The sequence below is a fragment of the Burkholderia cenocepacia genome (genome assembly GCF_900446215.1).
GTDB classification, from domain to species: Bacteria; Pseudomonadota; Gammaproteobacteria; order Burkholderiales; family Burkholderiaceae; genus Burkholderia; species Burkholderia cenocepacia.
Genome location: NZ_UAQZ01000008.1, coordinates 1 through 41755, shown reverse-complemented (window position 1 = coordinate 41755; position 41755 = coordinate 1). Strand labels below are relative to the sequence as shown.

At 67.0% G+C, this 41755-nt stretch carries 33 protein-coding genes and 5 pseudogenes; 16 read left to right on the top strand and 22 right to left on the bottom strand.

The genetic code is table 11. The features are described 5' to 3' along the window. From DTA15_RS17105 to DTA15_RS17095, 4 genes and pseudogenes are all read right to left on the bottom strand, one after another. A partial coding sequence (locus DTA15_RS17105) for an isocitrate lyase/phosphoenolpyruvate mutase family protein (RefSeq protein WP_172547081.1) occupies positions 1-319 on the bottom strand: 319 nt, incomplete at its 3' end. 15 nt (positions 320-334) lie between these two features. After that, positions 335-903, bottom strand: a pseudogene (locus DTA15_RS39450) (amidohydrolase family protein). Next, positions 900-1223, bottom strand: coding sequence for an amidohydrolase family protein (locus tag DTA15_RS39445; protein ID WP_370448165.1), 324 nt, complete (start codon positions 1221-1223; stop codon positions 900-902). The pseudogene DTA15_RS39450 and the gene DTA15_RS39445 overlap by 4 nt, the downstream one beginning before the upstream one ends. 72 nt (positions 1224-1295) lie before the next feature. Continuing rightward, positions 1296-2558, bottom strand: a complete 1263-nt coding sequence (locus tag DTA15_RS17095; protein WP_256604771.1) for an MFS transporter — start codon at positions 2556-2558, stop codon at positions 1296-1298. A gap of 157 nt (positions 2559-2715) precedes the next feature. Here DTA15_RS17095 and DTA15_RS17090 point away from each other — a divergent pair. The 3 genes and pseudogenes from DTA15_RS17090 to DTA15_RS17080 all read left to right on the top strand — a co-directional run bounded on the left by DTA15_RS17090 (position 2716) and on the right by DTA15_RS17080 (position 6382). Then, a pseudogene (locus DTA15_RS17090) lies at positions 2716-3614 on the top strand (LysR family transcriptional regulator). Positions 3615-3763: 149 nt separating this feature from the next. Then, positions 3764-5148, top strand: a pseudogene (locus DTA15_RS17085) (MFS transporter). Positions 5149-5449: 301 nt separating this feature from the next. After that, entirely contained in the window at positions 5450-6382 is a 933-nt protein-coding gene (locus DTA15_RS17080; protein WP_012493658.1) for an MBL fold metallo-hydrolase, read from the top strand. A 128-nt stretch (positions 6383-6510) separates the two neighbouring features. Here DTA15_RS17080 and DTA15_RS17075 read toward each other — a convergent pair. The 14 genes from DTA15_RS17075 to DTA15_RS17010 form a co-directional block, all read right to left on the bottom strand. Next, positions 6511-7871, bottom strand: a protein-coding gene (locus DTA15_RS17075) for an IS3-like element ISBcen9 family transposase (RefSeq protein ID WP_085964362.1) whose coding sequence is annotated in 2 segments (ribosomal slippage) — positions 6511-7406 and positions 7406-7871 — 1362 coding nt in all. Because the reading frame shifts where the segments join, the coding sequence is not laid out codon by codon here. Positions 7872-7972: 101 nt separating this feature from the next. Next, a complete protein-coding gene (locus DTA15_RS17070) occupies positions 7973-9367 on the bottom strand; it encodes an aspartate aminotransferase family protein (protein ID WP_006489628.1) in 1395 nt (464 codons plus the stop codon). Positions 9368-9387: 20 nt separating this feature from the next. Further along, entirely contained in the window at positions 9388-10866 is a 1479-nt protein-coding gene (locus DTA15_RS17065; protein WP_006489632.1) for an NAD-dependent succinate-semialdehyde dehydrogenase, read from the bottom strand. A 121-nt stretch (positions 10867-10987) separates the two neighbouring features. After that, the gene (locus tag DTA15_RS17060) at positions 10988-11458 is read right to left on the bottom strand and encodes an Lrp/AsnC family transcriptional regulator (protein ID WP_006489640.1); all 471 of its coding nucleotides are present in this window, start codon (positions 11456-11458) and stop codon (positions 10988-10990) included. Between the two features lie 13 nt (positions 11459-11471). Next, a complete protein-coding gene (gene doeB / locus DTA15_RS17055) occupies positions 11472-12497 on the bottom strand; it encodes a N(2)-acetyl-L-2,4-diaminobutanoate deacetylase DoeB (RefSeq protein WP_006489637.1) in 1026 nt (341 codons plus the stop codon). Positions 12498-12501: 4 nt separating this feature from the next. Further along, on the bottom strand, positions 12502-13710 hold the full coding sequence (doeA, locus tag DTA15_RS17050) for an ectoine hydrolase DoeA (protein ID WP_006489634.1): 1209 nt from the start codon (positions 13708-13710) through the stop codon (positions 12502-12504). A gap of 10 nt (positions 13711-13720) precedes the next feature. Next, positions 13721-14725: a cyclodeaminase gene (locus tag DTA15_RS17045; protein WP_012493657.1), complete on the bottom strand. Its 1005-nt coding sequence runs from the start codon at positions 14723-14725 to the stop codon at positions 13721-13723. A gap of 1 nt (position 14726) precedes the next feature. After that, entirely contained in the window at positions 14727-15698 is a 972-nt protein-coding gene (eutB, locus tag DTA15_RS17040; RefSeq protein WP_006482160.1) for a hydroxyectoine utilization dehydratase EutB, read from the bottom strand. A 107-nt stretch (positions 15699-15805) separates the two neighbouring features. Continuing rightward, on the bottom strand, positions 15806-17218 hold the full coding sequence (gene ehuR / locus DTA15_RS17035; RefSeq protein ID WP_006482158.1) for a MocR-like ectoine utilization transcription factor EhuR: 1413 nt from the start codon (positions 17216-17218) through the stop codon (positions 15806-15808). A gap of 178 nt (positions 17219-17396) precedes the next feature. Further along, a complete protein-coding gene (locus DTA15_RS17030) occupies positions 17397-18200 on the bottom strand; it encodes an HpcH/HpaI aldolase/citrate lyase family protein (RefSeq protein WP_006482164.1) in 804 nt (267 codons plus the stop codon). Then, on the bottom strand, positions 18197-19594 hold the full coding sequence (locus DTA15_RS17025; RefSeq protein ID WP_006482155.1) for an MmgE/PrpD family protein: 1398 nt from the start codon (positions 19592-19594) through the stop codon (positions 18197-18199). The genes DTA15_RS17030 and DTA15_RS17025 overlap by 4 nt, the downstream gene beginning before the upstream one ends. Before the next feature lie 19 nt (positions 19595-19613). After that, positions 19614-20792 (bottom strand): CaiB/BaiF CoA transferase family protein, encoded by a 1179-nt coding sequence (locus DTA15_RS17020; protein WP_006482159.1) that lies wholly within the window; start codon positions 20790-20792, stop codon positions 19614-19616. Between the two features lie 12 nt (positions 20793-20804). Further along, positions 20805-21968 (bottom strand): acyl-CoA dehydrogenase family protein, encoded by a 1164-nt coding sequence (locus tag DTA15_RS17015; protein ID WP_006482162.1) that lies wholly within the window; start codon positions 21966-21968, stop codon positions 20805-20807. A 38-nt stretch (positions 21969-22006) separates the two neighbouring features. Beyond that, positions 22007-22867, bottom strand: a complete 861-nt coding sequence (locus DTA15_RS17010; protein ID WP_006482161.1) for an HTD2 family dehydratase — start codon at positions 22865-22867, stop codon at positions 22007-22009. Positions 22868-23192: 325 nt separating this feature from the next. Between DTA15_RS17010 and DTA15_RS17005 the strand changes: the two genes are divergently transcribed. The 7 genes from DTA15_RS17005 (at position 23193) to DTA15_RS16975 (ending at position 29762) form a co-directional block, all read left to right on the top strand. Further along, the gene (locus DTA15_RS17005) at positions 23193-23672 is read left to right on the top strand and encodes a MarR family winged helix-turn-helix transcriptional regulator (RefSeq protein WP_006482157.1); all 480 of its coding nucleotides are present in this window, start codon (positions 23193-23195) and stop codon (positions 23670-23672) included. Next, positions 23669-25792, top strand: a complete 2124-nt coding sequence (locus DTA15_RS17000; RefSeq protein WP_006497849.1) for an FUSC family protein — start codon at positions 23669-23671, stop codon at positions 25790-25792. Before DTA15_RS17005 ends, DTA15_RS17000 begins: the two co-directional genes overlap by 4 nt. Positions 25793-25826: 34 nt before the next feature. Next, entirely contained in the window at positions 25827-26039 is a 213-nt protein-coding gene (locus DTA15_RS16995; RefSeq protein ID WP_006481008.1) for a DUF1656 domain-containing protein, read from the top strand. A 1-nt stretch (position 26040) separates the two neighbouring features. Next, positions 26041-27018 (top strand): efflux RND transporter periplasmic adaptor subunit, encoded by a 978-nt coding sequence (locus tag DTA15_RS16990; protein WP_006481647.1) that lies wholly within the window; start codon positions 26041-26043, stop codon positions 27016-27018. Then, entirely contained in the window at positions 27015-28502 is a 1488-nt protein-coding gene (locus DTA15_RS16985) for an efflux transporter outer membrane subunit (protein WP_006497848.1), read from the top strand. Before DTA15_RS16990 ends, DTA15_RS16985 begins: the two co-directional genes overlap by 4 nt. Before the next feature lie 168 nt (positions 28503-28670). Then, on the top strand, positions 28671-29096 hold the full coding sequence (locus DTA15_RS16980) for a TOBE domain-containing protein (RefSeq protein WP_006489093.1): 426 nt from the start codon (positions 28671-28673) through the stop codon (positions 29094-29096). A 75-nt stretch (positions 29097-29171) separates the two neighbouring features. Then, on the top strand, positions 29172-29762 hold the full coding sequence (locus tag DTA15_RS16975) for a nitrogen fixation protein NifQ (protein ID WP_006489089.1): 591 nt from the start codon (positions 29172-29174) through the stop codon (positions 29760-29762). Between the two features lie 306 nt (positions 29763-30068). Here the strand turns inward: DTA15_RS16975 and DTA15_RS16970 are convergent, their stop codons facing one another. Next, positions 30069-31130 carry a DMT family transporter gene (locus DTA15_RS16970; RefSeq protein WP_006489069.1) on the bottom strand — a complete coding sequence of 354 codons (1062 nt, stop codon included), beginning with the start codon at positions 31128-31130 and terminating at the stop codon, positions 30069-30071. Between the two features lie 484 nt (positions 31131-31614). Further along, a complete protein-coding gene (locus tag DTA15_RS16965) occupies positions 31615-32286 on the bottom strand; it encodes a ProQ/FinO family protein (RefSeq protein WP_006489074.1) in 672 nt (223 codons plus the stop codon). 640 nt (positions 32287-32926) lie between these two features. On the opposite strand from DTA15_RS16965, the gene DTA15_RS16960 reads away from it, so the two are divergent. Then, complete coding sequence (locus tag DTA15_RS16960; RefSeq protein WP_006489083.1) at positions 32927-33511, top strand: DUF2889 domain-containing protein; 585 nt, start codon at positions 32927-32929, stop codon at positions 33509-33511. A 105-nt stretch (positions 33512-33616) separates the two neighbouring features. Here DTA15_RS16960 and DTA15_RS16955 read toward each other — a convergent pair whose 3' ends face one another. Further along, the gene (locus tag DTA15_RS16955; RefSeq protein WP_006489078.1) at positions 33617-34108 is read right to left on the bottom strand and encodes a flavodoxin family protein; all 492 of its coding nucleotides are present in this window, start codon (positions 34106-34108) and stop codon (positions 33617-33619) included. 195 nt (positions 34109-34303) lie between these two features. Beyond that, complete coding sequence (locus DTA15_RS16950) at positions 34304-34957, bottom strand: TetR/AcrR family transcriptional regulator (RefSeq protein ID WP_006489088.1); 654 nt, start codon at positions 34955-34957, stop codon at positions 34304-34306. Between the two features lie 83 nt (positions 34958-35040). Here DTA15_RS16950 and DTA15_RS16945 point away from each other — a divergent pair, with 83 nt between their 5' ends. From DTA15_RS16945 to DTA15_RS16925, 5 genes and pseudogenes are all read left to right on the top strand, one after another. Continuing rightward, entirely contained in the window at positions 35041-36165 is a 1125-nt protein-coding gene (locus DTA15_RS16945) for an MBL fold metallo-hydrolase (protein ID WP_006489071.1), read from the top strand. Between the two features lie 131 nt (positions 36166-36296). Continuing rightward, positions 36297-37313, top strand: coding sequence for an AraC family transcriptional regulator (locus DTA15_RS16940; protein WP_006491931.1), 1017 nt, complete (start codon positions 36297-36299; stop codon positions 37311-37313). A 337-nt stretch (positions 37314-37650) separates the two neighbouring features. Beyond that, entirely contained in the window at positions 37651-38616 is a 966-nt protein-coding gene (locus DTA15_RS16935; protein WP_006476181.1) for an IS110-like element ISBcen8 family transposase, read from the top strand. A 1650-nt stretch (positions 38617-40266) separates the two neighbouring features. Beyond that, positions 40267-40958: pseudogene (locus DTA15_RS16930) on the top strand (AAA family ATPase). Then, positions 40951-41755, top strand: a pseudogene (locus DTA15_RS16925) (ParB/RepB/Spo0J family partition protein); the annotation flags it as partial. The pseudogenes DTA15_RS16930 and DTA15_RS16925, both read left to right, overlap by 8 nt.

The window sequence follows — 41755 nt, the reverse complement described above, 5'->3', positions numbered from 1 at the left end:
CGCCGCTGCGCTCGAGCGTGCGCACCGTATGCAGCACGTTCAGCGCGTTGCCGAAACCGGTATCGGCATCGACCATCAGCGGCAAATCGACGGCGTCGCGCACGCGCGCGGTGTGCTCGGCCAGTTCGCCGAGCCCGACGAAGCCGAGATCCGGCAAGCCGAGCGACATGTTGGTGACGCCGGCGCCGCTCAGGTACAGCGCGCCGAAGCCCAGATCGGCGGCGATCCGCGCGCTGAGCGCATTGAACGTGCCGGCGACGAGCAGCCCCTGGCGGGCGGCGATGCTGCGCCGGAAAGCGGCGACGAAGGGCGGTGGAATCGGTCATGCGAGGCCTCATTGGTCGAAACGAAACAGGGTGCGCGGCGAGTCGCGCAACACGCGCGCGCGTTCGCCGGCATCGGGCAGCCAGCGTTCGAGCGCCGCGCAGGCCGCGCCGAAATCGACACGTTCGCGATGCTGCGTATGCGGCCAGTCGCTGCCCCACACGAGCCGCTCCGGCGTGAACGCGCCGCGCAGCGCCTGCGCCGCGCCGAGCGCGGTGTCGGTGCCGTCGCCGGTCAGGCTGTTCCGGTACGCGGCCGACAGCTTGACCCACACGCGCCCGGTATCGGCAAGCGACAGCAGATGACGGAAGCCGGATCGCGTTCGCCGAGCGCCGGCGACGGGCGGCCGAAATGGTCGATCACGAGCGTGCACGATTGCGCAAGCAGGCTCGCGGCGATCGCATGCAGGTCGGCCGCGTCGCGATGAATCTCGACATGCCAGCCGAGCGCGTTGATGCGTGCGAACAGCGCGCGCCACACCCGCGTGCCGAAATCCGGAATCGGCAGGCCGACCAGATTGAGCCGCATGCCCACGACGCCCGCGCGGTCGAGCGCGGCGAGCGCGTCGTCGTCGATCACCGGATCGACGACCGCGACGCGCCGCGAAAGCGGCTCGGGTAGCGCCGCAGCACGTCGACGAAGAACGTATTGTCGGTGCCGAGAAAGCTCGGCTGCACCAGCACCGCGTGCGTGATGCCGTGTGCGGCGAGATGCGCGACGTACGCGTCGAGCGACGCATCGTCGGGCGCATGGCGCACGACCGGCGCGAGCGGCAGACCGCGCGCAAACACGTGCGCATGGGCGTCGACCGCCGCGACGGCCGTCGATGACGCGTACCACGCGGCCGTATCCGGCGCCGCTGAAACCGGTTCGACCGGCGGATTGACTGCTCGATCCATGACGACTTGCCTGCAAGAGGTGCCCGGCCCGGCAGCGGGCGACAGGGCGACGGAATGAACGAAGGACGAAAACTACAGCGATGCGCCGGCGCGCGCGTCGTCGTCGGCGCCCGGCCCGGCAGCCGCGTCGGGCAGACGGCGCCCGCGCGTTTCCGGCAGGAACCACACCGCGATCACGACGAGCCCGTACGCGATGCCCGCGTCGATGCCGAGCGCCGTGCCGAGCGGCAGCGATTCGCCCATCCGCCCGACCAGCACCGGAAAGCCCGCCGACACGATGCGGCCGAAGTTGTAGCAGAACCCGACGCCGCGGCCGCGCACGTTTTGCGGATACAGCTCGTTGAACAGCGTGCCGAGCGTCGCCGGGATGCCGGCCGAGCACAACCCGAGCGGGAACCCGAGCAGCAGCATCGCGACGTCGTTCAGCGGCAGGAACACGTACAGGTTCACCATCACCGCGCAACACGCGGCGAACAGCATCACGTTGCGACGCCGGCCGATCCGGTCCTGCAAATACGCGCTCAGGAAACAGCCGCAGATGAACGCGACGATCACGACCGCGAGATACGTGCCGGTGCCGAGCACCGACAGGTGCCGCTCGGTCTTCAGGTAGGTCGGCAGCCAGATCGTGATCGCGTGATAGCCGCCGTGCGCGCCGACGCCGATCAGGCCGCCGACCACCGTCGTGCGCAGCACCGACCGGTCGAAGATGCCCACCGTCGGCGCATCGTCCCCGTGCGCGGGCGCAGGCCGTCGCGCGCGGCGGCTCGGAAATCGCGCGGCGGATATACAGCACCAGCAGCGCAGCAGCGCGCCGATCGCGAACAGCACGCGCCACGCCCACTCGGACGGCAGCCACGCGAACACGATCATGTACAGCAGCACCGCCGCGCCCCAGCCGAATCCCCACGCGCTCTGCACGACGCCCATCGCCTTGCCGCGATGGCGCGCGCCGACCGTCTCCGCGAGCAGTACCGCGCCCGCGGTCCATTCGCCGCCGAAGCCGAGCCCTTGCAACGCCTTCAGCACCAGCAACTGCTCGAAGTTCTGCGCGAACGCGCTGAGGAACGTGAAGGCGGAGAACCAGCACACGGTGATCTGCAGCGCCCGCACGCGCCCGTAGCGATCCGCGATCGCGCCGGCCAGCAGGCCGCCGAGCGCGCCCGACACGAGCGTCGCGCCGCCGATCAGGCCGGCCTGCCCCTTGCCGATGCTCCAGGTCGCGAGCAGCGCCGGGATCACGAGGCTGAACATCTGCGTGTCGAGCCCGTCGAGCGCCCAGCCGGCAAAGCAGCCGCGCAACGTGCGCCGTTCGGTCGTCGAGAGTTCGCGCATCCAGGTCAACGGAGGTCTCCTCGTGTCGTCGCCGTGCGTCGCCTGAGCGCGCCGCTATCGGAGGCGCGGCCGGGTTCGACGACGCCCGATGTGCATCCTATGAATCATTTGGATAATTCGCTACTATGTTTCGAATAATTATTCATAACACACGCTTATGGAAATCAGGCACGTCCGCTACTTCCTCGCGATCGCGGATTCCGGCAGCTTTACGCGCGCCGCCAGCGAGCTGGGCATTGCGCAGCCGGCGCTCAGCCAGGCGCTGAACCGGATGGAAAAGGAGCTGGGGGTCCGGCTGTTCGACCGGTCGCGGCGCGGCGCGACGCTCACGCCGGCCGGGCTCGCGATGGTCGACGATCTGCGCCTGAGCGTCGCGCGGCTCGACGCGGCCGCGCACCGGGCGGGCGAAATCGGCGCGCAGCGCGCCGGGCGCCTGACCATCGGCTTCGTCAGCGCGGCGCTGTTCGACACGCTGCCGCGCGCGATCCGTGCGCTGCGCGAAAGCGCGCCCGACGTCGAGCTGGTGATGCGCGAGATGAGCAATGCCGAGCAGGCGATCGCGCTCGAGCGCGGCGAAATCGACATCGGGCTGCTGCATACGCCGGTCGCGGTGAACGGCCGGATGCCGCGAGCAACTGATCCGGCGCGATCCACTCGTCGCGGTGCTGCCGAAGGCGTTCCCGCGCCAGCCCGACGGCACGGTGACGCTGGGCCGATCTGGCCGCGGCCGGCCTCGTGTGGTTTCCGCACGATCAACTGCCGCTGATCCGCGCCGGTATCCTCAGCGCGTTCCGCCAGGCCGGACATCCGGTCGACATCGTGCTCGACGTGAACCGCACGCTGACGGTCGTCGCATGCGTGGCCGCCGGCTGCGGCGTATCGCTGCTGCCGACGTCGATCCACGCGTTCGCGTTCGACGGGGTCGCATACAGCCCGATCCGCGACGGCGCCGCGCTGCCGAATTTCGAACTCAGCGCGATCTGGCCCGCACGGTCGCGCCCGACGCTCGCCGACCGTTTCGCCGCGCTGCTGCCGTCGGCCGATACGCGGTCCTGAGCATCCGGCCCGCCGCCACACGGGCCGCCCCGCCACGGGAAAACCCCGATCCCCACATCGTCCTATGACATCGGGCATCGCGAATTGGCGGGATTACTTTGATCCTCGTCGGCGCCCGCCCGGGCGCATGCTGATAGCGAGGATCCCTCATGCGATACGTGCCATCGTGGACTTCCGTTTCCGCCGCGTCGTCGATTCCCGACGATGCGACCACCCACGCGGCGAGGAGCCGCACAGTCTGCCGCGGGTCGCGATCGCGGCCGCCGCCCTCGGCAATGCGACCGAATGGTTCGATTACGGTATTTACGCGTACGGCCTCGCGTACATTTCCGCCGCGCTGTTTCCCGGCAACACCGCGAGCGCGACGCTGTTCGCACTCGGCACGTTCGCGATCTCGTTCCTGATCCGCCCGCTCGGCGGCCTGTTCTGGGGCCCGCTCGGCGACCGGCTCGGCCGCAAGCGCGTGCTCGCGCTGACGGTGCTGACGATGTCGGGCGCGACGTTGCTCGTCGGCGTGCTGCCGAGCTATGCGACGGCCGGCTGGCTCGCACCGGCCGCGCTGATCGTGCTGCGCATGGTGCAGGGCTTCTCGACCGGCGGCGAATACGGCGGTGCAGCAACCTTCATCGCCGAATACGCACCCGATTCGCGGCGCGGCCTGTGCGGCAGCTTCCTCGAATTCGCGACGCTCGCCGGCTTCTCGCTCGGTGCGTTCCTGATGCTCGGCTTCGCACTGCTGCTCGGCGATTCGGCGATGCATGCGTGGGGCTGGCGCCTGCCGTTCCTGGTCGCCGCGCCGCTCGGCCTGATCGGCTTCTACCTGCGCTCGCGCCTGGAGGAAACGCCGGTGTTCCGCGAACTCGAGGAACAGGCACACCGCCGCGAGCAAAGTGCGACGGCCGCGCTGCCGATCCGGCTGCTGCTGGTGCGCTATGCGAAGCCGCTGGTGCTGCTCGGCGGGCTCGTCGTCGCGCTGAACGTCGTCAACTACGTGCTGCTTGCATACATGCCGACCTACATGCACAAGGAACTCGGCGTCAGCGAGAACATGTCGCTGCTGATTCCGCTGATCGGCATGCTCGCGATGATGGTGCTGCTGCCGTTCGCCGGCTGGCTGTCCGATCGCGTCGGCCGCAAGACGATGTGGTGGATCTCGCTCGTCGGGCTGTTCGTCGCGGCCGTGCCGATGTTCACGCTGATGACGCACGGTCCGCTCGGCGCGTTCATCGGCTTCGCGGTGCTCGGCGTGCTGTACGTGCCGCAGCTCGCCACCATTTCCGCGATGTTCCCGGCGATGTTCCCGACCCACGTCCGCTATGCGGGCATGGCGATCGCGTACAACGTGTCGACGTCGCTGTTCGGCGGCACCGCGCCGATCGTCAACGACTGGCTGATCGGCAAGACCGGCAACGCGCTGATTCCCGCGTACTACATGATGGCTGCGTGCGCGGTCGGGTTGATCGCGCTGCTGGCGGTGATCGAGACGCGCGGGTGTTCGCTGCGCGGGGACACGCTTCCCGGTCAGCCGGGCTGACCCGCGCGCCGGCGGCGCCCGGCTTCCCATAAACGGCATCCATCGCATCGCCCGCCGTCCGGCCACGGACGGCGGGCGATGTGCATTTCGGGCGACCGAAACCGCCGCCGGATTGTTGTCGTCCGGACAACACGATGTGCCCCCGTGCGGCGCTGTCGGCGGGTGCGGGCCGTCACTACAATCGCTGACACGCTCGATCGGAATCCGGGCGCACCGAAGCGCGACCTTCACGATCGCGCTCGCGAACCGCTCTGCACCGCGCAGTGCGGACTCCCTCACTCGACGAACAGGATTACTGAACATGAACGCACCCATCCGCAACGTCCAGCCGGTTGTCGCCTGTCTGGGCCACGAAGGTTCGGGCGAGCTCGTTTCGTCCCGCTACGCCGTGCGCATCGGCGCAGTCGACGTCGTACTGATCAGCGACGGCGTGTTGCCGCTGCCGACTTCCACCATGTCCACCAACGTGAGCGAAACAGACCGCAATGCGTGGTTCGACGGCCGTTTCCTGCAACGCGACATGTTCGACTGGGCGCTCAACATCGCGCTCGTGCGCAGCGCCGATCGCCTGATCCTGATCGACTCGGGCGTGGGCGACGGTTTCGAATACTTCACGCGCGCCGGGCGCTCGGTGATGCGCCTTGAATCGGCCGGCATCGACCTGGCCGCGATCACCGATATCGTGATCACACACATGCACATGGATCACGTCGGCGGGCTGAACGTCGACGGCGTCAAGGCGAAGCTGAACCCCGACGTCCGCATTCACGTATCGGCCGCGGAAGTGGCGTTCTGGGAGAATCCGGACTTCAGCAAGACGGTGATGCCGGAAACCGTGCCGCCCGCGCTGCGCAAGGCCGCAGCGCGGTTCATGGCACTCTACGGCGAAAACATCGTGCAGTTCGATCGCACCGTGGAAGTCGCCGCGGGTGTGTCGGCGCGGGTGACGGGCGGACATACGCCGGGGCACTGCGTGGTCGACGTCGCATCGAACGGGGAAAAGCTGACGTTCGCGGGCGACGCGATTTTCGAAGTGAACTTCGACCACCCCGACTGGCAAAACGGCTTCGAACACGATCCGGACGCGGCGGTCGACGTGCGTCTCGCGCTGTTCAACGAAGCGGCCGACACCGGCGCGCTGCTGGCCGCCGCCCATGTCGCGTTCCCGTCCATCGGCCATGTTGCGCGAAACGGCGACGGATTCCGTTTCGTGCCGGTCGTGTGGGATTACTGAGTGACGATCGGTAGCCGACGCGCACCGCAGGCGATGCACTGACGGTTTGCTCGAACCGTATCCGTACCGGCAAGAAAAAACGCCGCCGCATTTGCTGAACTGAACCCACGAAGTTGGACGGTTACCGGCTAGGCCGGATGAGGCTGAGTCCTGTATTGCACAGGACTCAGCCCTTTCAGTTTGAGCTTGATGCGCTCGTGATTGTAGTACCGGATGTAGCGCTTCAAGCCGATGCGTAGCTGTTCAATGCTGCTGAAGTGGTTCAAGTAGAAGAACTCGGATTTCAGCGTGCCGAAGAAGCTTTCCATGGCAGCGTTGTCCAAGCAATTGCCTTTACGCGACATGCTTTGCGCCAACGAGCGTTGCTCGAGCATGAGCCGCCAGCCGGGCATTTGATAATGCCAGCCTTGATCAGAGTGCAACATGGGTCTTTCGTCGGGTTGCAGGCGACGCAAAGCCTTGCGCAACATGTCAGTAACCATCTGGAAGGCTGGCCGAGTATGCGTCTGGTACGCGATGATCTCCCCGTTGTACAGATCCAGCACTGGTGACAGATACAGCTTTTGGCCACCTACGCTGAACTCGGTGATGTCGGTAACCCACTTCTCGTTCGGACGGGCGGCATGGAACTGGCGCTGGAGCAGATGCGGGGCCGTCTTGCACGTGTTGCCCCTATACGCACGGTACTTCTTGACCCGCACGCAGGACTTCAACTGCATCTTGCGCATCAGGCGTGCAACCGTCTTGTGGTTAATCATCTGCCCCAGACGGCGCAGCGCCAGCGTGATGCGTCGATAGCCATAGCGCCCCTTGTGCTGCTCGAACAGTGCTCGAATTTTCGCTTTCACACTCGCATGTCGATCGGGAGCGGCCAGCGCCTTGCACTGGTAATAAAACGTGCTGCGAGCCAGTCCGGCCACCCGGAGCAAGCCAGCCAGCGGGAATTGTTGCCTTAGCTCAAGCACTATTTGCGCTTTTTGCGCGGTACAGCCTGCGCCTGAACCAAGGCCCTCAGCTTTTTTAGATACGCGTTCTCCATGCGCAGGTAGTTCAGTTCCTGAAGCAGGTCCTCGCGGGTACGGGTATCCGTGCCATCGGTAGGGTTCAGAGGCTGAGCAGGCGGTGTTTTTGGCATTGCGGTTGGGCGGCGGCCTTTGGGCCTCGGCGCGAGGGCAGTCAAACCACCATCATCATAGCGGCGAGCCCATTCGAGCACCGCGCTCGGATTGCGAATATTGAACCGCGCCGCCGCTTCCTTGCTCGACACGCCATGCTCGCGCATGTGCTGAACAACTTTGAGCCTGAACGCCACATCGTATGAGTTGTACTTCCTACGCACGCCGTCCTTACCATGAGCCTGGTATGTGGCGTACCACTGGGAAACCGTCGAGTGACTCAAGCCATGCGTTCGCGCCACCGCGCGTATGGCTTCCCCCCCGATGCACCGCTTCACTACCGATAGCTTGAACTGCTCGGTATATCTCGCCATGAAAAAAACCCAAAAGTTGGCGTCCAACTTTTGGGGTTCAGTTCATTGCATGCGGCGGCGTCAGCTCGCGCGCCGAGGCGCGCATCAGCACCGCTCGAACGTCACGCGACGGCCGACAGGTTCCGCTCGGCGACCTCGTCCACCGCATCCTTGACGATCGCGACGATCTCGTCAGCCTCCGCACGCGTCATCACGAGCGGCGGCGCAAAGCCGAGAATGTCGCCGTGCGGCATCGCCCGCGCGATCACGCCGCGCTGCAACGCGGCCGCCGACACCTGCGCACCGATCTTCAGCGCGGGATCGAACGGCGTGCGCGCGTCCTTGTCGGCCATGAATTCGAGCGCGGCCAGCATGCCGACGCTGCGCACCTCGCCGACGAGCGGATGCGCGCCGAATGCGTCGCGCAGCTTCGCGCCGAAGTAGCCGCCGACGTCGGCCGCGTTGCCGACCAGGTTCTCGCGCTCGAGGATCGCGAGGTTCGCGAGCGCGGCGGCCGCGCATACCGGATGACCGGAATACGTCCAGCCGTGCCCCATCGGCCCGTGTTCCTGCGAGCCGCGCGCGATCACGTCCCACACCTTCTCGCCGACGATCACGCCCGACAGCGGCGCATACGCGCTCGTCAGCCCTTTCGCGACCGTAATCAGGTCGGGCTCGATCCCGAAGTGCTGCGCGCCCATCTTCGAGCCGAGCCGCCCGAACCCGCACACGACTTCATCGGAGATCAGCAGGATGTCGTGCTTGCGCAGCACGGCCTGGATCGCGGGCCAGTAGCCGGCCGGCGGTTCGATGATGCCGCCCGTGCCCATCACCGGCTCCGCGATGAACGCGGCGACCGTATCGGCGCCCTCGCGGGCGATCAGCTTCTCGAGCTCGTCGACGCAGTACGCGACGAACTGCGCCTCGCTCATGCCGGCCGGCGCCTTGCGATACCAGTGCGGACACACCGTATGCTTCACGCGGTCGATCGGCAGGTCGAAATGCTGGTGAAAGCTCGGCAGGCCCGTGAGGCTGCCCGTCACGATGCCCGAGCCGTGATAGCCGCGCTCGCGCGAGATGATCTTCTTCTTGTTCGGGCGGCCGAGCACGTTGTTGTAGTACCAGACGATCTTGACCTGCGTCTCGTTCGCGTCGGAACCCGACATCCCGTAATAGACCTTCTTCATCCCCGCCGGCGACCAGTCGATGATCCGCGACGACAACTCGATGATCGCGTCCGACGCGTGGCCGACGTACGTGTGGTAGTACGCGAGCTGCTTCGCCTGTTCGTACATCGCGTCGGCCACTTCGGTGCGGCCATAGCCGATGTTCACGCAATAGAGGCCGGCGAACGCGTCGATGTAGCGCTTGCCCTGGTGATCCTCGATGCGGATGCCTTCGCCGCCGCGCACGATCTTGCCCGGCAGCGCGCCGGTCTCGTGGTCGTATGCGTGCGTCGACGGGTGCATGAAGTGGGCACGGTCCTCGCGCAGCAGTGCGTCGATCGATTTCGTCATGATGAGCTCCTTTGAATGGGTCAGGCCGTCGCCGCAACAGGCAGGCCGAGATTGCCGAGGCAGAAGTACTTGGTTTCCGTGAACAGCTCGAAGCCTTCGGCGCCGCCTTCGCGCCCGAGGCCCGACGCCTTCATCCCGCCGAACGGGATCGGCGCACCGGTGAATTTCACGCCGTTGACCGACACCATCGCGAAATCGAGCCGCCGCACCAGTTGGAAGATCGTGTCGATGCGGGTCGCGCACACGTACGCGGCGAGGCCGTACTCGGTGTCGTTGGCCGTTTCGACCGCTTCGTCGAGCGTGTCGAACGCGCTGACGGCCGAGATCGGCGCGAAGTTTTCCTCGTCGACCACGCGCATGCCGGGCGCGGCATCCGCGATCACGGTCGGCTCGTAGAACCAGCCACCGAGCGCGTGCGGCCGGCCGCCCGCGACGATGCGTGCGCCGCGTGCCCGCGCATCCTCGACCCGCGCCACGGTCGCGTCGAACGCGGCCTGGTGCATCAACGGACCGATGTCCACGCCCGGCTCGAACGCGGGGCCCGTCTTCAGCGCCCGCACCGCGTGCGCATACCGTTCGACGAACGTGTCGTACAGCGGTCGGGCGACGAGCATCCGGTTCGCCGCGCAGCAGTCCTGGCCGGACGTCTGGAACTTCGCGCCGACGGCAACCTGTACCGCCTGGTCGACGTCCGCATCCTCGGTCACGATGAACGGCGCATTGCCGCCCAGTTCGAGCGCGATCTTGCGGATGCCGGCCTTCGCGGCGGTTTCGGTCACGAGCCGGCCGACGCGCGTCGAGCCGGTGAAGCTCACCGCACGCACGCGCGCATCGCCGACCAGCGTTTCCATCGCCATCTGCGGTTCGCCGAGCACGACGTTGAACACGCCGGCCGGCAAGCCGGCCTCGTCAGCGAGTTGCGCGAGCGCGAGCGCCGAGAACGGCGTTTCGTGCGCGGGCTTCACGACCACGGCGCACCCGACCGCGATCGCGGCCGCCGCCTTGCGCGTGATCATCGCGGCCGGGAAATTCCACGGCGTGATCAGCGCGGCGACGCCGACCGGCTCCATCACGGTGCCGAGATGCGCGCCGTCGATATGCGTCGGGATCGTGCGACCCGCGACGCGTTTCGCCTCGCTCGCGAACCATTCGACGAAGCTCGCCGCATAGCGGATCTCGCCGCGCGCTTCGGCCAGCGGCTTGCCCTGTTCCAGCGACAGCAGCGCGGCCAGATCGTCGACGTGACGCAGGATCAGCGCATGCCAGCGCAGCAACGCCGCGCTGCGCACCGCTTGCGGCGTCCAGCGCCAGGTCTCGTACGCGCGCTGCGCGGCGTCGACGGCCGCGACGATCTGTGCGCGTTCGAGCATCGGCACGTGGCCGATCACGGCCTGGTCCGCGGGGTTCACGACGGCGACCGTCGCGGCACTGTCGCTGTGGATCCAGCGACCGTCGACATAGCAGGTCGACTTGAACAGAACGGGGTGTCCGGGCAGCATGCTGCGTCTCCTCGTTGGTGGGCACGGACTTCATTGTGTCGCGCCGGCGCATGCGGAAATTTCGGTTTGCACGGCCGGAAATGCCGGTTTTTTCCGTATTGCCGCGCGTCGGCGCGAACTTTTACAGCCAGTCCGGCGCGCCGCCGGATGCGCACTTCACGACCTTCGTCACGATGTACGTGAAGTAGCGCTCGATGCCGAGGTCTTCCATCAGCAGCGCATCGATGAAGCGCTGGTAATGGTCGATGTCGCGCGCGACCACGTGCAGCACGTAGTCGACGCCGCCACCCGTCGCGTAGCACTGCGCGACCTCGGGTGCCGCGGCCACGCGATCCTCGAAGCGCCGCATGTCGGGCGCGGTGTGCCGCGACAGCGTCACCTCGACGACGATGCGGCTGCCCGAGAACGCGCCGATCCAGTCGACGTCCGCGCGATAGCCGCGAATCACGCCGCTTTCCTCCAGCTTGCGCACGCGCTCCCATGCCGGCGAAATCGACAGGTTCACGGCCTCGGCGAGCTTCGACTTCGTGATGCGCCCGTCGCGCTCGAGCAGGCGTAAGATCGCGAGGTCGTATCGGTCGAGCTTGATCACGTCGTGCGCGTCCTCATACGGCCACCGGAATGTTGCGCTCGACGATGTCGGCCACCACCGCGACCGTGTCGCCGGGCTGTACGATGCCCGGGAAGTGCCGGGCCGCGAGCAGCCCGCGCCGCCGCGCGACGTATTCGACCGGCGCGACGCCCGTGCGGTCGACGGCGTGCACGCGCGCGAGCACGTCGCCGGCGTCGACCTCGGTGCCGAGATCGCGGCACATCTCGAGCAGCCCGTGATGCTCGCTCGTCGTGAAGCACGAACCGTCCGGCATGTCGAGCAGCGTCGTCGTACGTGGCGCGTTGCCGTCCACGACGTCCTTCGCGATCACGCCCGCATGCGCGAGAAATCCGTACACGCCGCGCTCGGCGATCGCGACGCTCGCCGCCGTCGACGTGCCGCCGCCGCCCAGCTCGGTCGACACGAACACCTTGCCGGCTTCCTCGGCCGCGCTGTCGTAGAGACCGACGCTGTCGAGTTCCAGCATGCGCATCGAATACGGCGCGCCGAACGCGCGCATCGCACGCTCGCAGCGCGCTTCCTGCTCGCGATCCTCCAGCACGTGAATCGCCGCGAACGGCACGAAGTCGAGCGTGCGCCCGCCCGCGTGAATGTCGAGCACGTGCGTCGCGAGCGGCAGCAGGTGGCGCTGGAAGTAATCGGCGATCTTCTCGGTCACGGTGCCGTCCGGCCGGCCCGGGAAGCTGCGGTTCAGGTTGCCGGCATCGATCGGCGACGTGCGGCAGCCGGCGCGGAACGCCGGATAGTTCATGAACGGCACGACGATCACGCGGCCGGTCACGTCGGCCGCCTTCAGCGAACCGGCGAGCTTCGACAGCGCGACCGGCCCCTCGTATTCGTCGCCGTGGTTGCCGCCGGTCAGCAACACCGTCGGCCCGTCGCCGCGCTTCACGACGGTCACCGGAATCATGATCGCGCCCCACGCGGAATCGTCGCGCGAGTAAGGCAGCTTCAGGAAGCCGTGCTGTTCGCCGTCCGCGTCGAAATCGACGGTCGGCGTAATCGGGGAAGCACGCATCGCCCTACTCCTTCACGAACAGCTTGCGCGGCACGTTGCAGAACGTCTCGACGCCGGTCTCAGTGATCAGGATGCTTTCCGTGATCTCCAGCCCCCAGTCGTCGAGCCACAGCCCCGGCATGAAATGGAACGTCATGCCGGGTTCGAGCACCGTCCGGTCGCCCGGACGCAGGCTCATCGTGCGCTCGCCCCAGTCGGGCGGATAGCTTGCACCGATCGGATAGCCGCAGCGGCTGTCCTTCTCGATGCCCGCGCGGCGCAGCACCGCGAAGAACGCGTTCGCGATGTCCTCGCACACGTTGCCCGGCTTCGCTGCCGCGAGCCCGGCCTCGATGCCCTCGACCACCGCGCGCTCGCCTTCGATGAAGTGCGCGGGCGGCTTGCCGAGATAGACGGTGCGCGACAGCGGGCAGTGATAGCGGCGGTAGCAGCCGGCGATCTCGAAGAACGTGCCGGCGCCGCGCGCGAACGTCGAGTCGTCCCAGGTCAGGTGCGGCGCGGCAGCATCCGCGCCGGTGGGCAACAGCGGCACGATCGCCGGATAGTCGCCGCCGAAGCCGTCCGCGCCGCCGATCCCGGTCGCATAGATCTGCGCGACCAGGTCGCTTTTCTTCATGCCCGGCTCGATCGTCTCGACGATGTGCGCGTGCATCCGTTCGACGATGCGGGCGGCCACGCGCATGTACTCGATCTCGCGCGGGGACTTCACCGCGCGCTGCCAGTTGACGAGCGCGGTCGCATCGACCCAGCGCGCGCCCGGCAGATGCCGCTGCAGCGACGCGTACGCCGCCGCGCTGAAGTAGTAGTTGTCGAGCTCGACGCCGATGCGCAGCGTGCTCCAGCCGCGTGCCGCGATCACCTCGGTCGACAGGTAATCCATCGGATGGCGCGCGCTCGACTGCACGTAATGATCGGGGTAGCCGACGATGTTTTCGTGCGCCATGAACGCGGTGCGCTTCGCGCCGTTCGCGTCCTGGCTGCGGCCGAACCACACGGGTTCGCCGTCCAGTGCAAGCAGCACGCACTGGTGCACGTAGAACGACCAGCCGTCATAGCCGGTCAGCCAGCCCATGTTGGTCGGGTCGGTGACGATCAGCAGGTCGATGCCGGCCCGCTCCATCGCCGCACGCGTCTTCGCGATCCGCGCAGCATATTCGCTGCGCGCGAACGCGAGACGCGGCGCGGCTTCGTTGGTTTCGATGACTGCGGCCATCTGTCTCCTCTCAAGTCGTGAGGTCGTTGTGAAAAATCGTGCCCGCTTCGGCCGCGCGGGCGCGCTGCAGCGCGAGCACGGCGATCGCGGTGTCCTGCGCGCCGGTGCCGGTCAGGTCGCAGATCGTGATGTCGTCGCGATGCGTGCGGCCTTCGCGCCGGCCGGCGATGATTTCGCCGAGCTCCGGAAACACCGCATCGGCCGCGACCACGCCAGCCGCGATCGCATGCGCGAGCTCGCCGGCCACGCGGGTCTGCTGCAGCCGGTCGCAGAAATAGCGTGCCGCGCCGAACACCGACGGCGCGAGTTCGGTCTTGTAATCGGCGTCCGAACCCATCGCCGTCACGTGCAGCCCGGGATGCAAGTCCTCCGCGTGCACGAGCGGCGCGCGGCTCGGCGTGGTCGTCACCGCGATGTCCGCGTCGGCCAGCGCCGCATGCACCGAGCGCGCGACCGTCGCATCGATGCCGTGCGCCGCGCGCACGTCGGCCGCGAACTGCGCGGCCCGCGCGGTGTCGCGCGCCCACACCGTCACGTGGGTGATGTCGCGCACCAACCTCAGCGCGGCGAGTTGCAACCGCGCCTGCTCGCCCGCACCGATGATCGCCGCGCGGTGCGCATCGGCGCGCGCGAGCCGGCGCGCGGCCACGGCGCCGGCCGCCGCGGTGCGCACGGCCGTCAGGTAGCCGTTGTCGAGCAGCACGGCCTCGGTCACGCCGGTGCGGGCCGACAGCACGAGCATCAGCCCGTTCAGGCTCGGCAGCCCGAGCGACGGATTGTCGAAGAAGCCGGGGCTGACCTTGATCGCGAAGCTGTCGAAGCGCGGCAGGTACGCGGTCTTCACGTCCACTTCGGCGTGGCGCGCCGGCAGCGCGAGATTCAGGATCGGCGGCATCACGACGGCGTCGGTCGCGAGCGACGCGAACGCGGCCTCGACCTGGTCGATCGCGGCGAGATCGAGCGACACCAGCGCACGCAATTGCGCCTGGCCGAGCAACGTGACGGGATGGGCCATGTCAGTGCTCCGAAACGAGCCGGCGATGCGCGGCCATGTCGATGTTCGCGCCGCTCACGACGACCACGATCGGGCCGCCGCGATCGCGGCGCACGATCCGCTCGTCCAGCAATGCGGCGAGGCCGACCGCGCCGGCGCCTTCGACGACGAGCCGTTCTTCCCGATACGCATGCGCGATGCCGCGCGCGATCGACGGCTCGTCGAGCAGCACGACGTCGTCGGCCAGCGCGCGCGTCATGTCGAACGTGTAGCGGTTGTCGAGGCCAATGCCGCCGCCGAGCGAATCGGCCAGCGTCGGCTGCTCGTCGACGTCGACCGGGCGGCCGGCCGCGAGGCTCGCATGCATCGCGGCGCCGCGCGCCATCGAGACGCCGATCACCTCGATCGGCGGCCGGATCGCCTTCGCGGCAAACGCGACGCCGCTAAACAGGCCGCCGCCCGACAGCGGCACGACGAGCGTCGCGGTATCGGGCAGCGCTTCCAGAATCTCGACGCCGATCGTCGCCTGGCCGGCGATGATGCGCGGATCGTCGAACGGCGGCACGTACGCGTAGCCTTCGTCGCGCACCAGCCGCCGCGCTTCGACCTGCGCGTCGTCCTGGCTGTCGCCGACGATCACCACGCGCGCGCCGAGCGCCGCGACCGCGTCGACCTTGTTGGCCGGCACGAGCGACGACATGCAGACGGCCGCGTCGATGCCGAGCGCGCGTGCCGCATGCGCGACCGCGCGGCCGTGGTTGCCGGTGGACGCGGTGACCACGCGCGTCACGCGCTGCGCGGCAAGTTCCGCGAGCGCGTTGGTCGCGCCGCGCAGCTTGAAGCTGCCGGTCGGCTGCAGCGTTTCGAGCTTCAGATGAACGGGGGCGCCGACCCGCGCGGACAGCGCGGCGGACGCGACGAGCGGCGTACCGTCGGCGCGCCCGGCGAGGCGGCGGCGCGCGCGATAGACGTCGGACAGCGACAGGAAAGACATGGAACGCACGCCTCGCGACGAATGTGATGCGATCCAGTCTAATGTTCCAAATCGCGCTTTCGAATGTCCTGATACATTGCGCGCGACATCGCGGCAGCGCCGCCGGTTCAGTGGAAATCGTTCAGGTGCGGATACTGTTCGAACACGCCGGCGATCGTTTCGAGCGCCGCGTTGCACGCGGCATCGGAGGTTTCGGCGCCGATGCACACGCGCACCGCGTTCGGCCGCTCCGTGCCGCCGACGAGAAACGGATCGGGCGACGTCACCGCGATCTTGCGGGTGCGCAATTCGCGCACGATCCGCTCGGCCTGCCAGTAGTCGGGCACGCGCAGCCAGGCCGACAGCGCGTTCGGGTGCGCACCGAGCACATACGGCCCCAGCGCGGCCTTCACCATCTCCTGACGCACGGCGAGCCGCTGGCGCTGCAGTTCGACGAGCCGCCGCGCGGTGCCGTCGGCGATCCAGCGCGTCGCGATCTCCGCGATCGGCGACGTCGCCATCCAGCTGCTCACGCGCAGCACGCTCTCGACGCGCAACGCGAGCCGCCGCGGCATCGCGAGATAGCCGGTGCGCAATCCGGTCAGCACCGATTTCGTCATGCTCGTGCAGTAGAAGCCGAGCTCCGGAATCAGGCTCGCGATCGGCGTGCCCGTCTTCTCGGGCAGCGGACCGTACACGTCGTCCTCGATCACGTACACGCCGTAGCGCGTCGCGATGCGCGCGATCGAGCGCCGCCGCGACTCGGTCATCATCGACACGGTAGGGTTATTGAGGGTCGGCGTGCAGACGAGCGCGCTGATCCGCTCGCCGTCGCACATCTCCTCGAAATGTTCGGGACGGATGCCGTGCTCGTCCATCTCGAGCCCCTTCAGCGTAAAACCGAGCACGTTCGCGGAGCCGATCACGCCGTGATCGGTCAGGCTCTCGCACAACACGGTATCACCCGGCCCGACGATCGACGCGAGCGCGAGAAAGATCCCGTGCGCCGCGCCGTTCGTGACCAGCAGCGATTCGCGGTGCACCGGCATGTTCAGCGACGCGAGCCACGCGGCGCCGGCGTCGCGATGCGCATCCAGCCCGGCGATCGGCCGGAACGAGCGGATCCACGGCTGGTCGTCGGTGCCGGCCAGCGCCGCGCACACGCCGCGCCACGCGGCATCGTGCTCCGGCGTGTGCACGATGCGGGCGATCGAGAAGTCGACCAGTTCGCGCTCGGTCGTATCGAGGATGTAGTTCGACATCGATTCGGTCACGCGCGCGGCCACGAAGCTGCCGCGGCCGACCTCGCAGCGGATCAGCCCCTGGCGCTCCAGCTCCTTGTACGCATTGGTGACGGTCTGCACGCTGACGCCGAGGCTCGATGCGACGTCGCGCTGCGGCGCGAGCCGGGCGCCCGGCGCGAGCGCGCCGTTCTCGATGTCGCTGGCGATCGCCTTCACGAGCCGCTTGTATTTCGACTCGATGCCGTGCACCGCGCCGATCGCGTCGCGCCAGCCTGCCGATACCTCCGTCCGTCCCATCTCGATGTCTCCGTCGTGGCTTCCGCATGGTCGCTCAGAAAGACACCCCGAAAATATTGTCCTAGTGCAATCGCGCGCGAAAGCAGGACTTACGGGTCGAAGCGGGCGATGCAATCGACGTGCCCGGGACGGAGACGAATCCGGCACCTTTATCGTTCGGACCCATGTCGCGGGCCGCCTACCCGCGCAGAATCCGCCGCGCCTTCAGGATCACCGGCATGTCGACCATCCTGCCGTCGAGCGCCACGGCCGCACCGCCGCTCGCGTCGACGGCATCGAGCACGCGCCGCGCCCACGCCTGTTCCGCGTCGGTCCATGCATACGCGCGGTGCACCGCATCGATCTGCTTGGGATGAATGCACAGTTTCCCGCCGAAGCCGAAGCCCCGCGCGTAGCGCGCATGCCGTTCGATCGCGGCCGGATCGTCGATGACCGTCGACACGCCGTCGACCGGCGGCGCGATCCCCGCCAGCCGCGACGCGAGCACGATCCGCGAGCGGAACGCGTTCAGCGCTTCGCCGTCGCCGTCGATCCCGAGGTCGACCTGGAAATCGAGCGTGCCGAACGCCACGCGCACGACGCGCGGCGCCGCACACACCTGGTCGAGCCCCGCGATGCCGGTCGCCGTCTCGACGATCGGCAGCAGTTCGAGTGCGCGATGCGCATGCGCGAGCACCGCGTCCACCTGCGCACGCGTGTCGCACTTCGGCAGCATCACGCCAGCCACGCCCGGATGCGCGGCGAGCGCCGCGAGGTCGTCGGCGAACCATGCGGTGTCGGCCGCGTTCACGCGCACCCACACGGGCCGCGCGGCATCGAGCTGCGCGACGACCGCATCGCGCGCCGCCGGCTTGCCGTCCGGCGGCACGGCATCCTCGAGATCGACGATCACCGCGTCGGCGCCGGCCGCGCGCGCCTTCTCGAAGCGCTCCGGACGATTGCCGGGAACGAACAGCCACGAACGGGCGGACGCGGACGTCATGCCGAGGCCTCCGGAAACAGCGTGCCGATCGCATCGCACGATGCGACCTGCCACGCGTCGGCAAGGAGCCGCTCGACCTCGGCGCCGGACGCCGCGCCCGAGAACGCGGCGAGCGTGCGTACCTTGCGCGCGATCTCGTCGCGCGACAGCGTGTTGCCCGGATCGCCCTTCGGCTCGTCGACGCGGCCCGTGAACGTGCGGCCGTCGCGCGTCGTGACCGTGACCTTGCCGATCCAGCGCGCCGGATACGCGCGATCGACTTCGTCGTCGAACGCCATCGACACGCGGTCGCGGAACGCGGCGACGTGGGCAGCCGCGTAATCGCGCTCGAATTCGTCGACGCCCGCGTGCCCGTGCAACGCGGCCAGCGCGAGCACGGTGCCCATGTTGAACTTCGCCTGATGCACGGTGCTCGGCACCGTGACCGCGCCGAGCACGTCGAGCGCACCCTGGTGCACGTGCGTGACGACCGTCCCGATGTCCGCCGCCGCCAGCCGCTCGCGCGCCATCACCGCGAGCAGCGCGTCGGCGGCCGGATGCGTGTGGCGGCACGACGCGTGATACTTGAACGACGTTTCCGCGGTCGCCCAGCGCGCGCCGAGCCGGTCGGTCAGGCGGGCCGGGTCCGCATCGGTGGACATGCCGGCCGCCATTCCCTGCGCGCCTTCGAGAATCCGCGTGGCGCCGCGAAACCCGTCGCGCGCAAGCTCGGCCGCCATCAGCCCGTTCGCGGCGGCCATCGCCGTATGCAGCTGCTTCGAATCGGCCGCATCGCGCAGGAATTCCCACAATCCGCTCGCCTGCGTGCCGGCCGAGCCGAACGCATCGAGCATCCGTTCCGGCGGCAACCCGAGCAGCCGCCCGGCCGTCGCGGCGGCCGCCACCGTGCCGGCGGTGCCGGTCGTATGGAACACCTTGTAGTGCGAACGCCCGAGAAACTCGCCGACGCGGATGCCGACTTCATAGCCGGCGACCGCCGCCGCGATGAAGTCGCGCCCGCTCGCGCCGCGGGCCTGCGCCAGCGCGAGCGCGACCGGAAACACGACGGTCGCCGGATGAAACACCGCGCCGTTGTGCACGTCGTCCTGTTCCGCGAAATGCGATGCCGCGCCGTTCGTCATCGCCGCGAAGTACGGTGTCGCGGGCGTGCGGTCGATCAGCACGTCGGCCGTGCCGGGCCCGCCGGGCGAGCCGCCCGCGCGGCGCGCGAACGCCGCGATCGTCTCGACCGGGCGCGCGCCCTTGCCGGCCAGCGCGGAGCCGAGCCAGTCGACGTAGAGGTTGACGGTGCGCGCGACGACGTCGGCGGGAATCGCGTCGAAGCGCAGCTGCGACGCGAACGTCGCGAGCGTGCGGCCGGGGGCGGTGGCAATGGCGGGAATCGGATGGGTCATCGTCGTCGTGAAAGCGGAATCAGATCGTGCCGTTCGCGCGCAGCGCAGCGATCCGCGCGCGGTCGTAGCCGAGTTCGGCGAGGATCGCATCGGTATGCTGGCCGAGCGCCGGCACCGCATCCATGCGCGGCTCGACGCCGGCGGGCAGCCCCGGCGGCAACAGCGCGGGCACCGGGCCCGCGGCCGTGTCGACGCTGCGCCAACGCTCGCGCGCCTGCAATTGCGGGTGCCGCCATACGTCGTCGAGCGTGTTCATCTGCGCGTTCGCGATGCCGGCCGCGTCGAGCCGCTGCATCACTTCGGCGGCCGTCAGCGTCGCGAACGCATCGACGATCAGCGCATCGACCGCGTCGCGCGCCGCATGCCGTTTCGAATTCGCGTTGAAACGCGGATCGTCGGCGAGCGCCGGCTGCCGCAGCACCTGCTCGCAGAACAGCTTCCATTCGCGCTCGTTCTGCAGCCCGAGCATCACGGTCTTGCCGTCGCCGGCCGGGAACGGGCCGTACGGACAGATCGTCGCGTGCGACGCGCCCGACGGCGCGGGCGGGCTTTGCCCGTCGATCGCGTAGTAGAGCGGGTAGCCCATCCACTCGACCATGCTCTCCAGCATCGATACGTCGATCCGGCACCCTGCGCCCGTGCGGCCGCGCATCAGCAGCGCGCTCAGGATGTTCGTGTACGCGTACATGCCGGCCGCGATGTCCGCGATCGAGCAGCCGGCCTTCGCCGGTTGCCCGGGCGAGCCCGTGATCGACAGGAACCCGGCTTCGCTCTGGATCAGCAGGTCGTACGCCTTGCGGTCGCGATACGGGCCGTCGTCGCCGTAACCCGAGATGTCGCAGACGATCAGGCGCGGATGCGTGTGCTTCAACGCGTCGTAGCCGAGCCCGAGACGCTCGGCCGCACCGGGCGCGAGATTCTGCACGAGCACGTCGGCATCCGCGAGCAGCGCGTCGAGCACGGCCGCCGCAGCGGGCTGCTTGACGTCGAGCGTCAGGCTCTCCTTCGAGCGGTTCACCCACACGAAGTGCGACGACAGCCCGTGCACGCGTTCGTCGTAGCCGCGCGCAAAATCGCCGCTGCCCGGCCGTTCGATCTTGATCACGCGCGCGCCGAGATCGGCGAGCTGGCGCGTGCAGAACGGCGCCGCGATCGCATGTTCGAGGGTGATTACCTTGATGCCGTCGAGGGGTCGCATCGTCGGCCTCCGTCAGAACGAGCGCGGCAGGTCGAGGAGGTGCTCCGCGACGTAGGCCAGGATCAGGTTGGTCGAGATCGGCGCGACCTGGTACAGGCGCGTTTCGCGGAACTTGCGCTCGACGTCGTATTCGCACGCGAAGCCGAAGCCGCCGTGGAATTGCAGGCACGCGTTCGCGGCCTCCCACGACGCGTCGGCCGCGAGCAGCTTCGCCATGTTCGCCTGTGCGCCGCACGGCGCGTGCGCATCGAACCGGCGCGCGGCGTCGAAGCGCATCAGGCTCGCGGCCTCGACGTTCACGAACGCGCGCGCGATCGGGAACTGCACGCCCTGGTTCTGCCCGATCGGGCGGCCGAACACGACGCGCTCCTTCACGTACTGCGACACCTTGTCGATGAACCAGTAGCCATCGCCGATGCATTCGGCCGCGATCAGCGTGCGCTCGGCGTTCAGCCCGTCGAGGATGTACTTGAAGCCCTGCCCCTCCTCGCCGATCAGGTTGTCGGCCGGAATCTCGAGGTTGTCGAAGAACAGCTCGTTGGTCTCGTGATTGACCATGTTCGGGATCGGCCGCACCGTCAGCCCGTGGCCGATGGCCTCGCGCAGATCGACGACGAAGATCGACATCCCTTCGGATTTTTTCTTCACGTCGGCGAGCGGCGTCGTGCGCGCGAGCAGGATCATCAGGTCCGAATGCTGCACGCGCGAGATCCACACCTTCTGCCCGTTGATCACGTAACGATCGCCGCGTCGCTCGGCGGTCGTCCTGATCTTCGTCGTGTCGGTGCCGGTGGTCGGCTCGGTCACGCCCATCGATTGCAGGCGCAACTCGCCACTCGCGATCTTCGGCAGATACGCGCGCTTCTGTTCGGCCGAACCGTGGCGCAGCAGCGTGCCCATGTTGTACATCTGCCCGTGGCACGCGCCGGAGTTGCCGCCCGCGCGGTTGATCTCCTCCATGATGATCGACGCCTCGGTGAGGCCGAGCCCCGAGCCGCCGTATTCCTGCGGAATCAGCGCGGCGAGCCAGCCGGCCTTCGTCAGCGCGTCGACGAACGCGTCGGGATAGCCGCGCGCGTCGTCGATCTGGCGGAAATACTCGCCGGGAAAGTGGCTGCACAGGTCGCGCACCGCTTCGCGGATGTCCTGGTACGGGTCGTGTTGCGTCGTCTGCATGTCCGTCGTCGATGAATGAGGGAAAGGAAGGAATCACGTCACGCGAGGGTCGCGGTGGTCTGCATCGTCAGCCAGCCGTCGCGATCCTTCGCCCACAGCTCGATCGTGCGGCCGTCGTCCGACGGCTTGCCGCACAGCGTGAACGGCTCCGAATCGAAGGTCGGGCGCACCGCGCGGAACGCGAAGCTCGCGAGCGTCGCGTCCGGCCGTTCGCGGTGCACGAGATCGACGAGCAGCGTCGCGATCAGCGGGCCGTGCACGACGAGCCCCGGATAGCCTTCTTCCTGCGTCACGTAGCGGCGGTCGTAGTGGATGCGATGGCCGTTGAAGGTCAACGCCGAATAGCGAAACAGCATCACCGCGTCGGCCGTGACCGTGCGCGACCACGTCTCGCCCGCGGGCGGCGCGACCGGCTTCGGTGCCGGAGCACCTGGCTGCGGCGCGTCGCGATAGACGATGTCGTGCTCCTCCTCGACGCACAGCGCGCCGCCGGATTCGATCCGGTGTTGCACCGTCACGAACACGAGCCGGCCGCTGCGGCCCGTCTTGTCCTCGATGTTCGCGATCGTCGATTCGCGCGTCGCGCGCCGCCCCGCACGCAGCGGCGCATGGAACGTCAGGCGGCCGCCGGCCCACATGCGGCGCGGCAGCGGCACCGGCGGCAGGAAGCCGCCGCGCTTCGGGTGACCGTCCGGGCCGAGCTCGGCCAGCGGCGCGATCGGCAGGAAGTAGAGCCAGTGCCACATCGGCGGCACGACGTCGCCTGGCGACGGGCGGTCGAGCGTGGCGGCCAGCGCGTTCAGCGGGAACGCGGTGATGTCGTCGCCGAGCGTTTCGGTCTTGCCGAGCCACGCATCGAGCGATGCGGGCGTGGCGGGCTGCGAGGATGAGGTCGACACGGGTGGAGCCTCCGGTGCGCTTGCAATGACCCTAATATGCACGCCGCGCGCGCGGCCGCGAAGTCGGCTTTGCCGAACCGGGGCTTCGAATTTGCTTAACGCGCGCGGCGGTGCGCCGGGCTGCCGGACGGTTCTCGTCTGACTATTCAATATAGTCGCCGCGCCGGATGTGGACGGTTCGGGGTCGCCCCCTTACGGCTTGACCCCGGCCGGCACGCCTCCTACATTGCTTCAGACGGGCCGGCCGGGCCGCATGCGACGTGTCATCCGGGTGACAAAAAACGATAGTTTGCTATCGAATGTTTTTGCCCCTATCATCTCGCCCATGACCAATCTGCACGACCTCCGCCTCGCCGTCAGCAGCCTGCTCGTGCTCACCGCGCGCAAGTGGCGCCGCACCAGTGACGGCGTGCTGACCGCGTACAACGTGTCCGAGGCCTGCGCGACGCCGCTCCTGATGGCCGGGCGCCTCGGCGAAGGCGTGCGGCAAGGCACGCTCGCCGAACACGTCGGCATCGAAGGGCCGTCGCTCGTGCGCCTGCTCGACCAGCTGTGCGCGGCCGGCCTCGCGCGCCGCGACGAGGATCCGCACGACCGCCGCGCGAAAACGATCTCGCTGACGGCCGCCGGCCGCGCGGTCACCGCGAAGATGGAGGAAGACCTGCGCGCGCTGCGCGCCCAGGTGCTCAAGGGCGTGTCGCGCGCCGATCTCGAGGCGACGCTGCGCGTGCTGAACGCGTTCAACGCGGCCGACCCGCATCCGCCGGCGTCGCGCCCGCCCCACTCCGACGATTCCGCGTCATGACCTATCCGAGCCTTCGCGACTGGCTGTTCTCGGGCAAGACGTTCGCCGCGTCGATGCTGGCGCTGTACCTCGGCCTGTATTTCCAGCTGCCGCGCCCGTACTGGGCGATGGCGAGCGTCTACATCGTGTCGAACCCGTTCGTCGGCGCGACGCGCTCGAAAGCGCTGTACCGCGCGCTCGGCACCGCGCTCGGCGCGGCCGCCGCGATCTTCTTCGTGCCGCCGTTCGTCGAGACGCCGCTCCTGTTCAGCATCATCGTCGCGACCTGGTGCGGCACGCTGCTGTACCTCGCGATCTCCGACCGCACCGCCCGCAGCTACGTCTTCATGCTCGCCGGTTATACGATGCCGCTGGTCGCGCTGCCGACCGTCACCGATCCGTCCACCGTGTTCGACGTCGCGATCGCGCGCACCGAGGAAATCGTGCTCGGCATCGTGTGCGCGAGCGTGGTCGGCAGCGCCGTGTTCCCGAACCGGCTCGCGCCGACGCTGATCGAGCGCACCGACGCGTGGTTCAAGGACGCCGCGTTCTACGGCCGCGAAACGCTGTCCGGGCACCTGGCGGGCAAGGCGCTGTCCGCGTGCCGGCAGCGGCTCGCCGCGACCATCACCGGCCTCGAGTTCCTGCTGAGCCAGTTGGGCTACGACCATGCGCATCCGCGCGTCCTCGCGCGCGCGCAGGCGCTCGCGGGCCGGATGCAGCTGTTCCTGCCGCTGATGTCGTCGCTCGCCGATCCGCTGATCGCGCTGATGCGCGACCTGCACGTGCGCCCGCCCGCGCTCGACGCACTGCTGGCCGACGCCGCGAAGTGGTTCGACGCACCGCTGCCGGCCGTGCAGACCGACGCGGGCGGCGACATGGCGCACGATCCGGTCGCGGACGACCTGCGCGCGCGCATCGCCGCGCTGCAGCCGCCCGACAGCGCGCTGGCGAGCTGGGACGGCGCGCTGATGTCGAATGCACTGTGGCGGCTGCGCCAGGTCATCGACATCTGGCAGGACTGCCGCTCGCTGCGCGCGCTGATCGCGAACGAATCGGGCGTATGGCAGCCGCGCTACCGGCACTGGCGGCTCGGCGGCACCGAGCGCTTCTTCGATCGCGGGATGATGCTGTTCTCGACGCTGACCGTCGTGTTCGCGATCGTGTTCGCGTGCTGGCTGTGGATCTCGTCCGGCTGGCACGACGGCGCGGCGGCCGTCACGCTCGTGGCCGTGTCGTGCAGCTTCTTCGCCGCGCTCGACGAGCCGGCGCCGCTGGTGTTCAAGTTTTTCCTGTCGACCACCGCGAGCGTCGTGTTCGCGGGCCTGTACCTGTTCGTCGTGCTGCCGCACGTGCACGATTTCGCGATGCTCGTGCTGATGTTCGCGGGCCCGTTCATCCTGATCGGCACGCTGCTGCCGCGCCCGCAGTTCAACATGGTGACGATGCTCGTCGCGGTGAACACGGCCACCTTCATCAGCATCCAGAGCGCGTACGAAGCCGATTTCTTCGTGTTCCTGAACAGCAATCTCGCGGGCGTCGCCGGGCTGCTGTTCGCGTACGTATGGACGCGCGCGACGCGGCCGTTCGGCGCGGAACTCGCGGTGCGGCGCCTGCTGCGCTCGGGCTGGGAGGACGTCGCGCGCTCCGCGTCGACGCAGCCGCTCGACGACCAGCGCAACCACGCGTCGCGGATGCTCGATCGCGTCACGCAACTGCTGCCGCGCCTCGGCGCGTCCGACGACCACCGCCATCCGTCGATCGAAAGCTTCCGCGACCTGCGCATCGCGCTGAACGCGCTCGACCTGCGCCGCTCGCGACGCCGGCTGTCGGGCGACGTGCCCGATGCGATCGATCGCGTGCTGGCCGGCGTCACCGATCACTACACGCGCTGCGCGGCCGCGAATGCGCGCCAGCCCGCGCCGCCCGCGCTGCTGGCGACGATCGACGACGCGCTGCGGCGCGTGGCCGGCCGCACCCTGCCGGACGCCGCGCCGACCGACGGCACGGCCGCACCCGCGGTGCCCGCCACGCACCGCCGGCTGCGCGACACGCTGCATGCGCTCGTCGGCCTGCGCCTGTCGCTGTATCCGGCCGCGTCCGCGCAAGCGCCGCAGCCGCCGGACGGAGCGCGCGCATGAGCCGGCTTTCCACCTTGTCCTTCCGACCGCGACCATGATCGGCGAAATCGATATCTTCGGCGTGTTCGTGCCGGCCCCGCTCGTGCTGATGCTGATCGCCTACCTGATCAACATCGTCGTGCGCGCGGTGCTCGAACGCGTCGGCTTCTACCGCCTCGTCTGGCACCGTTCGATCTTCGACCTCGGCATCTACGTATTCGTGCTGGCCGCCGTCGTGATCGTGTCCCACCAACTCGTGGCTACCTAACGTGAAAAAAACCTGGCTCTCGGCAGGGCAAGTCCTGCTCACCCTGATCGTCGTCGTCGTGGCCGGCCTCGTGCTGTGGCGCATCATCAACTACTACATGTTCTCGCCGTGGACGCGCGACGGGCACGTGCGCGCCGACGTGATCCAGGTCGCGCCGGACGTGTCGGGCCTCATCACGTCGGTGCAGGTCGCCGACAACCAGGAGGTCAAGCGCGGCCAGGTGCTGTTCGTGATCGACCAGGCGCGCTACGCGCTCGCGGAGCGGCTCGCCGAAGCGACGCTCGCGCAGCGCCGCGCGACGCTGGCGCAGGCGAAGCGCGAATACGCGCGCAACCTGCAGCTCGGCAACCTGGTCGCGAGCGAACAGGTCGAGGAAAGCCGCACGCGCGTCGAGCAGGGCGAAGCGAGCGTCGCCGATGCGCAGGTGTCGCTCGACACCGCGAAGCTGAACCTGCAGCGCACGACGATCGTCAGTCCCGTGGACGGCTACCTGAACGACCGCGCCCCGCGCGTCGGCGAGTACGTGCCGGCCGGCCGCGCGGTGCTGTCGGTCGTCGACCGCAACTCGTTCCGCGTCGACGGCTACTTCGAGGAAACCAAGCTGCGCGGCATCCATATCGGCCAGCCGGTCGACATCATCGTGATGGGCGAGCCGCATGCGCTGCGCGGCCACGTGCAGAGCATCGTCGCCGCGATCGAGGATCGCGACCGCACGCAGGGCGCGAATCTGCTGCCGAACGTGAATCCGGCGTTCAGCTGGGTGCGGCTCGCGCAGCGCGTGCCGGTGCGCGTCGTGCTCGACGAGGTGCCCGACGACTTCCGGATGATCGCGGGCCGCACCGCGACCGTGTCGATGCGCGGCGCCGACGCGCGCCGCAACGACAACGCGAAGCCGGTGGGCGCCAGCACCGCATCGGCGAGCGCGCCGGTTCCGGCTGCGTCCGGTACGGCCGCGAGCGCCACCGGAGCCTCGCAATGAAGCGGCACGGTCTGCGCGTCGCGGCAACGCTCGCCCCGCTGGCGCTCGCACTCGGTGCGTGCAAGTCGGTCGGCCCCGACTACACGCTGCCGCAGCACGCGTACGTCAATGCGCCGCTCGCGAATCATGCGCTCGACGACGCGAACGGCGCGCTGGTGTCGCGCGACGCGGTGCCCGGCAACTGGTGGCAGCTGTACGACGACCCGGTCCTCGACGGGCTCGTGCGCGACGCGTTGAAGTCGAACACCGACCTGCGCGTCGCCGCGGCCAACCTCGCCCGCTCGCGCGCGGCGCTGGTGGTCGCGAACGAACAGGGCGGATTCTCGGGCGGCGCGGAAGCGGCCGTGCAGCGCGCGCAGGAATCGGCCGAGCAATACCTGCTCGAAAACAAGCTGCCGGTCGTCAACGAAGGCACGGTCGGCATCAACGTGTCGTACGAGCTCGACCTGTTCGGCAAGCTGCGGCGCGGCGTCGAAGCCGCGCGCGCGGACAGCGAGGCCGTCAAGGCGGCCGGCGACCTCGCGCGCATCACGGTCGTGGCCGACGTCGTGCGCGCGTACGTCGAAGCGTGCTCGGCCGGCGACGAACTGGCGATCGCGAAGCAGTCGCTCGCGTTGCAGCAGCAGCGCGTGAAACTGTCGCAGCGGCTGCGCGATGCCGGACGCGGCAACCAGACCGACGTGACGCGCGGCGTGACGCAGGTGCGCACGCTCTCCGCCGACATTCCGCGCTTCGAGGGCCGCCGCAAGGTCGCGCAGTACCAGCTCGCGGCGCTGCTCGCGCGCGCGCCGGCCGATCTGCCGAAGGCCGCCGCCGAGTGCGAACGCCTGCCGAAGCTGCGTCAGCCGATTCCGATCGGCGACGGCGCGGCGCTGTTGCGCCGCCGCCCCGACGTGCGCGAAGCCGAGCGGCAGCTCGCCGCCGCGACCGCGCGGATCGGCGTGGCGACCGCCGCGCTGTACCCGTCGGTCAGCATCGGCGCGTCGGCCGGCTCGGTCGGCGTCGCCGCCGATCTGTTCTCGTCCACCACGAATCGCTGGTCGTTCGGTCCGCTGATCAGCTGGTCGTTCCCCGTCAACGGCCAGCGCGCGCGCGTGCGCGAGGCCGAAGCCGCGACGGGCGGCGCACTCGCGCACTTCGACGGCGTCGTGCTGAATGCGCTGCGCGAAACGCAGTCGAGCCTCGCGACCTATGCCGCCGACGTGCAGCGTACGGACGCGCTGCGCACCGCGTACGAGTCGGCCCGCAATTCCGCCGCCGAAACCCATCGTCTCTACGCGGCCGGCCGCGAATCGTTCATCGCCGATCTCGATGCGACGCGCACGTTGACGAGCGTGCAGGCGCAGGTCGCGGCGGCCGAAGGCCAGGTCGCGGCCGACCAGGTGCGGCTCTTCCTCGCGCTCGGTGGCGGGTGGGAGAGCGACGGCGCGACGGCTGCCGGCTCCGCCGCCGCGACGCCCGCGAGCGGCCCGTCAGCGCCGTAGCGTCATCGCCGCCGGCACGAAACGCGCGATGACAGCGAGTTTTCGTGATGCGCGTCATGGCATCCGCTGGGCGACGCCCACCCGCGTTGCCGGTACACTGGCCGATGCATTTCCATTCATCTGCTGCCGCAGCCGGGCCGGCCGCGGCATCCACCTCGGAGAATCATCATGCGAACCAGCGCCCGCAACCAATTCGCCGGCCAGATCGGCGCCGTCAAGCCCGGTGCCGTCAACGACGAAATCACGCTGCGCACGCAGGACGGCCTCGAGATCGTCGCCGTGATCACCCACGGCAGCGCGGCGTCGCTGGGCCTCGCGGCCGGCACGAAGGCGTTCGCGCTCGTCAAGGCATCGTCGGTCATCGTGATGGTCGATGTGGACAGCAGCAAGGTGTCGGCGCGCAACTGCGTGACGGGCACCGTCGCGTCGGTCGCGAAGGGCGCGGTCAATTCGGAAGTCGTGATCAAGGCCGCGGGCGGCGCGGAGATCGTCGCGATCGTCACCAACGACAGCGTCGATCGTCTCGGCCTCGCGAGCGGCACCGCTGCGTCCGCGATCTTCAAGGCGTCGAGCGTGATCGTCGGCGTCGAGTGATCGTGTGACGATCGCGATGGTGATACGTCGTGCACGTCGCATGCGTGCGGCCTGGTTCCCGTCCGGAGGCTGACGATGACCGCTTCGGCCGATCGCACGTACGAACAGGCGTTGCAGTCGCTGCAATCTGCGACAGCCAACGCCGACGTGCCCGATGCCCGGTTGTTCGGCACACTCGTTGCGGCACGCGCGGGGCGTAACGAACTGACGCTGCTGGGCTTGTCTCCCGACCAGTTCGCCTGGCTGCTGGCCCGGCAGTTTCCGCATCTGCGATCCGCCGATATCGCCGCACTCGCGCCGACGGTCACGCCGCCAGCGCTGCCGGCCACGCACGCGGCATTCGTCGCGACGCTGCACGCGCGGTTGATGGACGACGCGAATCCCGCGGTCGCTCGCGACGATGCCGACTGCCTCGCCGCAATCATCGCGCATGCGTGTCTGCGCCCCGATCATCTGTGGCGCGACCTCGGGCTCGATGGGCGCGACGCGGTATCCGCGATGCTCGAGCGCTTTTTCCCCGCGCTTGCCGCACGCAACGTCGCGCATCTGCGCTGGAAGAAATTCCTTGCGCAGGAAGTGGCCGCATCGCTCGGTGTGGCACCCGGGCCCGCCCCCGGATGCCCGGGCTGCGAGGATTTCGGTTTCTGCTTTCCTCGCGCGCGATAGTCGGCGCGGCAACGTACGTACCGTCGTCTGTTTCGCCGCGTCGCTAGCGAGAACCTGCCGTTACGCGACTTCGACGCCACATTCCGCTTCCACGAGCCGGCATCGCGCGCAACATCGACCGAATGATCGTCGAACGCGCGATCCGGTTAACGGAGCGCATTCCGCACCCTCAACGCGACCCGGTGACGAGCGGCCTTCGATGTGCGGTCGCCGGCACATGCGTCGACGACCTGTCGACGACCGGCTGTCCGCGTTTCCCATAAACGGTCACCTTGCGACGCGCGACACGCATTGCTCAAGACACGATCAATGCCGATGCCGGTGATGAATATCCGGAAAATGCGCATGGCTGTGCGTGATCGGCAAATGCACGTGCGGATGCGTGTGCGGTTCGTCGCCGTCATACGGAAAATCGTGCGAGTGCTGGTGATGGTCGTCGTGCCGATGCCGGTGCGTATGCTCGAGCCGCTCGTGCTCATGCGCGTGCTCGTGCCGTTCGCGCACGTGCAGCCAGATGCCGAGCGCCATCAGCGCAGCTGCGATCCAGAACGTCGCGGGCGGCAGCGCGGGCCAGATCAGCAACGACAACACGACCCCGAACAGCGGCGCGATCGAAAAATACGCGCCGGTGCGCGCGCTGCCGAGATGACGCAGCGCGACGACGAACAGCACGAGGCTGATCCCGTAGCCGCCGAGCCCCGTCAGCATCGCCGCGGCCGTAACCGGTATCGCGGGCAGCGTCGCGCCGGTCGCCAGCGCGATGCCGATGTTCACCGGCCCCGCGATCAGCCCTTTCAGGCACGCAATCACCATCGCGTCGTTCGCGGCCACCTTGCGGGTCAGGTTGTTGTCGATCGCCCAGCACAGGCATGCACCGACGATCAGCCACGCGCCGACCGGCACGCCGGCGCGGTCCGGCGTCCACGACAACAGCGTGCCGCCGGCGACGATCGCCACCATGCCGACGAATATCTGCGTATCGACGTTCTCGCGAAACACGACCCACGCGATCACCGCCGTCAGCACGCCTTCGAGATTGAGCAGCAACGCGCTCGTCGCCGCCGGCGTGCTCGACAGCCCGAGCATCAGCAAAGCCGGGCCCGCCACGCCGCCCGCCGCGATCGCACCGGCCAGCCACGGCAGATCGGTACGCCGTAGCGGCGCCGCATCCGCGGCCGGTGCGCGACGGCTACGCCAGCCGCGCAGCAGGATCCCGATGCCGAGCCCGACGCCGCTGCCGAAATAGAACAGGCCCGCAACCATGAACGGCGACATCGCGCCGATCAGCGCCTTGGCAAGCGGTGTCGCGGCGCCGAACAGCGCAGCGGCGGCGAGCGCGACGAAAATCGCGGAATGTCTCGGGTTCATGATCCGGGTTGTATCGACGTGGATGAAGCCGGGCGTGACTCGGGGCCGACGCGGGCTTGCCTTACTTTTCGAAAGGCTGCTTGTATCGCGGCGATTGGCTTGCCCGCAGTCCGACGATCCAGCCGTGATTATCGCGCGCCGTTTTGTCGGGATGGGCACACGGGACCGCGCGCGCGTCGATCGACGTTTTTCACGCCATCATTTCGTAAAACGAATTATCTGACTGACGCACCGGATTAATCGATGATGCGTATTATTTACGTTCCATCAGCACGGTCGAAATATCGTGTGCGCCAGGATCGAACGTTGTCCGTCCGGTCACGTTGATTGTTCGACGAGAGAGAGGGGAATGTACCGGCCGGATCGGCGCCGGTGAGGCAGTCCCGACCTGCCTCTGTCGAGGCAAGTCGGTCTGTCGTGTGATTCATCGCATGCAACCTGCATGCGAGCACGCGCCGTACGGTCGACGGCAGCGCAGTGCGGATTACTCGTTGCCGGCCGCTTGCTGCTCGTCCTGCGGCGCGACGTCGGTCTGCACCTTCGTTTCCGCTTCGGCTTCCGCCGGTTGCGGCGCGGCAGCTGCCTCGGCCTGCTGCTCGGCCTTCGGCTGCTGCGGCGCCCCCTTGGCCGACTGCGCCGCGCCCTTGTTCGGGCGGCGAGCCTTCAGGCGGCGCGCACGCGCCGCATCGTCGTGCGTCACGCGCCCGGCTTCGTTGCCCTGCAGGTCGACGCGCACCGCGTCTTCGACGAGGCAGGACCAGTAGCGATTGCCACGGCACCACGTCGACATCGCTTCGCGCAGTTCGGCTTCGCTGAGGCCGACGGCCTGCGCTTCGCGGGCGAGATCGTCCCAGATGCCGACCTTGAGCGGCACTTTGGGGGCCGGATTCTTCGGGAACGCGCGCGGAAACTTCCGCTGCAGTTTGCCGATTGCGACGATGACCGGATCGACCGGCGCCGACGGCTTTGCCGAGGCAGGCTTCGCCCGATGCTGCGCCTTCGCGCCGGCACCCGGCTTGGCGCCGCGGGACGGCTGGTCGCCGGACTTCGGCTTCGCGCCGGCGTCCGTCGGCGCTGCCGGCCGCTTCGCGTTGCGCTCCTGCTTGGCCTTCGCTGCGAGCTGCGCCCGCAATTCGGCAAGTTGTTCAAAACCCATAAATTCAATCCACCAGGAATATAAGGTGTGGTTCGTGCGGCCATGCCGCGCGGCACAAAAGCTTCGCCGCCATGCGCGCGGCCGGCCTGCCGCCGGTGCGGAATACTACGGGGCCGCATCGCGCACGCCACTCTGTTTTCAGGCACCCGGCCTCGATGCCGGACAAGGCAGGAGTGGAAGTATACCGGTACGCGGGACGGCCGGTTGACTCACCGGTCTGCATTCGCCCGATTCGGGGCACCGGAAATGCGTCCGCGCGGTCGTGTTGCGCATTATATGGATACGCTTCCGGATGTCACGCCATTCGCGGCCACGGCCGGAAATCGGGGGCGGGCCGACCGATACGCGATCTTCCGCGCGACCCACAGTCGAACGGCGGCGTATCGCATCCGCGACGCGTTGTGCGGACCTGCGACGTCGCGCGACACGCGTCCTTGACGCTCGTGTGCACCGGCATCGATACACGACTCGTTGCGTCCGCATCGATCGCGGCGCGGACGAAGATATCGGAAAGTGCGTAGTATGGCCGCATCGACTTCGTTGGCAGCATGTCTCGCCTGCTTTTCCCCACGCGCCCGGTCAGCCGGGCGCGATCCCGTTGCCTGCGAAAAGCCCCGGTTACACGAGATGGAGCGGATGCATGGTTTCCCAAGACGACACCCCACACGACGGCATCACGCGCGAGGAGATTCACCATCGGCAGATCGACATGCGCGGCTATCGGCGCAGCGACGGCCTGTTCGAAGTGACGGCCTGCCTCGCGGACCGCAAGACCAGCGATTTCACACCCCCCGGCGGCGCGCGGACGGTCGTGGCGCGGACGCCGCTCCACGATCTCGGCGTGACGCTGGTGTTCGACGTCGACATGGTCGTCCGCGCCGTATCCACGTTCATTCGTTCACATCCGTATGCGCAGTGTCCGGGCGGCGGCGACTCGCTGCAGGCGCTCGTCGGATTGAACATCGGCGCCGGCTGGAACAGCGAGGTTCGCAAGCGCCTGCCGTCCTGCGATACGTGCACACACCTCAAGGAATTGCTCGGCCCGATCGCGACGACGGCCTATCAGACGATGGTCGGCATGCGGCGATCGTCGCTCGATTACCGCGACGGCGAAGGAAAGCCGCTCAAGATCGACAGTTGCTACGCCTACGGCGCGTCGCGCGATCTCGTGAAGCGTCTTTGGCCTGAATATCACCAGCCTTCGACCACGGTAAAAGACAGCTGAAGTGCCGGGACCCGGCGGGTTCGGCGTTTGCGGAATGAGTATTGCGCGAACAGCCGCCAATCCTGTCGATGTTCATTCGGCAGATCGACGCCGCCGCATCCGGCATCAGAAAACGCCCAGCGCAAGTCCCGCGGCAAGGCCCGCACCCAGTTCGGCGCAGCGCGCGAGTGCTTCGCTGTCGATCGTCTTCGTCGCGAGAATACGTTCTGGCGTCTGCGCATGCGTGCAGACGATCAGCCCGGGCGCCACGTTCTTCAGCCGCCATCCGGTCGCGATCCGGTCGATCTGGCGCAACGCGTTCTGTCCGTCGCTTCCCGCGCAAATCATCGCCGCATACGGCCGGCCGTTCACGCGATCGAGCGCCGCGTAGTAGCAGCGATCGAAGAAATCCTTCATCAGGCCGGACATCGCCGCAAGATTCTCCGGCGTCGCGAACAGGTACGCGTCGGCGGCCAGCACGTCCGCTGCACTCGTTGCGTCCGCGCGCTGCAACCTGACGTCGACGCCAGGCTGCTCGCGCGCCGCTGCGGCAGCCGCTGCGGCCATCTGCTGCGTGCCTCCGGTCATCGTGTGATAGACGATCAACAGCGTCTTCATGGGTCGTTGCTCGCGTCCGGCTTCGGATGCGCCGGCGGTATCGTTCAGTCTAGGCCAGATGGCCGATCGACACGGGTAGGCGCCAGTTGGCGTTCGTGCTTCCAGGGATCGGCCGGTTTGCCCGCTCGTCGACGCCGCGCGCACATCGCAGTGGCTTCGAGCTGTCCGTCGATCTGGATGCTTCCGGTGGCGCGTTCAGTCTTGCTGGCGATGCGGTGCGACGCCGTCGTCCGGTCGCGCGTAGTACGCGAGGAACATGTCGGCAGCCGATTCCGCAACTTTCTGCTGCTCCTGCGCCGTCAACGGCGGCTGGCCCATCGTGATCTGCGGCCAGAACGCGAAGGCCTTCACGGCGCCATGCAGCTGATGCGCGGCGAACACCGGATCGGTGACCGACAGGCGGCCGGCCGCCGCTGCCGCACGCACCCAGACCGTGAGGTCTTCCTCCCGCTCGCTGAGACGCTCGACCATGTCGCGCGCCCGTTCCGGCGAATGGATGGCCGCGCCGATCGCGACACGCGCCAGCGCGAGGAAGGCCTCATCATTCATCAAGCGCAACTTGCGGTCGAGCAAGGCGAGCAGTTGCTCGCGCAGCGGTACGTCGGCGCGATAGGTCGGCGAACTGCCGGTCCGGGTCGCCTCCCACAGCTTGTTCAGGATCGCGGCGAACAGCGTCTCCTTGCCCGGGAAGTGGTTGTAGACGGTGCGCTTCGACACGTCCGCGCGCGCAGCGATGCGATCCATGCTCGTCGCATCGTAGCCGGCCGCGAGAAATTCCTCGATTGCCGCATCGACGATGGCCGCGCGCTTTCGGTCGGTCAGACGCTGAGGGGGAGTGCTGGTATCCATTGAGAAATTTTACACCGGGCAGTTTACTTATCCCAAAAATAAACTACACTGTTTAGTGTACTTTATTCTCCGGATGAACCGACATGGCATCGCCTCTCGTTTTGATTCACCGCATTCTGGGTTTCGCGGCCGCCCGACGTGGCCGGACGCTGTCCGGCAGTTCGCCGCAGCACGATGGCGAGCGCTTTGCCAATGTTGCGCCGCGCCCCGCCGAAGGACTGGGCAAGACGCTGGGAATCGCGTGGAACATGCTGGTCAACAAGCCGCGTCATACGGTGCCTGCCGGCACGTTGCCGGTCGATTCGCTGACCCGCGCGGAGCTCGAGGCGGCGCCCGATCGCAGCCTCTACCGGCTCGGCCATTCGACGCTGTTGCTGAAGTTGCGCGGTGAATTCTGGTTGACCGATCCGGTATTTGCCGAGCGCGCGTCGCCGTTTCGGCGTATCGGGCCCAAGCGCTTCCATGCGCCGCCGATTGCGCTGGAAGATCTTCCGCCGCTGCGCGGCGTGATCCTGTCGCACGACCATTACGATCACCTCGATCGCGACACGGTGCTCGCGCTCGCCGCAACCACCGGCGTGTTCGTGACGACGCTGGGCGTCGGCGATCGGCTGATCGAATGGGGGATCGACGCGAACAAGGTCCGCCAGCTCGACTGGTGGCAAAGCGTGGACGTGGCCGGGGTGACGCTGACGGCGACGCCTGCCCAGCACTTCTCCGGGCGCAGCCTGTTCGACGGCAACAGTACGCTGTGGGCGTCGTGGGTGATCGTCGACGACGACCTGCGCCTGTTCTTCAGCGGCGACACCGGCTATTTCGACGGTTTCCGGGAAATCGGCGAGCGCCTCGGACCGTTCGACGTCACGCTGATCGAAACAGGCGCCTATGATACGCAATGGCCTTACGTGCACATGCAGCCGGAAGAAACCGTGCAGGCGCACATCGATTTGCGCGGGCGCTGGCTGATCCCGATCCACAACGGCACGTTCGACCTCGCGATGCATCGCTGGCAGGAGCCGTTCGAGCGCGTCACGGCGCTGGCGCTCGTGCGCGGCATCGAGCTGTCGACGCCGCGGATGGGCGAACGCCTCGATCTCGACACACCGCATCGCGGCGAACGCTGGTGGCGCACGGTCGACGAGCGCGCGGCGGCACCGGCGGCGAAATCGCGACGCTGGCAGTTTTGCACATCGCAGGCAACGAAGTAGTCCGCCAGTCGCGGCACGCACATGCCTTCCGTGAAGACGGCCGTGCCGCGATTCCAGGCGATGCACGCGTTGCCGGCCTCCCCTGCACGTCGACGGCATGCCTGTCGACCCGATTACCTGAGTGAGAAGTCATGCACCCGGCATCCGCCCGATACATATCCGGCCAACAAGACGACGACATCGCCATCGCGGCATTCGACCAGGCAAGCCACCGTTCGACCGGCCGCAGCCGCGAGAACGAACTGCGACGGACCCTCGCGGAACGCGTCGCGAGGTGGACCGAAGGTGTCGATCACCTCGACACGGCCATTCCCAACTTGAGCTTTCACCGACGGGAAGCGCCGACGCAGCCGATGGAGTGCATGGTCGAGCCGAGCTTCGGCCTCGTCGTTCAAGGTGCAAAGCGGGTCATGCAGAGCGGGGATGCCTACATCTACGATGCCGATCGCTTTCTGATCACGTCTCTCGACCTGCCCGGTTCGACGCAGATCATCGAGGCCAGCCCCGACAAACCGTTTCTCGGGCTCGGTCTCAAGCTCGATTTTCGCGTCATGGCCGAACTGATGATGCAAGTCGCGCCGGATCACGACGATGCGCCAGCAGGCCGCGGACTCGTCGTCGGCGACATGACCGAACCGCTGTACGACGCGCTGAATCGGTTACTCGCGCTGCTGGACGACCCGCACGCCATTGCGGTTCTCGGCCCGTACATCGAGCGGGAAATCTACTACCGGCTGCTGACGAGCGACCAGGGCGGCCGTCTGCGACAGATTGCGTCCACCGGCAGCCAGTGCAACCGTGTGTCGCGCGCGATCCGGTGGCTGCGCGCTCACTATGACGAGTCGTTGCGTGTCGATGATCTTGCGGCGCAGGTTCAGATGAGCAGTTCGACGTTCCATCACCACTTCCGTCAGCTCACCGGCATGAGTCCGCTGCAATACCAGAAATGGATACGGCTCAACGAGGCACGTCGGCTGATGCTGGCCGAGCGGCTCGACGCTGCGTCGGCGGCGTTCAGGGTCGGGTATGCGAGCCCGACGCAGTTCAACCGGGAATATAGCCGGCTGTTTGGTAATTCTCCGCGACGGGATATCGATAGCCTGCGAGGCGGAGCGGACGTCGCGCTGTCGATCGTGGCGAGCTATTGATTGCGGTGCGGCGGCGGAGATGTGTCGGTTTCGACGGGATTCGAAGGGCTGAAATTGGCTTCGCACACGCGACGTCGACGGGCTTGGGTTGCAGCGTTGGATACCGATATGTTTCCAGCTCGGATGAATGCTCGGCGTCTTGTATGTTCAGTACTGACCAGTACGGTAAAGTCTGGTGGTAGCCAGACGAGACCGTGCAGTTTGCCCCGCGCTTGGGTGTTGGAGCCCGTGACTGAGTACAAAACGCACGGTTGCCGTGCTGGTCTTCCTGAAGCCCGAACGGTTACGCGCGCCATTTACATCGAGTGCGCATGTACAAGCATGGGATCCGAAGATCATGTCTGCTCCTTCTGCCGTAACGGTCGGCATTGACGTCGCAAAAGCTCACGTCGATGTTTCCGTACTGGGTGCCAATCTGGACATCCGTCGATTCAACAACGATGCCGAGGGCCACTCGGCCCTGGCTGTTGCCCTTCAGCCGCTGAACGTGCAGTTGGTCGTGATGGAGGCGACCGGTGGCTACGAGACCGAGCTGGCGTGCGCCTTGCAAGGTGCGGGTTTGCCGGTCGCTGTCGTCAACCCTCGGCAAGCACGCGATTTTGCCCGCTCGATGGGACGTCTGGCCAAAACCGACGCCATCGACGCACGTATGCTTGCCGAACTGGCTTCCGTGCTACTGCGTCGGGACGATCTGTCCCGCTTGCTACGTCCCGTTCCCGACGAGCGGCAGCAGTGGCTGGCTGCACTGGTGACCCGACGGCGCCAACTACTCACCATGCTCCTTTCGGAGCGACAGCGGCTCCAGATCACGCCGGTTGGTCTGCATTCAAGTCTGCTGGCTATCATTGCCGCCATCCAGGCACAACTCGATGACATTGACGCTCAGATGGTCGCTCATGTACGCCAGCACTTCGGTGAACTCGACCGCCTGTTGCAGTCCACACATGGAATTGGCCCGGTATCCAGCGCCTGCCTGATCGCAGAACTGCCCGAATTGGGCCGGCTCAATCGCCGTCAGATTGCAGCCCTCGTTGGCGTCGCTCCCATTGCTTGCGATTCCGGCTTACGTAATGGGCGACGACGGGTTCAAGGTGGCCGCTTCGCGATCCGTCGCGTGCTGTACATGGCTACATTGACTGCCACACGCTACAACCCCGCCATCAGAGCCTTCTATCAACGCCTGAAGGCCGCCGGCAAACTGTCCAAGGTCGCGCTTGTTGCCTGCATGCGCAAGCTCCTAACCATGCTCAATGCCATGGTCAAAACCAACACGCCTTGGGACGATTCACTTCATCGGGCTTGACTCGGAAGACGGTTACTCAGTCGCTGTTGAACGTCAAACCGCAGCCGACGCGTGTCGAGCGGCCGCATCCCAGCTCGGATCTCACATTCGGCTACAGATAAATCGCCCTGAACCGACGCTCTCTGAGCGGATCGTAGCCGCTCTCTTCTGAAGACTGCGTTGTACCGGTCGCGCTGCGATTACCGGCCCACGAATGCCCGGCGTCAACTTCTATCTACTCCGAATCCCACCATTCCATGAATCGCGCGACCGACGTGTGCGTTGTCACGTGACAACTGGCGCTAAATATCGGTGCGCCCCGTACTCGATTGGAGGCTCAAGGGAATTCAATGGTAGAGCACCGATCCTCCCGGCTCATCGGCGGATCCCGCGAAGAATCAGCCGAAACGTATCAAAAACAACAAATCACATATCAATCAAAACAAATCTAGCCGCAGCCGTATCAATCTTCAATGCCCGGGCGTTGAAAACTCATACGCCCCTATTTCCCGAGGGTGCAGCATCCGTTTTGCGTGAAACAGCATGAAGAATATGGCGCAAACCATTGCCCGACAAGGATTTCCGGGCGAGTGCTTATTTTCGGGAAATGTTTCACGATCCGACCCGTTTGGGTTGTTACATGCCTCTGACGTATGGATTCAGCGCCAGTAGCAGTTCATACCTGCGGCTATCTCCGGCATCAACAGTCCACCAGCGCAGGCACCGGCTGGCGGCCACGAAGCAACCTACCCTATCGGCCGGCACGCGTGGAAACGCAGGGTCGCGCTCCTATAAATGGGGACATATCATGACAGCCCCATGCAGCCTTTGCGACAGAGCTCGGCAGCATTGCGTCCGCCCTTGAGGGTCCGCACGCCGGCAGGAATTTGGCCGCGCAACCGATCGTGCCAAGGCCTTCGCAGCCCCAAGCCGTTTCTTTGCGACAGCAACGGGGCGCTCCTCGCCATAGAGTCGCCATCGCTTGAACTTCCCGGCATCGCGTCCTGTTGTCACGTGACAACTCACCGATGGACACACGGACAAACCACCTCGGCGAAAACTATCAACTTCGTGCGTTTCCCCGACAATATGCCTCCACGCCGCGAGCGTCGACCAGCAACAACTATTCTTAACTGACCACAAATCCCCTATCCGAGACAGCACCTTGGGATTGTTTGTCACGTGACAACTCATCTTCCCAGGTAGACGTCCGCGATTTAGCGCCCGTGTATCGATAATTAGAGTGAAGCGATTACCCCGCGCTCCAGGTCGCAATCGAAAACTTTCGCTCGACGTAGCACTCGGAGGAATCGATATCCGGCGACTTGTCACGTGACAACCGGCTCTTCCTCGTTACCGGGGTCTCAGCGCCCCGGATTTGTATCGAATTTCGTCTCAGACTGAAGCACGACGAGACATCAACTCTCTGAGAAAAGGTTTCGCGATCGTTGCCGAAGACGGCGAACTGGCTCGTGCTTGTCGTTCGATTTTACAAACATGAGCGACTGACTTGTTTTCTTGGATCAATAAGTACGAGTAACGCCTTAGCCATTCGGCCCACTTGTCACGTAACGACCACAACGATCAACAAAATATCCTCTGCTTCGAACGCTTTTCTGGACATTCCGTTAATAACTGCATATATTACGAAAAACTCCGTGGAGGAATTTAATGGCTTTCAAGATCGCCGTCAGTAATCAAAAAGGTGGGACTGGAAAGACAACCATCTCCGTCAACATCGCGGCTGCCTTCGAAGCCGGCGGTAACAAGGTCGCGTTGATCGATGCCGACCCTCAAGGCACTTCCGTCCGTTGGGTCACGAGCGGCGAGAACACGCTGCCGATGACGGTCCTTTCGCTGGCTCCCGCGGGCCGCGGTATCGGCGGTGAGATCAAGAAGCAGGACGCGAACTTCGACGTGATCGTCGTCGACTGCCCCGGCAACCTGGAAGATCCGCGTATTGCATCCGTCCTCGAAGTAGCCGACTTCTGCCTAGTGCCGCTTTCGCCTTCGCCGGCCGACTTGTACAGCACCGTCGCGATGATCCGCATGATCGAGTCGATGCGCGCCGTTCGAATCCTCAACTTTCTTCCGCATTGATGCTGAATAGCGTCAATGGAAAAACTAAAATGCGTGAAGAAATTTTAAAAATTCTAAGGGCTGAAGAAATAGGGGAGCATCTGCTCGACAGCCAGATCGCGCAACGCGAGGTCTATCGTCAGACGTTCGCGCTCGCACCACGATCCATCACCACAATCGATACTGAAGGGCCTGAAGGAAGCCCGCGCGGAAATCGAAAGGCTGGTCACGGAAATGGCCAATACATCGCGTCGACGCGCGCTACCGGAGCCGCCCATGGCTAAGGACACCTCGAAAGACAAGAAACCGACCGGCAACCTGCATCTCGCGGCCGGCCTGTTGCGCGGACTCGCGCAGGAAAATGCGGCGCTCGAAACGCGGCTGCCCGAGCCGACGGCCGCACCGGCTGCGGTCGTCGAAGCGACGCCCGCCAGTGCTCCGGCCGCCGCCACGCCGCCGGTACGGCCGATCTTGGCGCGCCGCAGAAGGTGCTGGTCAAGGACTGCATCCCGAACCCGTTCAATCCGCGTGTGTTCTACTCGGAATCGAGCCTGCACGAGCTCGCACTGACGTTGAAACGGGAAGGGCAGATCGAGCCGATCAAGGTCACGCGACTCCCCGAGTTTCCCGGCAAGCTCGTCGTGATCGACGGGCAACGCCGGGCTGCGTGCGACGAGCATCAACGGCGACGAGACGATCAATGCGACGTTCCGCACGGATCACACGCCCGAGCAGCTCTATACGATCGCGTATCGCGCGAACCACGACCACGAACGCCAGACGATCTTCGACGATGCGGTTGCGTGGAAACGTCTCCTCGACGAGAAGGTCTTTTCCGACCAGACACGCTGGCGGAAAAAATCGGCAAGGACAAGGCCTCGATCAGCAAGACGCTGTCGCTCAACGCGCTGCCGAACACGCTGCTGGAGCGGATGGCCAGTGCGAACGACGTCGTCGGTCTGCAGGCGGCGTACTTCCTCAAACTGATCTATGAACGCCTGGGCGAGCCGACGGCCGACCGGCTGCTGACGGCCGTGATCGACCGGAAAAATCCGTCCGCGATCTCGAGAATTTCCTGCGT

Coding starts and splice junctions, on each gene's coding strand:
- DTA15_RS16945 (WP_006489071.1), top strand. CDS start 35,041: ATGGCATCGCCTCTCGTTTTGATTCACCGCATTCTGGGTTTCGCGGCC.
- DTA15_RS16970 (WP_006489069.1), bottom strand. CDS start 31,130: ATGAACCCGAGACATTCCGCGATTTTCGTCGCGCTCGCCGCCGCTGCG.
- DTA15_RS16960 (WP_006489083.1), top strand. CDS start 32,927: ATGGTTTCCCAAGACGACACCCCACACGACGGCATCACGCGCGAGGAG.
- DTA15_RS16995 (WP_006481008.1), top strand. CDS start 25,827: ATGATCGGCGAAATCGATATCTTCGGCGTGTTCGTGCCGGCCCCGCTC.
- DTA15_RS17020 (WP_006482159.1), bottom strand. CDS start 20,792: ATGCGACCCCTCGACGGCATCAAGGTAATCACCCTCGAACATGCGATC.
- ehuR (WP_006482158.1), bottom strand. CDS start 17,218: ATGGGACGGACGGAGGTATCGGCAGGCTGGCGCGACGCGATCGGCGCG.
- DTA15_RS16965 (WP_006489074.1), bottom strand. CDS start 32,286: ATGGGTTTTGAACAACTTGCCGAATTGCGGGCGCAGCTCGCAGCGAAG.
- DTA15_RS16950 (WP_006489088.1), bottom strand. CDS start 34,957: ATGGATACCAGCACTCCCCCTCAGCGTCTGACCGACCGAAAGCGCGCG.
- DTA15_RS17000 (WP_006497849.1), top strand. CDS start 23,669: ATGACCTATCCGAGCCTTCGCGACTGGCTGTTCTCGGGCAAGACGTTC.
- DTA15_RS39445 (WP_370448165.1), bottom strand. CDS start 1,223: ATGGATCGAGCAGTCAATCCGCCGGTCGAACCGGTTTCAGCGGCGCCG.
- DTA15_RS17095 (WP_256604771.1), bottom strand. CDS start 2,558: ATGCGCGAACTCTCGACGACCGAACGGCGCACGTTGCGCGGCTGCTTT.
- DTA15_RS16975 (WP_006489089.1), top strand. CDS start 29,172: ATGACCGCTTCGGCCGATCGCACGTACGAACAGGCGTTGCAGTCGCTG.
- eutB (WP_006482160.1), bottom strand. CDS start 15,698: ATGTCTTTCCTGTCGCTGTCCGACGTCTATCGCGCGCGCCGCCGCCTC.
- DTA15_RS16985 (WP_006497848.1), top strand. CDS start 27,015: ATGAAGCGGCACGGTCTGCGCGTCGCGGCAACGCTCGCCCCGCTGGCG.
- DTA15_RS17005 (WP_006482157.1), top strand. CDS start 23,193: ATGACCAATCTGCACGACCTCCGCCTCGCCGTCAGCAGCCTGCTCGTG.
- DTA15_RS16935 (WP_006476181.1), top strand. CDS start 37,651: ATGTCTGCTCCTTCTGCCGTAACGGTCGGCATTGACGTCGCAAAAGCT.
- DTA15_RS16980 (WP_006489093.1), top strand. CDS start 28,671: ATGCGAACCAGCGCCCGCAACCAATTCGCCGGCCAGATCGGCGCCGTC.
- doeB (WP_006489637.1), bottom strand. CDS start 12,497: ATGCGTGCTTCCCCGATTACGCCGACCGTCGATTTCGACGCGGACGGC.
- DTA15_RS17030 (WP_006482164.1), bottom strand. CDS start 18,200: ATGACGTCCGCGTCCGCCCGTTCGTGGCTGTTCGTTCCCGGCAATCGT.
- DTA15_RS17015 (WP_006482162.1), bottom strand. CDS start 21,968: ATGCAGACGACGCAACACGACCCGTACCAGGACATCCGCGAAGCGGTG.
- DTA15_RS17025 (WP_006482155.1), bottom strand. CDS start 19,594: ATGACCCATCCGATTCCCGCCATTGCCACCGCCCCCGGCCGCACGCTC.
- DTA15_RS17080 (WP_012493658.1), top strand. CDS start 5,450: ATGAACGCACCCATCCGCAACGTCCAGCCGGTTGTCGCCTGTCTGGGC.
- DTA15_RS17065 (WP_006489632.1), bottom strand. CDS start 10,866: ATGCTGCCCGGACACCCCGTTCTGTTCAAGTCGACCTGCTATGTCGAC.
- doeA (WP_006489634.1), bottom strand. CDS start 13,710: ATGGCCGCAGTCATCGAAACCAACGAAGCCGCGCCGCGTCTCGCGTTC.
- DTA15_RS16955 (WP_006489078.1), bottom strand. CDS start 34,108: ATGAAGACGCTGTTGATCGTCTATCACACGATGACCGGAGGCACGCAG.
- DTA15_RS17070 (WP_006489628.1), bottom strand. CDS start 9,367: ATGACGAAATCGATCGACGCACTGCTGCGCGAGGACCGTGCCCACTTC.
- DTA15_RS16940 (WP_006491931.1), top strand. CDS start 36,297: ATGCACCCGGCATCCGCCCGATACATATCCGGCCAACAAGACGACGAC.
- DTA15_RS17045 (WP_012493657.1), bottom strand. CDS start 14,725: ATGGCCCATCCCGTCACGTTGCTCGGCCAGGCGCAATTGCGTGCGCTG.